The organism is Frankia sp. RB5 (assembly GCF_059816245.1).
Window position 1 is genome coordinate 1 of the sequence record NZ_JCBATA010000067.1, and the last position, 43,617, is coordinate 43,617.

The window sequence follows — 43,617 nt, forward strand, 5'->3', positions numbered from 1 at the left end:
TCGGAATGGCGCCGCCGGCACCAAGCACTCGGCCGCTACTACCACTACCAAACCCGAATCCGCGCCGCCCAGCGCCACGCCATAGCAGCAACAGCCACACGAGGATCACTGCAACTGTAGTACTAGACTAGGCCTAGTCTACTACCAGCCTCTCGCACGCTGACGCACATTCACGCAGCCCCGCCGGCACTACCTGGAAACTGGCGTGCCGTGGTCCCTCTGTATGGACGCCCGACCTGGAATCCACTCGATCGGGTCCGCGCACGATGGTGGTCAAGAAACGCGCGCCCGAATGCCCAGGCCTCGGTGTCGCCAGCCACGTGGATGGTTCAGGGGCGGGTCGGGGGACTCTGCAGCGCCCGCGTCAGGCTGGCTCGGTCGGCTCGGTGGCCCAGGCGGCGGGGGCCTTGGCGAGCAGCGCCCGCGTCGCCAGGCGATGGAGCTCGGCGCGCTCGGCCGGGCTCAGGATCGTGAGCACGCCGTGGCTGGACTCGTCGAGCTCTGTCTCGGCCTGGCGCATGACCTGTCGCCCGCTCTCGGTAATGGTCAGGACCTGCCGGCGGCGGTCTCGGGTGTCGCGCTCCCGGCCGATGAACCCCGCGTCCTGGAGGCCGTCGAGATGGGCGACCAGGTCGCCGCTGTCCAGGCCGAGCCGCTCGGCGACGTTTTTCTGGAAGCACGGTCCGAACTCGGCCAGGCAGCAAAGGATCCCATGCTGCGCCTGACTGATCGCCAGCGGGGCGAGTTGCTCGGCACAGTCCTGGCGCACCAGGGCTGCCAGCCGGATCAGCGCATAGCTACCCCGGTTACGTAGCGCTGCCGGCAACAGCGCGGCAGATTCAGCCACACCTCACCGTACCAGCCAAGGGTGGCCGTGCCATCGACTGGCATCACCATTGACTGGTGATGCCAATCATTGGCAGGATCGGACGCATGTCGGATGATCTGCTCCCCGGACGGTGGGCCATGCTGCCCGTGGTCCTTGCCGCGACCTTTCTGTACGGCTTCGACTTCAATGTGGTGAACGTGGCGCTGCCGTCGCTGCATACCGACCTGCGCGCCGGGCCGGTCGCGCTCGAGCTGGTGACGGGCGGCTACGCGTTCGCGTACGCCACGGGGCTGGTCATCGGTGGCCGGCTCGGGGACCTGGCCGGTCACCGACGGATGTTCCTGCTGGGGATGAGCGCCTTCACGTCCACATCGGTGCTGTGCGGGCTCGCGCAGAGTCCGGGCCAGCTTGTCGCCGCGCGGCTGCTGCAGGGGCTCGCGGCCGCGCTGATGGTGCCCCAGGTGCTCGCCCTGATCACCAGAGTGTTCCCGGCGGCCGAACGCGGGGGCGCGCTGGCCTGGTTCGGCGTCACCGGCGCGTTGAGCAGTGTGGCCGGTCAGGCGCTGGGTGGGCTGCTGCTCGACGCCGACGTGGCGGGGCTGCGCTGGCGCGCCATCTTCCTTGTGAACCTGCCGGTCGGACTGGCCATCCTGGCGTGCGCGTGGCGGATGCTGCCGGCGACCCGGTCGGCAAGCCGTCCCACGTTGGACATCCTAGGGGCCGTCGGCGTGTCGGGCGCGATCGCGCTCGCGTTGGTCCCCGCGGTGGTCGGCCGCGACGTCCAGGGGAAGCCCTGGGTCTGGGCGACGCTCGTCGCCTCGGCGCCGACGCTGCTACTCACGTTGCGTCACGAGACCCGACTCGCTCATCGGGGCGGTACGCCCTTGCTCGACCTGTCGCTCTTCGGGAGCCGCGCGTTCGTGGCGGGCCTTGCGATTGCCGTCGCGTTCATGGCCTTCTTTACCAGCAGCCTGTTCACGATCAGTCTGCTGCTACAAACAGGGCTTGGACTGAGCCCGCTTCGCGCGGGCCTGAGCCTCGGACCGTTCGCGCTGATGGCGATCACGACGGCGCTAGGCGGCCGTCGCCTCGTCATCCGTTACGGAGCGCCGACTGTGATTCGGGCCGGCTGCGTGCTGAGCGCTCTCGGTATCGTGCCGCTGGCCGCCACGCTGACGATCGCGGGCGCGCACACTGGCGTCGCCTGGCTCGTCCTGGAGCTCGCCCTCGTCGGCGCGGGAAACTCTGTGATCCTGACCGCCTACCTGGGCGCCGTACTCTCCGGCGTGCGTCCTGACCAGGCCGGCATCGCCTCCGGCACCCTCAACACGATCCAGCAGCTCGCCGGGACGGCGGGCCTCGCCATCATCGGCGATGTCTTCTTCGCCCTCCTCGGCGCGCACCCCGACCCGGCCCGCTATGCCCATGCCACCGCCGGCGCACTCTGGCTCGGCCTCGCCCTGGTCATCCTGATCGCGGTGCTCACCCGACTCCTCACTGCACCCGCAACGGTCCCCGCCAGCCCTGTCGCGGACGCACTGACCCCCGCGGCAGCGAGGCCAGCCGATCGCCGCATCCCCCGCGGCCTGCTCCGACGAGGCGCGTGAGCCGCTCGCCGTGACGGCTTCCTGCGCGGCTCATCAGCGCCCGCGCGGCCAGCATGTCGACAGCGACGTGGTGATCCGGATGTTCCCGTGCCCAGGCGATGACGGTGACCAGCCGTTGGTCCTCACTGTCCGAGGCGACGGGGCCACGGTGGCGGGCAGCCCGATGGTGGAGTGATCTGGGCAGGCCACCGCCTCCGAACCCACGTCCGTCAGCGGGGGAGGGCGGCGTGCCGTTCCAGAAAGTCGGCGACATCCCTCTCTGCCTCGATCGGTAGTGGATACACGAGGAGGCGGTCGACCCCGAGTTCCGCGTACCGGCGAGCCTCGTCGGCGGTGACCTCGACCGGGTTGAGCTGCATGTAGATGATTTCCAGGGGGCCGAGACGGGCCGGTCTCTCGATCGCGGCCGCCGCCGCCGCGAGGCCGGACAGGTGGGTGGGCAGGTCGGCGGCTGTGCCGTTACCGAACCATCCGTGTCCACGAGCGACCGCGCGCCGGTAGGCGGCCGGGCTGTGGCCGCCGATCACGACTCGCGGGCCGCCCGGACGCGCCGGCCGCGGGTGCGCGTCGACGTTCCCGAACGAGACGTACTGCCCGTCGTAGGAGGGCTTGGGATCGAGCCAGAGCGATGTCATCGCGTCCAGATACTCGTCCGTTCGACGGCCACGCCCCGCCATTGGCACCCCTACGGCGGTCATCTCCGGCTCCAGGTACCCGGCGCCGATGCCGAGCAGCACCCTTCCTCCGCTCAGCACGTCCAGGCTCGCCACCTGCTTGGCCAGGACCAACGGGTTGCGCTGGGGAAGGATGATGATCCCGGTGCCGAGCTCGAGCCGCCGGGCGGCGGCGGCCACAAATGTCAGATGTACCAATGGGTCAAGGACCGGGTCTGTCGCGTCCATCGGTGAGGGCGGCACCCTCGGGCTGGGCAGGACGACATGCTCGCCGGCCCACCAGGAGCGATATCCCAGCTCCTCGGCCAGGCGGGCCAGCCGCACGGTTGCCTCCGGGCCGACCGTCGCCTTGGCGTTCAGTCCACTGACACCCAGTTCCACGCCTGCGCTCCTTCGGAAGCTTCTATCGGGTCCTCGCCCGCCGGTCGTCGTGCCGACCGGAGGCCAGGGCCGGGCCGTCGGGTGGCGGCGCCGGTGCGGCGGTGATTCTCGAGACTGGCTCCTGGCGGTTGGAGGCCCGCGAGGCCAGCGTGCCCGCACTGCTCCGGGCTGGTCCAAGACCCGTTGTTATAACCAGTGGCTATGGATGTACATGTACGGGACCTCCGCTACTTCGTCGCGGTGGCTGAGGAACAGAGTTTCACCCGGGCGGCGAGCCATCGGCTGTTCATCTCGCAGCCCGCTGTGAGCAAGCAGATCCGTCAGCTGGAGCAGTCGCTGGGGGCCGCCCTGTTCGATCGGGACCGGCGGACGGTCCGGCTGACCCCGGCCGGCGAGGCCCTGCTGCCGCTGGCCAGGCGACTCACCGAGGACTGGGAGGCGGCGCTGCTCGCCGTGGCGGAGGCATCGGCCCAGGCCGGGGCGACGGTGCGGGTGGGATTTCAGACCCGGATCGGCCGCGGCCTCATCCCGGACGTCACCACGCGGATGCGCCAACGGCTTCCCGGCTGGAAGCTGGTCTTCCGCCAGGTCTCCTGGTCCGATCCCACGGTCGGCCTGGCGGGCGGCGAGGTGGACGTCGCGATCGCCTGGCTGCCGGTGCCTGACACAGGATCGCTCTCCTGGCGGGTCGTGGCACGCGAGGACGTCTGGGTCGCGCTTCAGCCCCGGCACCGCCTGGCTGGCCTGGCAACGGTGCCCTTCGTCGATCTGGTCGACGAGCCCTTCATCGCGCTGCCGCGGACTGCCGGCGCCCAACGGGACTTCTGGCTCGGAGCGGGCGCCCGGCAGTCCTCGGCCGTCATCGCGGGGGAGGCGGAGACCGCCGAGGAGGCGTTCGAAGCGGTCGCCTCCGGGTTGGGGATCACCTTGCTCGCGGCCGGTAACGCCGAGATCTACCACCGCGACGACGTCGTGTGCCGGCCCGTCAGTGGACTGCCGCCCAGCGAACTGGCCGTCGTCTGGCGCACGGTGGACAACCGGCCGTTCGTCGACGTCTTCGCCGACACCTGCCACGACTGCTCCCGCACGCCGTCGCGGGAGGCCACGCGGCCTGGGCCTGAGCCGGACCAGGGCGCCGGGAGCGAACGTCGGCTGATCGGGTCCTGAGACAGGGGGGCATGACCCGGCCCGAGGAGCGGCGGCCGGTGGGCTCTTGGTGCCTGCTGCCGCGGGACGAGGTGGCGCCACCGGCGTCGCACGGCGGGGAGAACTGTGCGGCATGGGCTCGGACATGCGCCATAGGCTCGGACACGGAAAGCCTCCTGGTGGGACGCGACCCGGTTGATCGATCCGGCGGCGGCCGAGGTGCTGTCACTACGCCCGGTCGGGACCGGCGTGATCTGGCAGGGCGCGGAGAAATCCGTCGATGAGGCTGCGCAGGCCGAGGGAGTAGGTGTCCCGGCTGGCAAGGCTGGCCCAGCGTCCCGCCAGGGCTGCGAGGTGCGGGAGTTCGGTGGGGTCGGCGGCGTGCAGGAGGGCGTCGCGCCGGGCCGGACGGTCGTTCTCGGCCCGCTGGAGCACACGGCCGGCCCGAATCAGGATCTCGCCAGCCGTGTAGTACCAGATGCTTCGGTACAGGTCCACGGCCTGCTCCGGAGTACATCCGCATTCGATGGCTCCGTCGAGCACCATCTCCACCATCCACAGCGCCGCCCGGCCCGTCTGGTTGTCCTGGATGAGCACCTCGACGATCCAGGGCCAGGCGGCGAGCGTCTCCCGGATGACCGTCGCGGCCGTGATGATGCGTTCGCGCGGAGGCCGTCTGTGTCCTGTCCGGGCAGGCCCGCCTCCACCTGCGACCCGACGAGGCGCATGAGGAGCCGGCCGTGGTCACCCTGGTCGCCGGGACCGGATTCGTCGTTCCGCGCGGTCGTTGGCACCGCTTCGAGCTGGACGCCCCGAGCGACCTTGTGAGCATCGCGCTGCGCTCCGGCTCCCGGCTGGAGAAGCGAGCATGACGAGCTCCGAGACGGCGGCCCCCACCGTGCCCGCGGACCTCGCCGGGGTGCTCGGTCTCGCCGCCGTCCTTGCGTTGGTCGCACTACCGGCAGCTCGGCCCTCCGGGCGCGCGATACCGGTGGCGAGCCGACGGTTGCCCATGGCCGGCGATTCGACTCGAGACGGCACGTTGCCAGTAGTGAGAACACCGTGATGTCGGTTGTCGGTGAGGCGGACGCCGCCGCCCGCGAGGCCTGCTGCGAGCTGGGCGCCACCGTCGCCGCGTCGCTCGCGCGCGGGTAGGACCCCGACTTCCCGGATTACTTTGATCATTGTTGCGTAAAGGTGTCGAGGTGGTCGAGTGCCCAGGCCTCAAAGCTGGTGGCGGGGCGTCCGAGGAGCTGGTGCACGTCCTCGGTGAGGACCGCGTTGCGTCCCGCCCGTGCCCACCCGGAACCGGTGACGATGACGTCGACGACGGAGCTGTCCAGTCCGGAGGCGACCATCTCGTTGCGTACCACGTCGAGCGGTACGTCGATAGTGGTGACCGGGCTGCCGAGCAGCCTTTCGAGCTGGGCGGCCTGGTCGGGCACGGCCAGCAGGTCCGGGCCTGTCAGGGTGTAGGTCTGACCCGCGTGCGCGCAGGAGACCAGGGCTTCGACGGCGACCGCGGCCACGTCGCGCGGGTCGACGACGCCCTGCCTGCCGTTCCCCGTCAGGTTGCGCACCGGGGTTCCCGATCTGATCGCTGGGGCCCAGTACAGGGTGTTCGACGCGAAAGCGGACGGCCGCAGCACCGTCCAGGCGATGCCACTGGTGCGCACAGCCCGCTCCGCCTGCTGGTGCCAGGCGCCTACTGTCCTGTTGTGGTCGTCGGTCTCGCCGGTCCCGATGGCTGAGAGTTTCACCACTCGGCGCACGCCGGCCGCGACGGCGGCTTCGAGCAGGGCCACGTCGTGGTGGGGCGAGGGTGATGCTGGCGCGGTCAGCAGGAACACGCTTTCGACGCCGGCGACCGCCGCGCGAAGCGACGCGGAGTCGTCGAAGTCGGCCCGCGCGATGTCCACACCGAGCGAGGCGGGAACGTTCGCGGGGTTGCGCGTCATCGCCCGGACCGCCGCGCCACGGGCGACCAGAAGTCGGACGACTTCGCGACCGACGGTGCCGGTGGCACCGGTGACAAGGATCATGTGGGCAACGGTGCCAGCGGGCATACCGCGGTGGATAGGAAATCTCGGCACGCCCTGTCGGCGCTGCCACCGCGGCCGCTTACCACGGACAGGCATCTATCGTGGGGCCGGTGGTGAATGACGACTGGGAACGCGTCACTCCGCTGCCTGTCGGGCTGCGGCCATGGATCTCGCAACTGAGCGCCGCCGCGTCCGGCGGCGCGCCGGCGCACCACGTCCGCGCCGAGGCTCCGGACGCCGCGACGGCGCTGGTCGTACGGACGACCGGCGATCGCACTGAACTCGTGGTCATGGGGCCTCGTACTCGCGCCGAATATTTCGAGGTGAGCCGGGTGCCGTTCTGCGTCAAGATGCGAATGCGGCCCGGCCGGGCTCAGTCGCTGCTGGGATTTCCCCTGCGCGGACTCGTCAACCGAGTCGTCCCGCTGAGGGACCTGTGGGGTGTGGCGGGTGATCGGCTCGCCGATGAGCTGTCCAAGCTCGGGCCAGATCTCACTGCGGTAGTCGGACTACTTGCGGCCACGCTGACGGACCAGGTGCGGACTCGGTCGCGTCACGACCTGGCTCGTGATGAACTCGTGCGCAGCGCGACCATCGCCCTGACCTCCCTGACCAGCTCTGGACCGCGGGTTCGGGTGACAGCCCGGCGCCTGAACGTCAGCGAGCGACACCTGCGCACTCTCGTCACCGACGCCGTCGGCATTCCGCCCAAACAGGTGGCCCGCATCGCGCGGACGCGACATGTGCTCGCGGGCGTCAGCCAGCAGTCCCTTATCCATCTCGCCGCCGAAGCAGGTTACTACGACCAGTCCCACATGACCGCCGAGTTCCGCCGCATGATGGGCGTCTCTCCCGGAGCTTTCGTCACCGGGCAGATGCCCGCCGCCATGCCCTGCCATTGAGCACCCTTGTTGATGTTAGTTTTGCGACCAGTTCTACTATCCCGTGCTTGAGGCCGCCGTCGGCCGCCCCTGTGCCTCTACGTCCACGGCGGCAGCGACACGACCGGCGCGATCCGCGGGGTCGAGGCCATCACGACCGCCCTGAAGTGGAAGCGCCTGCGTGAGCCACTGTCGATCGTCGGCGCGGTGGACGCCGAGGCATGCTGGGAGCTCGGGGCGACGGTCGCTGCCAGCCTGATGCCCGTGTGATCTGGACGGGCCAGGACTCAGGGCTCCGAGCCGCGGCGCCCAGGTCTACCGGCCAGCCACCCGGGCCCCGTCAGAGCACGGCGGATCTGGCGGACCGTCGGCCCGATCTTGTGGTCGTGCCTCCACGGGGCCGATAGATTGCGAGCATGGTCGGCGACCTGTTTACCGGAACCGCCGTGCACTACGCACGCCACCGACCCGGCTACCCGACGGCGTTCCTGACCGAAGTCGCGCGGCGGTTTTCCCTCCCGGGGACGGGTCGGCTTCTCGACCTCGGCTGCGGACCCGGAACTCTCACCATCGCGCTGGCCGGCCAGGTGCACGACGCCGTCGGTGTCGACCCCGAAGCCGACATGCTCGCGGAGGCGGCACGGCAGGCGCGCCTCGCGCGTATCCGCAACATCAGGTGGGTAGAGGCACGAGCGGAGAACCTCCCCCCAGACCTCGGCGGATTCCAGTTCGCGACCATGGGCCGCTCGTTCCACTGGATGGACCGAGACCGGGTGCTGACAATGCTTGCCGATATGATCACCCCGACCGGTGGCCTTGTGATCGTCAACGACAACTGCCTCGTCCGGCCAGCCACCGACTGGCAACGTGCCATCGAAGAAACACAGGCGAAGTTCCTCGGAACCGTCCGCCGCGCAGGCAGTGGCGTCTTCGCGCCGCCCACGGAGCCCCATGAGACTGTCCTGGCCCGATCTCGGTTCCGCCAGGCCGAACGTATCGTCTACGAGTTCGAACGGCAGTGGACGGTCGAACAGATCGTCGGCTACCTGTACTCGACCTCGTTCCCCATCAGGCGACTGCTGGGTGAGCGCCGAGCCTCCTTCGAGAAGGAGATCATCGAAGCGCTGCGTGCTTACTCGCCGGACGGCAGGTTCACCGAACCGGTGCACCTCGAAGCGATCTTTGCGTCCTTGAACATCTGATCGTGGGCGCCGCGTCTGGCTGGTCCCCGTCGACCTCCAAAGCAGGTTCTCGCCGATCTTTCTCTGTGCTCTGCGCGACAGCGCGACCTCGACGTGCGGCGGCCGCGACCAAACGGAACCGCTCCTGGATGAGGATGTTCCGGAAGGCGACTATTCGAGGGAGCCCGGGGATCGCGGCCGCGAGGCCCGGGGCGACCTTGGATAGTTGGTTGAGTGCCTCGCCGATGATTTCGAACTCGCGCTCGGCGGCGGCGCGGAGCATCGCGTTCGCCTGATAGCCGGCAAAGCGCTGTCCATGGGCGAAGCTTCTGGCGAGTCCAGCCGCGTTCGCGGCATCGCAGAGGTATTTTCGCGGGTCAGGCGGCATACGATCGGCGCGGTGCGGGCGGTGGGTGATCGGTACCCCGGACGCGAAGGACGGGGAGGCCTGCTGGGAGCTGGGCGCCAGCACGGTGGCGAGCCTGATGCCGTAGCACTCGGATCTGGTGGGGCATCGAGGAGGATTCATGCGCCATGCATGAATCCGTGGTAGCGTGGATCTTATGAGCGAGTCCGCCGACGGGAGCGGCATCGTCCAGGTGCGCGATGTCGATCCGACGACGCTCGCGGTCCTCCGCGAACGGGCCAGATCGCTCGGTCAGTCGCTGTCCGGGTACTTGCGGGACCTGATGGATGCCGATGCGGCCACGGAGACCAACGCCGAGGTCATCGCCCGTATGGCCCGCGACAGGGAACCGGTGGGGCTCACCATGGACGACATCCTCGCGGCGCGCGACGAGGGGCGGCGTTGACCCTCACGTACGTGGTCGACTGCTCGCTCGTCATTGACGTGCTGTCGGTCCGCGATGGCGACGAGGTGCTCCGGCAGCGCCTGTCCGCCCCGCGGACACTGCACGCCCCGCACCATCTCGACGTCGAGGTCGCGTCAACAGTCCGCGGGCTTGCCGCCGGAAAGAAGATCACTGCTCATCGTGGCGAGCAGATGTTGGCTGACTACGCGCGCCTGCGGATCACCCGTCATCCGGTCTGGCCCTACCACCCCCGGATGTGGCAGCTGCGGCACACCCTCGGTGCTTACGACGCCGCCTACATCGCACTCGCCGAAGCACTCGGCTGCAACCTGCTCACCGGCGACATCAAACTCAAGAACGCTGCCGGACACCGCGCGACGGTCATTGTCACCCGATAGCGGCCGCGGCTGCTACCACGTGCTCGGAGAATCCTGACCGCGCAGCCCGCCAGCAGAGGACGGCGGCGGTGGCAGGGACGGACGACCCCGTACGATGAGGCACCACCGGCGGACAGCGAAGATCAACCATCCGACGATGCGCGACGCGACACCCAGGCCAGGCCGAACCGGTAGGGGTGGTCAGGAACGTGCGGTGCGCGCTCCCGTGGCCTCTCTCGAAGGTGGGATATAGGCCCTGACATCGTCGAACGGATCCACAAGTCCTGAGTTTGCCCGTCAGTATGCAGAGAAGCATCTGGATCTCAGAGGTGGTAGACGTCTCGTCGGTGCCGGATGGAGTGGATTTCTACCAGATGCTTGGCGGCGTCGATGCGGTAGATGATGCGGTAGGTTCCGCGACGCGCCGAGTAGAAGCCGTCGAAGGGTTCGTCCAGCGGCTTGCCCACCCGGTGGGGGTTCGTGGCGATTGCTCGCTGAATCGTTTCCAGCGCGGCGGCCGCGACCTCCAAGGGCAGATCCTCGTGGAGGTTTCTCCGTGCCCTGCGCGACAGTGCGATTTCGTAGGGTGCGCTGTCGGCGGCTGTCACCCTCCGCCGGCCCGTCGTTGCTTCAGTTCGGCCGCGACGTCGCCCAGCGTGAAGGTGTCGCCCGCGGCGAAGTCGTCCCGGGACTGCCGCAGATCCGCGAGGGCCTCGTCGTCCGACAGGAGATCGAGGGTCTCGCGCATCGACTCGTACTCGGCGACGGAGATCAACATCACGTCCGCACGCCCGTTGCGCGTGATCGTGAAATGATCATGCTGGCTGGCCACCCGCTCGGCCAGCTCGGCGATGCGGGCCTTCGCCTCGGTGATAGGAATGGTCTCCACGGAGGTCATTATAGGGACCGGTCGCTTTTCGGGTCGTTCTGGAGGGTGTCTGGCCTCGAGCTGCTCGTCCGGCGGGGCTGTCGTTGACGGGGCAGGTGAGAAGGGCAGCCGCGCGGAGGATGGGCGAGGAGGCCAAGGGTTGGGAGGCGTGCTGGGAGCTGGGAGCCACCGTGGCCGCGAGCCTGATGCCCTAGTCCGGCCCGGCCGAGCCCCGCCGACCTCGCGATCCTCTGTGGCGCCGTCCTCGACACGCTCCGCGCCGCCGGCTACCGCTACATCCTCGAAGACCGCCGCGGCCACATCACCGCGACCGCGGCCCCCAACCTCCACGACTTTCCCTGACAAGACCGACACACCGGCCACGCGAGCGATGCCACGCCCTCCCGGTCGTGACGCGAGCATGCACGAGCCCTGATGCGACACCACCGACCGACCTGCGTCTTCTTCATCCTTTCTGCTATGGTCCGTACGCGCTGCGGGCGATACGTCATGTGCGAAATACGATCGCCGAGGAGGGCGGCAGTCGAGAGTTTCTCGATAAGCTACCCGCGACCTCGATCTGCGAACTTCGCAACGTTCATCAAAAACTAATACGCAAAGCCGACCTGTCGACGACTCGACGCCGCCGCTCGAGAGATCGACGAGGCCTGAGCCCGGAGACAGACATGATCGACGTGCCCGACCTCACGCGCCTGACGGAGATGCTGTCCAAAATCGACGTTCTGGACACCGGAGAAGCCCTCGAACTGCTACTCGGCGGGGACGCGGAGACAGCCGCCGACCTGGCCGGTTACTGCACGGTCAAGCACATCGCTCTGGCCGTCTTCCCGGACCGGGCGAGCGAGGTCGTCGACTTCCTCCGGCTGAGCGGCCTGGCGGTGGGCGAGCCGGTTCCGAGCACCCTCGTCCGGGCCCGGCTGGCCGACCGGTACGGCCGGGCCCCGGAGGCTCTTTCGGTGTCCATCGTGACCGGCATGCGACCGAGCCGCCCACACCACGCACTCGAGGTCTTCGTCGTTCCCGGGCTCGAGAACCGGGCGGACGAGAACGGCATCGCCGCCCGCGAACGGCTCGGTGCCTTCGAGACGCACATCGCCTTCGAAACGGCACCGGAATCCCTCGACATCACGCGGGAACTGATCTCGCACCGGACCAGCCTGCGGGCCGACGGCGGTGGTCACAACTCCTTCGAACAGGCCGGCCAGGGCGGCCGCTCGGTGTTCTACTTCGCCATGGCAGACGACGGCAGCACGGGTGGGTGCGGATTCCGCCGGCTCGAACTGTTCTGCGGAGGACATCGCCAGAGGGCGCTCGCCGAACATGCGGCCGAGTACACGGCCCAGCGCACCGCCGAGCATGTGACGGTCGCCGAGCATGTGACGGTCCCGGCATCGAGGATCCCGGGGGCGGAGCCGGAGATACGTCTGCTCGAGCTGGTGACCGGGCATATCACGACGAAGGCATTGTCCGTGACCGCGGAACTGGGTATCGCGGACGCTCTGGCCGCCCGTCCGTTGACCGGACCACAGGTTGCCTCGACAGTCGGCGCCGAGCCTTCCGCGGTGACGCGGCTGCTGCGCTACCTCGCCGGTCTCGGTGTCGTGGCCGTTGCGGGCGACCACTACGCGAGCACGCCGATCCTCGAACTGCTACGGCGGGACAGCGACTTCGCCGACCTGGCGCTTCTCTACGGCGGCGAGTTCTTCACCGCCTGGGGCGAGTTCGGACATGCGGTCCGGACCGGAGACAGCGCGTTCGGCCAGGTCTTCGGCCACGAGCACTTCGAGTACTTCAAGGACCATCCCGAACTGAGCGGACGGTTCAACCGGGCGATGGCGGCCTCCACGCAGGCGTTGATCGCCCGTCTGAGTGGCGCCTACGACTTCTCCGCGGCCCGTCGCGTCGTCGACATCGGCGGTGGTGACGGCACGTTGCTGCGCGCCATCCTGGACCGGGCTCCCCTGGCGACCGGCGTGCTGTTCGACCGGAGACACGTGATCACTGCCGGCTCGGTCACCGCGCGGTCGGTCATCACGGGTGCCGCCGCCGCGACCGACCGCGTCGAACTCGTCGAGGGAGACTTCTTCGACGAGGTGCCGGCACGGGGCGACCTCTATCTTCTGAGCCGGGTTCTGCACGACTGGAACGACGAGCGATGCGAGCGGCTGCTCGGCCGGTGCCGGGAGGCGATGCGGCCGGGGACCACCCTGCTCGCGATCGAGCGGGTGCTGTCCGACGAGTCCGTGTCCTCTCCCGCTCTCACCTGGGATCTGCAGATGCTCGCCATCACCGGTGGACGGGAACGGACTCGCCACGAGTACGCACGGATGATGGCGGACACCGGCTTCGTCCTCGAGACCGTCCTCCCCGTCTGGCACGGTCTCTCGTTGTTGGTGACGCGGGCGGCGTAGGGATTGGCCCGGCCTGGGAATCGCCCCTGGGATCTCTCACGGAGGTGCACGATGGCTCTGACCGTCGGCGACTACCACGCGAAGTCCGGCGTGGCCCTGCTCGGTCACACCCTCCCGAACCTGTTTCGCGCTGCGGTCGAATCTGGCCCGGATGGCGTGGCGTTCGCGGACGGGCATACATCGTGGTCCTGGCGGGAATGGTGGGAGGCCTCCGAAGCACTGGCCCGAGGCCTGCAGGAACACGGCGTGACCGCGGGCGAGGTAGTGGTCGCCCAGGTACCCAACAGTCACGATTTCCTGGTCCTGCACATCGCCGTGGCCGCTGTCGGCGCGGTGCTCCTGCCAGTCCATGGCAACAACGGCCCGCTCGACCTGGTGACGCTGGTGCGGCGGAGCGAAGCGCGGGTGGTGGTGGTGCCCGCCGAGCGGGTGACGCCGGAACTCGAGGAGTCGGCCGCCGTGGTTCTGGTGACGGGCTCGCGCCGGCGGGAACGGCACAGCACGGTACGCGACCTGATGGCAGAGTTCGCCGGCGTCCGGGCGAGGCCCGTCCAGGTGCGTCCGGACGATCCGTTCCTCCTGCTGCCGTCGTCGGCGACGACCTCGCTGCGGCCGAAGATCTCCATGCACAGCCACGACGGGTTGCTGTCGAACGCCGCCGCGGTCGTGGTCGCCGGGCCTCCGCGCCGGACGGACAGCATCATCAGCGCGAGCCCCTTCAGCCACCTGTTCGGGCTCCTGTCCGTCCACGTCAGCCTGTTCGCCAGGACCACCCAGCTCCTGCTGTCCGCCTGGGACAGCGAGCGGCTGATCAGCCTCACCCGAGCCGCGGTCGACTCCGTCGTGCTGTTCGCGGTGCCGACGCAACTGCGTGATCTGCTCACCCGGCTGGACGAGGTCAGCGCGGGCGATGGTGACGCGAGCGATGGCGGCCCACGGGAGTCCGTTCGCCTGCGCGAGGTGCGAACAGGCGGGTCGAAGGTGTCGTCCGCGCTGGTGGACGGCCTTCGCCGCCACTGTGCCGCGTCGGTCGTCGTGCAGTGGGGCATGTCCGAGCTGGGCGCCGGGTTGTTCACCAGCGCTCACGACCCGGACGAGGTTGCCACCCGCAGCATTGGCCGCCCGGTTCCCGGCGCCCGCGTGCGGGTGGTGCGCGAGGACGTCGACTGTGCGCCCGGCGACGTCGGCGAGCTGTGGGTGGCCAGTCCCTACGCGTTTCGGGGATATCTGGGCGACGCCGAGCTGTCGGCGCGGACGCTGCCGGCGGACGGCTGGCTGCGGACCGGCGACCTGGCCAGCGTGGACGCGGGCGGCCTCGTCGCGTTTCACGGCCGGATCGCCGAGCTGATCGACGTGGGTGGACAGAAGTTCAGCTCGATCGAGGTCGAGGAACTGCTCGCCGACCTGCCGGGCATCGGGCCCGCGGCGGTGGTGGGCCGACCGGATCCCCGCCTCGGTGAGTATCCGTGCGTCGTCGTCACGGAGGGGTCCACCGTGACCCTGCGCGACGTCACCGAGCACCTCGTCACCAAAGGCGTGGCACGCTACAAGATGCCGGTCGACATCGTCGTGCTGCCGGCGATACCGCGTACCGCGACCGGAAAGATCGCCCGACGCCGGCTGGCTGACCTGGTGGCCGAGTTCCCGGCCCAGCCGCCGGGACGAACGGTCGGACCGGCCGATTCCGCCTCGTTGCTGGATCTGGTCATGGCAAGGGCACGTGCTGTCATCGCGGAACTCTCGGGCGACGCCATCACCACGGAGCTGATGCGGCACACCCCTTTTCGTGACCAGGGCCTGACCTCGCTCGGCGCTGTACGGCTGGCCAACGAGCTTGGGGAGGCGACCGGGCTCGCGCTCGCCAGCACCGCGGTCTTCACCCATCCGACACCGGCCGCGCTCGCCGTCTACCTGGCCGGTGCCCATGACCTCGTCGATGCCGCAACCCTGAAGATCGACTTCGCGGCCGAGGGTCGGCTCGCGGACGACATCGTCCCCGCGGCCGAGGTGGTGGCCGCCGTGACCGAGCCGCGGCACCTGCTTCTGACCGGCGCCACCGGATTCGTCGGCGCCTTCCTGCTGCGAGACCTCGTGCGGGACACCGGTGCGGTCGTGCACTGCCTGGTCCGTGGCGCCACCGAACGGGACGCGCTGGCGCGGCTGCGCGCGAACCTGTCGTACTACCGGTTGGCGGTGGACCCGCCCCGGATCCAGATCGTGCTGGGCGACCTCGCCCAGCCGAGGCTCGGTCTGACCGAGGAACGCTTCGACGACCTCGCACGGCGTCTCGACGGCGTCTACCACGCCGGTGGCGAGGTGAACTGGTTGCTGCCGTACCAGGAGCTGAGGGCGGCGAACGTGTCGGGCACCGAGGAGATCCTCCGGCTGGCGGCCCGGCACCGTACGGTGCCGGTGCACCACATCTCGACCATCGGCGTGTTCGGGACGGCCGGTGCCGGAGAGGTTCCACTGCGTCCCGCCGATCCGACGGGGCCGCCGGAGGCCCTGGACAGCGGCTACCGCCAGAGCAAGTGGGTCGCCGAGGAAATGATCGATATCGCCCGGTCCCGCGGCCTGCCGGTCTCGATGTACCGGGTGGACGCCGTGTGTGGCGACCAGGTCAACGGCGCCTGCCAGACGCGGGACTTCGTCTGGCTCAGCGTCAAGGGGATGGTGCAGGCCCGGTCCGCGCCGTGTGATCTCGGCGGGGCGTTCCGCATGGTCCCGGCCGACTATGTGAGTGGTGTGGTCACGGTGCTGTCCCGGGGCATGGCCGGCGGCACGTTCCATGTGCAGAACGACACGGCGCTGTCCTTCGCCACCCTGGTGCGGCAGCTGCGATCGTGTGGTTACCAGATTGAGAACCTGGACGCCGTCGACTGGGCTGAGCGGGTACGGGCCGACCTCCACAACGTCCTCAACCCCCTGCTCGACACATTCCAGACGATCACGGCAACGGGCGCGGGCGACCTCCCGCCGCTGGATACCAGCGCCACGCTCGCGGCGGGCGGTATCGCCTGCCCGGCCATCACGCCGGAGCTGGTCGAGACCTATGTGACGTTCTTCGTGACGACGGGGTTCCTCCCCGCGCCGAACACGGCACCGGCGGCGGCAGCGGTGGCGTTGCGGCCAGCCTGATACCCGATCGACGCGGGCTAACCAGCTGGCCCGGGTCCGGTCCGCATCGTCCGGCCGGGAGGTCTGCGGCCAACCGCTCGTCATGGGCCAGCGATACTGGGGCTCGGGTGGGGCGGACTCGCCCTGGGAACGTGGAGGCGGCATTGACTGAGCAGGCGGTAGCCCGGAACGAGATCGGCAGCGCGAGCCGAGGAACCTCGACGAACGGCTTCGAACTGATCTGCGAGATCGAACCGCCGACTCGGCCCGATCTCACCCACGCCCGCCACCAGATCGGCGTTCTTGCCCCCGTCGCCGACGCCTTTCTGATTCCCGACAATCACCTGGGGCGCGCGACGGTGTCCAGCATTGCCGTCGCCCATGAGGTTCAAGCGATGGGCGGGCACAGTATCGCCTGTGTGAACTCCCGCGACCGCAACCTGCTCGGGTTCCGCCGCGACCTGCTCACCGCCGCTGCCTACGGCGTCGGGGAGTTCCTCTTCGTCCAGGGCGACAAACCCACCGCCGGGAACCGGACCGGCGACCTCACCGTACGCGCCATGATCGAGGAAGTTCGCGCGGTCGCCGACGACCCGGTCTACGCCGGCCGGCCCCCCTTCCGCGTCGGCACGGCGGCGGGCCTGCGAGCGCTGCCCGCCTGGAAGCACGCGGCCGACTTCGTCTTCGTCCAGGTCAGCTACTCGGTGGACGCCCTTCTGCGCTGGCGCGATACCCACCCGATCGATCGGCCTGTCTACGCGGGCGTGATGGTCCTTGCCAGCGCCGGGATGGCCCGGCGCCTCGCCACGACCATCCCCGACATCGACATCCCCACTGACCTCGTCGAACGGGTCGAGCGCGACCAGGCCGCAGGAGTCGACGCCGCCTGCGAACAAATCCTCCGCCTACGTGACAGCGCCGCGTTCACCGGTGTCCACCTGGTCCCCGTCAGCCGCTACCGCCAGGTCGCCGCCCACCTCGAAGGACTCCTCTGACCACGTTGGAAGCCCGGCCCCCCCTTCCCATGCCGTGGAGGTCGTCGCCGAAGACGACGGAGATCTGGGGCTGGCCGCCGAGCGCCTGGACGGAGCGGGCGATGACGTCGACGGTGGAGACTTCGCCGCGGTCGAACCGGGAGATCCAGCTCTTGCCGCGGGACCGTCGAGGAAGTCCAGCAACTCCGGCATGAGTGCGTCGGCCAGATCCTCTCCGGTCCGGACGGCCGGCCCGATCTCGCCCGCCGCCATCGTGGCCGCCGGCATTGCACGCGCGGCCGCCTCGGCGAGTGCGCGTGGGTGGCGCCAGTCGGTGCCGGCGAAGACCAGCGTCGGCACCCGGACCGCGGCCAGGTCGTCGACCTGGCGGAAGCTGCGGTCCCGCGCGATGGACGCGGCCGCGGCAATGCTGGCCGGATCGCTGCGTCGGATCGCGTCCGTGACCATCGCCTCGACGACCGGTGGCAGCCTGGCGACGATCGGCGCCCAGGCGGCCGCCAACCCCTCGTCGCGGACGCGGACGGCGAACGCGTCGAGGTACGCGATCTCGGCCCCCCTGGCCTCGTCGTCCTCGATGTCCTCGACGCCGAGGGCCACCACCGCCGTCACCCGGTCGGGCCGGGCGATGGCCAGACGAAGCGCAATCGTGGAGCCAAGCCCGACCCCGGCCACCACCACACCCACGTTCGCCGCCACCACGCCGGCCTCGGCGAGCCCGTCGAGCACCGTGAGGACGTCGACGGTGTACTGGTCCCAGGTGTGGCGGGCCGGGTCGCGGCAGACGGAGCCGCCGTAGCCCCGGATGTCGGGCTGCACGACCATGTGACGGCCGGCCAGCCGCCGGGCGAACGGATCGAGACTGCGCCGGTCGGGACCGCCCGCGTGCAGCAGCACCACGACCGGGCCATGCCCGCTCACCTCCGCGACGAGAACACAGCCGTCGGGGGCGGAAATCCGATGCGGCACGGTCATGGGGCGGTCTCCCTGGCATCGGTTCTTCGTATCCGGACCGCCAGCATGGGCGCCGAGCTGGGTGGCGGTCCACCCTCAGGCCGTAGAGTTCTGTCGATGAACCGCCATTTCCTCGCCGGGCCGGAACTGCGGCGGTTGACGGACCGGCAACGGATCGACTGGCACGACCACACCGAGCACCAGCTCGTCTATCCGGGCACCGGGGTCCTGCGAGTGGTGACCGAGGTCGGTTCGTGGGTGGTGCCACCGTTGCGGGCCGTGTGGCTGCCGGCCGGTGTGGGCCACGCGCACCAAGCACACGGCCCCACCCACATGCACTCCCTGGCCTTCCGGGACGCGGACGATCCGTTCGGGTCCCTCGACCCGACCGTGGTGGACGTGCCCGCCCTGCTGCGCGAGATCATCCTGGCGCTCACCGCGACGGACCTGGCCGCCGTCGACCGCCGCGACCTGACAGCCGTCCTGCTGCGCTCGCTGCGGCCGGTGACCGAGCCCAGGCTTTGTCTGCCCCAGCCGCACGACGACCGCCTCGCCGCTGTCACAGCGGCCCTGGCGGGTGACCCCGCCGATCCGCGGACGCTGGCGGAGTTCGGTGCCGCCGTCGGGGCGAGCGAACGTACCCTGAGTCGCCTGTTCCGCCGCCAGACCGGGATGACCTTCCCGCAGTGGCGGGCCCAGCTCCGACTGCACCATGGCCTCACGCTGCTCGCCAAGGGGGAGCCGGTCACCGCCGTCGCGTGTGCCTGCGGCTACAGCAACCCGAGCGCCTTCACCGCCGCGTTCCGGGACGCCTTCGGCGTCACGCCCGCCCACTACGCCCGCAAGACGCGGTTGTGAACCGTCCTGGCCCTGTCCTCCCCGGAGGTGGGAGCTGCGGCACAACCTCAGCGTCCACGACGCGGCCGAAGCGGGCATGGTGCCCGGAGGCCGCGACGTCGTCGGAGCGCCGCCGGTTCGAGGGTCAGGGGGTCGTCGCGACCCTGCACGACGCACCCGGCACCACGGTGATGGTCGACGGGGCGCAGGTGGCGGTGTCGTGGGGGACGACGGCGGCGATCACCGGCCTGCCGGTGACGGTGTCGACCAGGTGGACGGGCGGGCCGTCACCGTCGCCGAGGTACCGGTCTCCCCACTGCATGAGCCCGACGACGACCGGATAGAGATCCCAGGCCTTGGTGGTGGGGTGGTACTCGTGGCGCTCACGGGTGCCTTCCTCGCGGTATGGCTCGCGCCGGAGGAGCCCGTCATCGGTCATCTCCCTGAGGCGGTTGCTGAGCACCGACGGTGAGACGCCCAGATGCCGCTGGAAGTCCTCGAAGCGGCGCACGCCGTTGAACGCCTCCCGCAGGACGACGATCGTCCACCGGGAGCCCACGACCTCGAGCGCGCGCACGATGGGGCAGTTCCCAAGATCAACAGACGTCCACTCCACGCGGCTCAGGCTACCCCCTTGGCTTCTGATGGCGAAGTCAGCTAGGGTCTGGCTAGCGAAATCGAAGCCAGAGGAGTTGTGGATGGGGTACGAGGGGTACGCGTCGCTGGAGGTCAGGGTGACGGAGGGCGTCGCGTTCGTGGTCATCGACCATCCGCCCATCAACCTGCTCGACCTGGCCCTGGTCACCGAGCTTGACCGCTTCAACACCGAGGTGCGCGCCGACGACACGGTCCGGGTCATCGTCTTCGCGAGCGCCAACCCGGAGTTCTTCCTGGCGCACGGCGACATGCGACTGATCGTGGACGCGGGTGCGCTGCAGGAGTACATGGCCGGGCCGGGGATGAGCCTTCACCAGCGATACCGGAGCCTGCCGCAGGTCACCATCGCCGCCGTGTCCGGGCGCGTCCGCGGCGGGGGCAACGAGTTCCTGTCCAGCCTGGACATGCGGTTCGCCGCCAGCGAGCGGGCATGGTTCGGGCAGCCCGAGGTCAGCCTCGGGATCCTTCCCGGTGGTGGTGGTACGCAGTTTCTGCCGCGTCTGGCCGGTCGTGCCCGTGCCCTGGAACTCATCCTGGGTGCGGACGTCATCGACGCCGAGACCGCGCAACACTACGGGCTGGTCAACCGAGCCCTGCCCGCGCAGGAACTCGACGGTTTCGTCGCGCGGCTGGCCCTGCGTATCGCGTCGTATCCCCGGGCGGCCGTCACCGCGGCGACGAAGGCCGTGGACGCGGCGAGCCTACCGCTGGAGGAAGGGCTCGCGGTCGAAGGCGAGCTGCTCCTGTCGCTGTTCACCAGCCCGACGGCCGTCCAGCGCAGCACCGACCTGCTCGCCGCCGGCGCCCAGACTCGCGACGGCGAACTCGATCTCGAGAACCTGATCGAGCGACACCTGTAAGGCCGGTGCGCCGGCGGTTCCGGCCGCGTCCCGTCCATCACCCCGTCAACGACCGGGACGACGTTTGCCGGCACCACGTGGCAGCGCCTCATCGCCGCCGCGGCCACACCAGAGCGGTGAACTGGTCGTCCAGCGCAGGCGAACTACTTCCTGACCGGGGTGGTGCCGTTCAGGCCGAAGCGGGGTGAGCACACCTCGGTGGTGGACTGGCTGTTGGCGTTCCAGACGCAGATCCACATCGTGTATCCCGCTGCTGGCAGGAAGCTCGTCTTCTTGGCGCCCCAGGACGCGGAGAAGGTGTACGCCATCCCGTCGCTGCGGAAGAGTTCGGCGACGCAGGACTGGTATAGCGAGGTGTTGAGCACGCCGGCGAGGCCGCCGGAGCCGTTGCTGTCCAGCCAGGCTGAGCATGCCGCGTCGTTGGCCACCCAGGAGGTGTCCGCCTCGGAGCCCGGGACCTGTGCCGCGTCGTCGCCGCCGTTGATGCCCTTGATCGCATAGGCGGTCGGGCCCTGGGTGGCACGGGTGGCGGGGATCGTCGCCGCGGTACTGGGCACCGCGGGGGCGTTCGCCGGTCCGGCGCCGCCCGCGGCGGCCGTACCGACACCGCTGGGCGGGATCGTCGCCTCGGTGGCGGGTGGCGCGGCGTCAGCCGGCCTCGCCGACGGCGACCGCGTGGACCCGGCCACGGGCGCCGTGGTGGCCGACGCCGAGGCGGGCGCGGGCGCCGTGGGCTGTCGAGGTGCTGTCCGGTGATGCGGGGACAGCACGACCACTCCCACCGTCACCATCAGAGCGAGTACGACGACACCGACGATCCAGGGGCCGTGCCCCCGTCGCGGCCTGCTGACGACGTGTGAACCGGCGGGCGGATCCGCGGGGGGCTTCTGCGCGGGACCGTCCGCCGACGGCTGCGCGGCGCCCGGGCTGATGTCGAAGGACGGCCCCGACGCCTCGGACGCGCGCTCGTCCGACGCCGGCGGGCCGGACCCCCCGGTCGGTACGGGAGTTCCCTCGCCGGCATCACGCGATGGGAGGCCAGGGCCCGCGGGGGAGGGCTGCACGACGGGCGCGGCGGGCGCGCTGGGCGGTGCCAGGGTCGCCGACGCGGTCATCGCCGCGGCCGGCGAGGGAGACGCGAGCGCCGCCGTCGCCGCGGAGAGAGACGTGGGCGCGGCCGTGGCAGTGGCACCGGAGAGAGACCTGGGCGCCGCCGTGGCCGGGGAGAGGGACGCGGGCGGCGCGGGCGGGACCAGCGGCGGACGGTCGGCGGCGGACCGCACCGCGTCCCCGAGATGCAGGGGCGCCTGCCCGCGCGCGGTCCACCCGGCACCGAACACGGAGGCGGCCGCGGACGCGAGCTCGAGGGCGAGGGTGGCGGCGTCCGCGGGGCGGTCGGCGGGGGCCTTGGCCAGCATGTGCATCACCACGCCGGCGAGCGGAGCGGCCACTCCGTCCATCGGCGGCGGCTGCTCGGTCAACTGGTGGTTGAGCAACGTGAGCAGCGGCAGCCTCGGGTCGAACGGCAGCCGTCCGGTGAACAAGCTGTACAGGACGATCCCCAGGGCGTACAGATCGGTCCACGGGCCCAGCTGGCCACCCTCGACCTGCTCCGGGGCCATGTAGGCCGGCGTGCCGGCGATGCCGGTGGTGGTCGTTCCCGACCCCTCGAACAGCTTGGAGATGCCGAAATCGGTCACCTTGAGGGTGCCGTCACCCGCGAACAGGATGTTGTCGGCCTTGATGTCGCGGTGCAGCACCTTGTGGCCGTGCGCGTGCTCGAGCGCCGCGGCGACCGCCAGCGCCACCGCGCAGACTCGCTCGGGGCTCATCGACGTCCGTCGAACGGTGAGGGTGCCCCCGGACAGCAGCTCCATCACGACCAGGCAGAGGCCCATGTCCTCGACGTAGTCGTAGACCCGCACGATGTGCGGATGATCGAGCCTCGCCAGCACCTGCGCCTCGGCGCCAAAGTCCGCCGTCGCGGCCGCGGTGCCCGTGGCCTCCATCACCTTGATGGCCACCGGCCGGCCCATCTGACGGTGCGTGCCCGCCAACACCAGCCCGAACGCCCCTGACCCGAGCTGATCACCCAGGACATAACCAGGCAGGGCCTTCGCCACCCGTTCCCGGTCGACGATCACCGATCGATCCGCGAGGTCCGTCGTCCCACTTCGTCCCCATCAGGCGCCATTGGTCCTGAGCCTAGTAGGCCGCGACGAAGCCGCCACAAAGCGCTCTGCAGACGTGGCCGGGGTGCCCGCCAGGTCAGACCAGGCGGTCGAGGACGAAGGTCATCAGGCGACTCGGGGCGTGCGGGTCGTCCGGATCTTGATCACGTAGTGGATCTGCCGTCATGATCGTGACGTGTCTGCCGTCATGATCGTGAGGGATCTGTCGCAAGATCCTGAGGGGGACGCGGCCTGAACGGGACGGGCTGGGGTGCGGGCAGCTGTCCGCCCGCACCCCAGCCCTTACCTGCCCCGTCGCCCGGCGTGCGCCGAGGCTCGCCGGGTCGGCGGTGTCACCAGTTGCGGAACCGGCCCTGCATGCCGACCTGGCGGCGGCCGTTGCGCGGCGGGGCCGCCGTCGTCGCCGCCGTCTGCCCGCCCGCCTGCGCGGTGGTCTGCCCACCGGCGGCGGGCGCGGCCTGCCCACCAGCGGCCGGCGCGGCCTGTCCGCCCGCGGCTGGCATGCCCTGACCACCGGCGGCTGGCGCCGCCTGTCCGCCTGCCGCCTGTCCGCCTGCGGCCGGAGCGGGCTGGCCGGCGGGAGCGATGGCGGCGGCGGTGGCGACGCCGTTCCCGTCCAGGGTCAGCGTGATCGGGTTGGCGACGCCGAAGTTCGCGCAGTTGAGGTTCTCGAACGAGCCGTTGGCCCGGGCGGCGAGGAAGGTGAACAGGTTGGTGCCGGTCGCGGCGTCCGGAGTCTGGCCCGCGGCGAAGATCGCCTGGGCGTTGAAGACCCGGCGGATACCGGCCGGGTTGGTGAACAGGTTGTTGCAGTACGCGGCGCCGTCCCCGTTGTCACTGCCGGCGGCGCCGAGCGGGGGCTGATCGACCCCAAGCCGGAACAGGTTCGTCTTGTCCGCGCTCGGGTTGTTGTTGACGAGCGTCATCGGGTCGTTGAGCGGCAGCAGCGCGATCGGCGCCGCCTGGAACGCGGCGGCCTGCAGCTCGTTCAGCGGAAGCGACCCGGTGGCCTGGCCGTCCTGGGCGCCGTTGGGCCGGGTCGAGGGGGTGCAGCCCAGCGTCGGGAGGACGAACACGTCCAGCAGGACGTTGTCGCTCGCGTTCGCCAGGTTCACCGCGTTGTTGACGGCGTTCCCGATCGCGGCGGCCGCCGCGGCGTTCTTCTGCGCGGTCTGGCCGTTGGGGAGCGCCAGGTACTGCGCCGTCACGTTGTCGCTCTGGTCCTGGTCGATGAGCGAGAAGTCGCGCACGGTCGGGCAGGGCAGGCCGTCCTTCGCCATGCCGAGCGGCGGGACCTGCAGCTTGTTCGCGGCGATCTGCTGGTTCGCGGTCTGGAAGAACGCCGGGGCGTTGCAGTGCGCGAACTGACCGAAGATCGAGCCGTTCAGGCCGTTGACACAGTTGCCCTGAGCGAGGCTGTCCGTTCCGTTGGCCGCCTGCAGGGTGAGGTTGTCGCCGTTGAACCCGAACCAGAGACCGACCGTGGCGCCCGCCGGGACCTGCGCCATGGCGGGCGGCGCGGCGGGCTGGGTGCCCGCGTCGATCACCAGCGGGTCATACAGGGTGAGCTGGCCGTCCTGGGTGATGATGGCGCCCTGGACGAAGGCGGACTGGGCGATGTTCGCCTCGTTGCAGGGGCCGTCGGCCGGATTGGTGGCGGTCAGCTGGTACGGCGTCGCGAGGCCCGCCGGCGTCAGCGGATTCGCCGGCACGATGAGCGTGCAGTTCGCGTTCGGATCGGCGGTCGCCGCGGCGAGGTGAACCCTGGTCGGCCTGGTGGGGCCCCCGCTCGGACTGCTGGTACAGCCCGCCGCCAGCGCGCAGATCGCGAGCCCGGCGGCGGCGACGGCGGCGGGTCGCCGTCTGCCTCCGGACGATTCGCGTCCCACGCCGGATGGTCCGTGTGGGGATGAGGTTTCACTCGGGGACAGGGAGGCGGACCGCCTCCGGTGCAACCGTTCGGCCAGGGATGGCATGGCGCAGTCCTTTCTGGGAACGGAACGTCTTCACGGCCGTTCGCGCGCGGGCGTGGCCGCCGGTGAGCCGTCGAACGTGCTGCCGCAATGGCGGCACAGCCGCGACGGAGGCAGGTGACAGGCGCTGTGGGTTTCTGTGGGCAACGGCAATGCCACGGGCACGGCAATGCCATGCGTTGTGCGTGGGGCGGTCGCGACGCGGGGAGTGACCGCGAGAAGTGGAGCCGAGAACGGGGGCGACGCGGACCGGTGGCACGCGCCCGATCGCGTCGGTGCTGTCGCCGTGGCGCAGGGGTCGGTGGAAAGGCCGCGACCCGCGCTGACGGCTGGGCCGGCCCGAGAACCGGGCGGGCGGTGAGCGAGCAACGGATCAGGGGATCACCGGCACCTCCGTCCAGGCCCCCCTGGGATTCGCTGGTTACGAAGCCTCACACCCGGACGCACCCCTGTCTACGCACCCCGCGAAATCGGGACAAACGGGCATAGTCTGAACTTTTTGCTTCGCGTCGACGTGCTCAGGCCGGTTGTCAGGCGCGGCGGAACGTGCGGCGGTAGGCGCTGGGGGACACCCCGCGGCGGGCGGCGAACTGCTCGCGGAGGACGGCCGCGTGACGGTAGCCGACGCGTGTCGCGATCTGTTCGACGGACAGGCCGGTCGTTTCCAGCAGCTCCTCGGCCAGCGACAGGCGCTGGTCGCGCAGCCACGCGTGCGGGGAGGTCCCGGTGGCCGATCGGAAGTGCCGGGCGAACGAGCGGCGGCTCATCAGGGCCCGGGAGGCCAACGTGTCGACGGTGAGCGGGTGATCCAGATGCTCCCGGGCCCAGGCCAGGACGGCGGCCAGCCGCTGGTCCTCCCCCTGTCCGGCGACCGGGGCGGCGACGTACTGGGCCTGGCCGCCGTCGCGGTGCGGTGGGATCACCAGGCCGCGGGCGATCGCGTTCGCCCGCGCGGCCCCGTGCTCACGGCGAATGAGGTGCAGGCACATGTCCAGGCCCGCCGCCGCACCTGCTCCGGTGACGATCGACCCCTCGTCGACGTAGAGGGCGTCCGGTCGAACGGTGACCGCGGGATGCAGGGTGGCCAGTTCGTCGGCGAACCGCCAGTGGGTCGTGACCGTGAGGCCGTCCACCAGGCCGGCCGCGGCCAGAGATTTGCGTGGATACTCCGGCCTTCAGGCCGGGGAGGAGACGGCGCGCCACGCTGGAATGCATGGGGGATCCTTTCTGTAGAATGGGCGCGTGTCCCGCTACCGGCTCGATCCGACACCTGGCCAGGTCGCCGGGCTGGACGAGCACTGCGGGCATGCGCGATTCGTGTGGAACCTTGCGGTCGAACAGCAGTCGTGGTGGACGCCCTACCGGGGAAAATCCCCGAACCATCTGGAACGGTGTCGACAGTTGACCGCCGCACGCGCCGAGTTCGCTTGGCTGCGGGCCGGGTCGCAGACCGTGCAGCAGCAGGCGCTGCGGGACTTCGACCAGGCTCTGCGGAACTTCTTCGGCGGTTCGCACCGGCGTCCAACCTATCGGAAAAGAGGTCAATCCGAGGGCTTCCGGGTTGTGGGGAAGAACGCCCGGGTCGAAAAGCTGAACCGGCGATGGTCCCGCTGTTGGGTACCGAAAGTCGGCTGGGTGAGGTTCCGTGTCTCGCGCCGCGTCCCTGACTTCAGGTCCTACCGGGTGACCTGTGACCGTGCGGGCCGCTGGCATGTGGCATTCGCTGCCGTGCCCGCGCCGATCGACGCACCCGATACCGGTGAGATTGTCGGGGTGGATCGGGGTGTGGCGGTGTCCGCGGCCCTGTCGACGGGCGCGCTGCTGCGATGCCCCGGGTTGCGACCCGCCGAGGCCAGCCGTCTCCGCCGGCTGCAACGCCGGTTCGCGCGGGCCAGGCGGGGCAGTATCCGGCGCACCCGGCTGACAGGTCAGATCGCCCGGGTGAAAGCCCGGGAGGCCGACCGGCGTAAGGACTGGGTGGAGAAGACGTCCACCGATCTCGCCCGCCGGTACGAGCTGATCCGCGTCGAGGATGTGAACATTCGGGGCATGACCCGGTCGGCGCGTGGCACCGTCGAAGCGCCGGGCCGAAACGTGCGGCAGAAAGCCGGGTTGAACCGGGGCATCCTCGCCAATGGCTGGGGACAGCTCGTCCAACGCCTGGAACAGAAAGCCCCCGGCCGGGTCGAAAAGATCCCGGCCGCCTACACGTCTCAGCGTTGCTCGGCCTGCGGGCATACGGCGTCTGGGAACCGCGAGAGCCAAGCGGTGTTCCGGTGTGCGGTCTGCGGGCACACGGCCAACGCTGACGTGAACGCAGCAGTGAACATCGCCGCAGGACGTGCGGTGACCGCGCGGGGAGGCGCGGTGTTGACCGCGCCGATGAACCGCGAACCTCAACGTTACGCACCCCCTCTGGTGGGTGTGTAGGAGTTGGAATCCCCCGCCTTCACTTCAGGCGGGGGAGGACGTCAAGGAGAACTACGCGGACCCGCTTGATCAATCGTCAAGGGGACGCGTCGCGGACATCGGGGAACGGGTTCGATGGTGCTCGGCCGTCCGCCGGTGTTCCCGGGACCCGCAAGAAGGTGAACGTGACCTGGCGGCGCAGGCGGAAGCCGAGATGTTCGTAGAGCCGGATCGCGCCCGTGTTGTCCGCCGCGGTGTGCAGGAACGGGGTTTCGCCACGTTCGAGGATGCCCGCGGCGACGGCGCGTACGAGGCGGGTGGCCAGGCCCTGGCCGCGCACCGCCGGGTCGGTGCAGACGGCGCTGATCTCCGTCCAGCCGGGTGGGTGCAGCCGTTCCCCGGCCATCGCGACGAGCCGGCCGTCGCGGCGGATCCCCAGGTAGGTGCCGAGCTCGATGGTGCGGGCCTGGAACGGGCCGGGACGGGTGCGCTCGATCAGCGCCAGGATGTCCTCGACGTCGTCCGGGCCGAGCCGGATGGCCTCGCCGTCGGGTGCCGCGACGAGGCCGGCGTCGACGAGCTGCACGCCGCCGGCACTGCCGAGCACCTCCCACCCGGCCGGGCCGGCGTTCCCGACATCGACGAGCGGCAGGATCGCCCCCGGGCCGAGCAGGTCCGCCACGTCCCGCCAGGTGTCGGAGTCGGGATCGTCCGGCAGGGCGACGAACGGCGCGACGTCCGAGGGATACCGCAGCACCCGGCCGCGCCGGACGGCCAGATGCGCGTGCGCTCCCAGCAGCGAACCCAGCGCCGGGTTGTCGAGCGGGTGCGACGCCGCGGCGGGCGCCGTCTCGCCGAGCTCACGCGCGACCACACCGGTCATCGGGCGGGCTCGGCGGCGATCCCGTCGTGGGCGTGGCCGTCCTGGAGATCGGCGGGCAGTGGGATGCCGAGGTTGTCGCGCAGGGTCGTGCCGGTGTACTCGGCCCGCAGCGAGCCGCGTTCCTGCAGCAGGGGGACGACCTTGTCGACGAACTCGTCGATGCCCCCGGGGGTGAGGTGCGAGCCGAGGATGAAGCCGTCCGAGCCGTCGTTCTGGACGAAGTGGTCGAGCCGATCGGCGACCTGGGTCGGCGTGCCGACGAACTCGGTGTGGGCGAACACCCGGATCGCGAGCTCACGCAGCGAGTACCGGTGCTCCGCCGCCAGCGCCCGCCACTCGCGCACGGTCTCGAACGGGTCCTGGGGGTTACGGGCGCGGCCCTGGATCACCGGCGGCCCGGTGACGTCGGGGTCGACGTCGGGCAGCGGGCCGTCCGGGTCGTAGCCGGACAGGTCCCGGTTCCACACGGCCTCCAGCAGGATCTGCGCGGTCCGCCCGCTGACCTGAGTGCGGGCGACCTCACGGGCCCGCTCCTCGGCGTCGGCGGCGCTGTCGCCGAGGATGAACGCGCCGCCGGGCAGCAGCTTCACCGAGCCCGCCGGCCGCCCCGCGCGCACCACCCGGGCCTGGATGTCGCGGTAGTACTCCTGCGCCGGCCCGAGCTCGTGGAAGGGGGAGAAGATCGCGTCGGCGGTGGCGGCGGCGAAGTCCCGGCCCTGCGGGGAGACGCCGGCCTGCAGCACCACCGGACGGCCCTGCGGGCTGCGCGGGACGGTGAAGTGCCCGGCGACGTCGAACTGGCGGCCGAGGTGGCGGAACGCGCCGGCGCCGGCGTCGCGCAGGAAGCGGCCCTGTTCGGTGTCCACGGCAAGCGCGTCGGCGGGCCAGGAGTCCCAGAGCGCCCGGGCGAGCGCGACGAACTCCTCGGCCCGCACGTACCGGTCGTCGCGGTGCAGGAAGCCGCCGCGGCGGAAGTTCTGCCCGGTGAACGGGTCGAAGGAGGTCACCACGTTCCAGCCGGCCCGGCCGCCGGACAGATGGTCCAGGGACGCGAGCTGGCGGGCCAGCTCATACGGCTCGTTGAAGGTGGCGTTGAGGGTGCCGACGAGCCCGAGATGCTCGGTGACGGCGGCGATCGAGGCGAGGACGGGCAGCGTGTCCGGCCGCCCGACGACGTCCTGGTCGAAGATCTGCCCGAGGCGTTCGCGCAGGATCAGGCCCTCGGCGAGGAAGAAGAAGTCGAACTTTCCGCGCTCGGCGGCCTGCGCGGCGTGCCGGAACGACGCGAAGTCGATCTGGCTGCCGGCGTCCGGGTGCGACCAGACGGTGCTGTGGTTCACCCCGGCGACGTAGTGGCCGAGGATGATCCGCTTGCGGGGGCGGCTCATCGGGCTGCGGCCTCGATTCGGCTGGTGGTCGCGTCGCGGCGGGTGGCGTAGCGGCTGGCCGGCCGGGGCAGGCCGAGGTGGCCGCGCAGGGTGGTGGTGTCGTACGCCGCGCGGAACCGGCCGCGGCGGGTGAGTTCGGGGGCGAGCCCGCGGGTGATGGCCTCGAGGTCGTCCGGCAGGACGGCGGGCCGCAGCCGGTAGCCGGTGATGCCGGCGGCCTGCCAGTCGAGCAGCAGGTCGGCGAGCTCCGCGGGCGAGCCGGCGATGATCGCCGCGTCCGAGCGCAGTGGTGCGTCGAGAAGGTCGTCGAGGCGGCGCAGCCGCTGCCGGGCGGCGTTCGCGTCGTCGTCGAGGACGACGAGCAGGTCGGCGAAGACGTGCAGGGTCTCGCCGGCCCGCCCGGCGCGGTCCTGCTCGTCGCGGACCTCCGAGACGATCGCGCGGGCCTGGTCCGCGTCGTGGGGGGTCACGTAGACGATGTCGGCGGCGCGGGCCGCGAGGCGGTAGGGGATCGTGGCGTGGGCGAGCGCCGTGACCACCGGCTGGCCCTGCGGTGGGCGTGGCGTGATCGACGGTCCGCGGACGGAGAACCACCGGCCCTCGAAGTCGATGTAGTGCAGCCGGTCGCGGTCGACGAACCGGCCGGTGGCGACGTCGCGGATCTCCGCGTCGTCCTCCCAGCTGTCCCACAACCGGCGGACCACCTCGACGTGGTCGGCCGTCTCGTCGAACGACTCGGTGATGTACGCCTGGACCTCGGGGCTGGCGAGGTTGTCGGCGCGCAGCGGCGGGCCGGGCGGTCGGCGGCCGAGGTGCGTGGTCTCCCCGGCCCGGCCGACCTGCACCCGCCAGCCGGCCCGGCCGCCGCTGGTGAAGTCCAGGGTCGCGATGGCCTTGGAGACGTGGAACGGCTCCGTGGACAGCGCCGAGGTGGTCGGCACCAGGCCGACGCGGGAGGTCAGCGGGGCGACCCGGGCGGCGATGAGCACCGCGTCGAGCCGGCCGCGCACCTGGTCGACGCGGTCGTCGGGGGTGCCGTCGAGCCGGGAGGACTGCAGCGCCAGGGCGTCCTCGAAGGTCACGAAGTCCAGCAGGCCGCGCTCGGCCTCCGTCACCAGGTCCAGCCAGTAGCCGGGGGAGAACAGCTCCCGCGGGCGGGCGGACGGCTCGCGCCACGCGGCCGGATGCCACCCCGCGCCGTCCAGGGCGACGGCGAGGTGCAGCGGGTCGGTCTCGGACATCATGATCACCACTTTCTGATCGGACGCGCGGGGTGGGCTCGGGGCTGGCGGATCAGTGCTGGCGGATCAGTGCTGGCGGCGCCGCCACTCGGTGGCGAGCAGCTCGTAGGAGCGGACCCGGTCGGCGTGCTCGTGGGTGATCGTCGTGATGGCCAGCTCGTCGGCGCCGGTCGCCTGCTGGAGCTGCTCCAGCCGGTCCGCCACCGTCGCCGGGGAACCCACGAGCTGGGTCTGGGTGCGGTCGGTGACGAGCGCGCGCTCCTCGTCCGTCCACACGTGCGCGGCGGCCTGCTCGGGGGTCGGGAAGGGAATCGCGCCGGCGCCGGAGCGAATGCTGTGAACCCACAGGCCGTAGCCCGAGGCGAGCCGGGCCGCCCGCTGGTCGTCCTCGCCGACGACGACGTCGGCGGACACCGAGACGTACGGCTCGGCCAGGTCCGCGGACGGGCGGAACGCGTTCCGGTAAGCGGTCACCGCGTCGAGCACCGTGCTCGGGCTGTGGTGGTAGGAGGCCGCGAACCGCAGCCCGCGCGCGCCCGCGACCTCGGCGCTCGAGCCGCCGGAGGCGCCGAGGATCCAGACCTCCACCTCGGCGCCCTCGCCGGGGCTGGCGTGCGCCTCCACGCCGTCGGCGCTCCGGTACGTGCCGGCCAGCAGCGCGAGGATCTCGTCGATCTGCTCGCCGTACTGCGGAGTGTGGGCGCCGGGCTGCTGGAGCAGGTCGAGCAGCGTCCCGACCTTCGCCGTGTTGATCAGTTTGGTGACGTCGAAGCGCTGGGGCAGCAGCAGGCCGTTGGCGGTGTGCTCGTCGGCCGTGTGGGCGCCGCCCCCGATCGACGAGCGGTAGATGGCCGCGGCCGCCGCGGCGGTGCTCAACGCCGGCTCGGCCGGCACCGCCCGACCACCGCCGTCACCGCCCCCACCACTGTCGCCGCCACTGTCGCCGCCGCCGTCGCCCCCGCCGCCGTCGCCCCCGCCGCCGTCGCCCCGTCCGGCCTTCGCCGGGTCGGGGCGGCCGAGCGACCGGCCGATACCGAGGTCGAGCCGGCCGGGGTGCAGGGCCCCGATCAGCCCGAACTCCTCGACGACGGACAGCGGCGTGCGGTGCCCGCTCTGCACGCCGGCCGAGCCCAGCCGGATCGTCGAGGTGGCGCCCGCGACCAGAGCGATGGTCACGGTCGGCGAGGATCCGAGCACGCCCGGGTTCAGGTGGTGTTCGGCGAACCAGTACCGCCGGTACCCGAAGCCCTCCGCGCGGCGCGCCAGATCGACGGTGTTGCGCAGCGCCGCCTCGGGCGTCGAGCCGTCGCTGACGGGAACGAGGTCGAGGACGGCCAGCGGGATCTCGGGCATGGTACGACCTTTCTGCGCCGCGGATCAGCGGGTGGAGGCGAATCGGGGATCAGGGCGGGTGCCCTCGATGGCCAGGTCGGCGAGGATGGCGCCGATGGCCGGCACGAACTTGAAACCGTGGCCGGAGAATCCCGCTGCCACGACCACCGGGCCATGCCGGTCCAGAACGAAGTGGGAGTCCGGAGTCGTCGTGTAGGTGCAGCTGATCGGGTGGTAGCTGTCTGGGTCCGCTCCGGGCAGCCACCGCCGAACGTACTCCCGCAACGCGGCGAGCTGGGTCGGTTCCGCGGTGAAGTCCCGGCGGTCCGGGTCGACCACCGGGCCGACCCCGTGGAACCCGACCTTGATCCCCCCGCCGGGCGTGTACAGCCCGTAGACCCCGCCGTGGAAGGAGACGGCCTCCCGCGTCCCGGCGGCGAGCAGGTGCACGAAGCTCGGCCAGCCGGCGCCGGCGTCCGCCGCACCCCCGCCGTCCGCACCGGCCGCACCGGCCGGGGCGAGCGGCGCGAAGTGCGCGGGCTGCTCCTGGGTGACGCGCAGCGCGGGCAGCGGCACGACGCCGCCGAGCAGCTTCGCCGTCCAGGCGCCGGCGGCGACGATGACGCGTCGGGCCAGGTACACGTCGTCGTCGGTGCGGACCTCGACGGCATCCTCGTCACGGATCGTGACCGTGTTGACCGGCGTCTCGTGTCGCACCTCGGCGCCGTGCTTGGCCGCGTTCTCCTGCAACGCGGTCACGCTGCGGTCGGCGTGCAGCCGGCCGGAGTCGGGATGGAACAGCACCCGGGTGTCGAAGCGCAGCCCGGGCCAGCGCGCCGCGGCGTCCCGCGGCGCCAGCCATCGCGCGCCCACTCCCGCGCTGGCGGCGGCCTCGGCGACCTGGTCGAGGACGGGGTCGGCGCCGTGCTCCAGACCACCGGTGACGGTGAGCAGGGGGACGCCGGCGAGGTCCTCGAGCTCCCGCCAGCCGACGAGGGCCCGCTGCGCGAGCCGGATGTAGCCGACGTCGGGGTAGACGAGGCGGAAGATCCGGGACGCGCCGTGCGAGGCGCCCCGGGTATGCCCGGCGGCGAACCGCTCGAGCAGCACCGTGTCGACGCCTCGCCGCGCGAGCTGCCAGGCCGCGGCCGACCCCATCGCCCCGCCGCCGAGTACCACGACGTCGACCCGCTGAGCGCTCACGCCGACACCTGCGCCGTGGCCGGGCGATCGAGGGTCGGCACGGCGGCGAGCAGGCTGCGCGTGTACTCGTGCGCGGGGTTGCGGAAGATCTGCTCGACGTCGCCGGACTCGACGATCCGACCGTCCTTCATCACCAGTACCCGGTCGCTGACGTGGTAGATCACGCCGAGGTGGTGGGAGATGAACACGTAGGCGATGCCGAGCTCGGCCTGCAGGTCCGCGAGCAGGTCGAGAATCTGTGCCTGAATGGAGACGTCGAGGGCGGAGACCGGCTCGTCGCAGACGATGACCCTGGGCCGTGGCGCGAGCGCGCGGGCGATCGCCACCCGCTGGCGCTGCCCGCCGGAGAGCTGGCGCGGCCGGCGGTCGAGCACCTCCCGGGCCAGACCCACCTGGTCGAGCAGCTCCAGCACCCGCTCCCGTCGCCGCGCGCGGGGCACTCGGGCGACGGCGAGCGGCTCGGCGATGATCCGCCCGACCGGGTAGCGCGGGTCGAACGAACTGAGCGGATCCTGGTAGATCACCTGGATGTGCCGGCGCAGCCGGGCGCGGGCACGGGCGTCGAGATCGCCCCAGGCGGTGCCGTCCACCTCGACCGTGCCGGCGTCGGCCCGCTCCAGGTCGAGCAGCAGCCGCGCGGTGGTCGTCTTGCCCGAACCGGACTCACCGACGATGCCGAGCGTCTCCCCGGCCCGCAGCGTCAGGGACACGTCGTCGACGGCGGTCAGGACGCGGCGGGAATCCAGGGCGAATCGACGCACCAGATGGTGCGCGGCCAGCACGACCTCGTCACCGACCACCGCCCGCGGCTGTGCCACCGCCCGCGGCTGTGCCACCGGGCCGGACGGCCCCGCGCCCGTGCCGACCGACGTGACCCGCGCGCTCGACGGCCGTCCGTCAGGGCTGGCGGGCGGGGGGGACAGCCGAGTACCGCGCGCGTGCGCGACCGGTGCCGCGGCGAGCAGCTGGCGGGTGTAGGGGTGGCGCGGATCGTCGAGCACCTGGCGGGTCGGGCCGTGCTCGACGAACACGCCGTCCTTCATCACGTAGACGTGGTCGGCCACCTGGGACACCACGGCCAGGTCATGGCTGATGAGCAGCAGCGCCGTCCCGGCCCGGCGGCGCCGCGCGAGCATGTCGAGGATCTGCGCCTGCACGGTGACGTCCAGCGCGGTCGTCGGCTCGTCGGCGACGAGCAGCGCGGGGTCGGCGGCGATCGCCGACGCGATCAGGGCCCGCTGCCGCAGACCGCCGGAGAGCTGGTGCGGATACTGGCCGGCGCGGGCCTCGGGCTCGGGCACGCCGACCTCGCGCAGCAGCTCGACCACCCGTGCGTCGACCTCCCGCGGCGGTACCACCCGGTGAGCCCGCAGCGTCTCGCCGATCTCGGCGCCGATCCGGCGGGCCGGGTCCAGGGAGACCAGCGCGTCCTGCAGGACGAATCCGACCCGCCGCCCGCGCAGCGTCCGCCAGTGGCGCTGTGGGACGTCCCGGACGTCCCCGCCGTCAACGACCAGGCGTGCGGCACGCACCTGCGAGCCGCTGCCCACCAGGCCGACGAGGCTGCGGGCGGTGACGCTCTTGCCGGAGCCGGACTCCCCGACGATCGCGACGGACGCGCCGGGGTCGATCCGGAACGACACGCCGCGCACGGCGTCCACCGTGCGCCGGCCCAGCCGAAACCGCACGTGCAGGTCCGCGACGTCGACCAGGGCCCCGCCGCGAGCGCCCGATATCGCGGTGTCACCCGGCTTCGCGGTGCGCACCGGGGCGGTGCCGTTGTTCGTCGTCATCGGGCGCCGCGACCTTCGAGTCGAGCCTGCAGGAACTGACCGGCGACCGTGATGGTCAGCACGGTGAGAGTGATCACGATGCCGGGGAAGATCGCCGGCCACCAGGCGACGGAGAAGTAGGTGCGGCTGCTGGCCAGCATCGCGCCCCACTCGGCGGTCGGCGGCTGCGGGCCGAGACCGAGGAAGCTCAACGTCGATCCCAGTCCGATCGCCGAGCCCACCCCGATCGTCGCCAGGATCAGGACCGGCGCCAGCGCGTTGGGCACCAGATGGCGCAGGATCACCTGGCGCTGGGGCCAGCCGAGGGCCCGCGCGGCCTCCAGGTGGACCGACGCGCGGATGCGCAGCACCTCGCCGCGGACCACCCGGGCGAAGCCGGGGAGCAGTATCAGGCTCAGACCGATGATCGAGTTGCGAGTGCCGGGGCCGAGGACCGCGATGACCAGCAGCGCGAGCAGCAGGCCCGGGATGCTCAGGATGACGTTCAGCAGCCAGTCGAAGAAGGCCGAGACCAGCCGGCCGCCCTGCGCCGCCGCGACGCCGATCGCCGCGCCCACCACAAGTGCCAGCGCCGACGCGGTCAGCCCGATCAGCAACGACGGCCGGGTGCCGTGGACGATCCTGGCGAGGATGTCCCGGCCGTTCTGGTCGGTGCCCAGCAGGTGACCCGCGCCCGGTCCGCGCAGGGTCTGCGCGATGTCGGCGGCGTTCGGGTCGGTGCCGGTGAACAGCCCCGGCCAGATCGCCGCGACCACCAGCAGCGCCAGGAAGGCGAAGCTCAGCACCACCCCGGGCCGCGTCGGGCGTGCGCGCGACCAGCGCCCGCGCGCACCGGCCGCGGGCACGCTCGTGGTGCCGTCGACGGGCTGCGCGCCGCCGGCCACGGAGGCGGCCAGGTCAGGGGGTGCGGTGGTCATCCTCGACCCTCCTGGTTCGGGTCGGTCGTCGATGGTGACCGCGGCGGCGTCGGGTCGCCGCCACCTGCCGGGGCGGAGACGGCCGGCGCGGCGGTGGCGGCCGTGGCGGTGGCCGTGGCGGTCGGGGCGGTCGGGGCGGCCGTGGTGGCCGTGGTGGTGACGTCCGTGGCGCCGGCGACCGGCGTGGGGCTGATCGTCGCGTCGGGGCGCAGCCGTGGGTCGAGCAGCGGGTAGGCGGCGTCGATGAGCAGGTTGACGACGACATAGAACGACGCCGCGACGAGCACGACGCCGGAGATCAGGGGGAAGTCCCGCCGGCCGAGCGCGCCGACCGTCAGCGACCCGAGCCCCTGGCGGGAGAAGACGTTCTCGATGACGACCGCGCCGCCGAGCAGCGCGCCCGCGATCCAGCCGGCGATGGTGATCGCCGGCATCAGGGCGTGCCGCAGGGCGTGGCGGACCAGCACCGCCGCCTCCCCGATGCCGCGGCTGCGGGCCGTCGTCACGAACGGTTCGTCGAGTGTGCGCTCCAGGCCGTTGCGCAGGATCTGCGCGAGCGTCGCGCCCGGGGCGGCGGCGAGGGCGACGGCGGGCAGCACCAGGCCGCGGGCGGTGTTCGCGCCGATCGCCGGGAACCAGTGCAGTTGGAAGGAGAACACGGTGAGCAGCAGGATCGCCAGCCAGAACGCCGGCACGGCGACGCCGACGATCTCCAGCAGGGAGAACGGGCTTCGGATCCAGCGCGGCCGGCCCGCGGTCAGCACCGCCACCGTCACCGACCCGATCAGGGCGAGCCCGATGGCGGCGGCCATCAGCTCGAACGACGGCAGGATCTGCTCGCCGATCGCGGACGTGACGTCCATTCCCTGGTTGTAGGAATGGCCGAGGTCGCCGCGCAGCAGGTGCCCGAGGTAGTCGAAGTACTGGACCAGCCAGGGCTTGTCCAGCGCGTAGTCGCTGATGATCTGCGCCCTGACCTCGGGGCTGACCGGCGACTGCCCGATGATCACGTCGACGGTGCTGCCGGACTTCAGGTGCAGCGCGGTGAAGGTGACGGTGACCGCGCCCCAGAGCACGAGCACCGCGTAGCCGACCCGCCGGGCGACGGCGAGCCCGACCGCGCCGGCGGAGGAGACCGCGAGGCCTCCTGCGCGCCGCCCGTCCGCCACGAGGGCGATGCTCACCTGGTCGTCCAGGCGTCGTAGAACAGCGGGAACGCCTGCGGCTCGAAGCGCAGCCCCTGCACCTTCGTGCTCGACCCGAGGACGTAGTGGAACACGTAGACCGGGAAGACGGCGGCGGCGGCGGTGATGCGCTGCTGCGCGTCGCCGTAGAGCTGCGCCTGGCGGGTCAGGTCGGTGGTGTTCAGGGCGTCGGCGAAGATCTTGTCGAGGGCCGGGTCGGTGAACCGCGACAGGTTCGTGGCGAAGCCGGTCTTCGGCACGGCGGCGCTGCCGAACAGAGTGCGCAGCGCGTCCGGCGAGGCCCGCTGCCAGCTCATGTCGAGCAGGTCGTAGTCACCGGCGATGACGTTCTTGAGGAAGCCGGCGTAGTCGGGGTTCTCCGTCTTCACCTCGATGCCGATGTCCTTCGCGGCGGCCTGGACCTGGTCGGCGACGACGTCGCGCTGCTCGCGGGTGTACTCCTTGAGGAACGGGTGGACGAGGGTGAGCCGCTCGCCGTCCTTCGTCCGGTAGCCCTGGCCGTCGCGGCCGGTCCAGCCCGCCTGGTCGAGGAGCTGGTTCGCCTTGGCCCTGTCGTAGGCGTAGGACGACTCGATCGTCTTGTCATAGCCGACCGTCGACGGGGACAGCGGCCCCCGGGCCGGCGGGAACACGCCGAAGTACAGCTTCTGGACGATCGTCGACCAGTCGATGCCGACCCGGAACGCCTCCCGGACCTTGACGTCGGTGAAGGGCCCGCGGGTGGTGTTCGGGTAGTAGTTGTAGTTGCCGCCCGGGGCGGCCGCCGTCTGGATCGTGAATCCCGGCGTGCGCTTGAGCGCCGCGACGTTCACCGGCGGCACGCTCGCGATCGCGTCGACCTGGCCGCTGGTCAGCGCCCCGTAGCGGGAGGAGTCCTCCGGGATGGAGCGGATCGACAGCGCGTTCAGGTGTGCCGGGCCGGTGTGCTTCGCGTTCCCCGGCGCCCAGTTGTACCTGTCGTTGCGGACGTAGTCGATGCCCTTGCCCTTGACATAGCCGCCGGTGCTGATGAAGGGCCCGCTGCCGACGATCTTCGTGCAGAGGTCCGCCGGCGGCTTCTTCAGCGTGCTCGGCGCCTCGATCCCGAGGTACGCGGTGGCAAGCGATGGCAGGAACGCCGAGTTCGGGGCGCTGAAGCGGACCTCGGCGTGGGTCGCGTCGATCACCGTCGTGCCGGTGTAGGTCGCGATGGTGCCGGCCGCCAGCTGTGACTTCGTCGTCGGGGCGACGATGTGGTCAAGGTTCGCCTTCACCGCGGCGGCGTCGAACTTCTCGCCGTTGCTGAAGGTGACGTCGTCGCGCAGGACGAACGAGTACGTCTTCTGGTCCGCCGAGACGGTCCAGCTCTTCGCCAGCCAGGGGGAGAGCGTGCCGTCGTCGCTCAGCGCGACCAGCGAGTCGACGATCGACCGGGCGAAGAAGCCGTCGACGTCCGCCGGGCTCTGGTGCGGGTCGAGGCAGTTGCCGTCGGAGTTGATCGCGAACGTCAACGTCCCGCCGCGCACCGGGGAACCGGCCGCGCCGGCCGCGCCGCCCGTGGAACCGCCGCCCGAACCGCAGGCCGCCAGCACGAGCGCCGCGGACAGGGTGGCGGCGAGCATCAGGGGGCGTCTTTTTCCGCCCTTCCTGAGGCCGAAGACGGTGCTGGCCATCGTGTACTCGTTCTCCTTGGGACGTGCGAAAGGACGGGGACGGTTCCAGGGGCCGCCGACGTATGAGGCGGCGACGATGCCGCCCGCGGGGTGAAAACGGACAGCCGGAAGGTCGGTTCGGGAAGGCGAGGGCCGCGTGCCGGGCTGACGGGTGCGTGGGCATCCGCCATGGCGTGCCGCAGGGCGCAGGGGAGGACCGGGCGGGCGGGCCCGCGTCTCACCGGTCGGCCACGGCGCGGCTCCGGCCAGGCCGGCGGGTGCTGACCGTGCCGGTCGCGGCGGACGTCAGCCCGGGAAGCTGACGCCGACCCGCGCGGCGCGAGGAGTACTCGAACAGAGGCAGCTGGAGGAACGGTGAAGGTCGATCGGCAGTCGCCGGGTCAGTACCTGCGCCACCCGCGCGGGACGCAGGCCTGGCACGGCGCCGGCGACCGAGACGGGACGCATGGTGGTGGAGCGGCCACAGGCGTGACGCCTCGCTCCGGCCATGCCCTCGTCTCCTTCGTCGGGCTCGGGGCGAGCCGCGCCTACCATCCGTCCGCCGCGATCACAACCACAGCGGTGCGGCGGGCGCGGGCTTGTCCTCGATCATCAGCCGGCCGGCCGACCTGCACGAACGTAGCGGCCACTGTGCACATTGTCCACCGGTTTGGTAAAGATTTCGCTTGTGTTGCAGCGGAGGGTCTGTGGCGGGCTGGCGTGGGGTCCGAGGCCCTCGCGGCACCTGGCCGGCGGTCGATCGCGCGGGATCCCTCTCCGGCGCCGGGGCTCCCCGCCGGTGCCCTCGTCACCTCCGGCCGCGGCCACCTCTCGCCCCCGACCGCCTGCCGGCGGTTCAGGAGGGTGGAAGCGAGCCGCCGGGTGTCTGCGGATTGCGCGGGTCGCCCAGGGACGGATCCGGCCCCCCCTGCCAGTACTGCTGAGGAGCCGTCGGGTTCTGGTCCCAGGGCGAGCCGTTCGGCTGGTAGGACGTCTGCGGGTACCACGGCTGGGGTGTGGTGGACCCCGGCGGCAGGGGAGGCACGGGGGGATAGCCCGGGGGATAGCCGGCGGCTCCCGGTGCGGCTTTGGCGTTGTTGGAGCTCACCGCGAGCGCGAGGGCGACGACCCAGCCGATGAGCGTCCATCCGAGGAAAACGTTGATCACGATGACCGACGCCGACTGCCGCTGCCGCACCATCGCGATGACGCTCGGGACGAAGTAGAGCGCTACCAGAACAACGAGAAAAAGCAGTCCGGCAGCCTTCATGGGATCCCCCGATCCTCTCGCGTGTGCGGCCGCGCTCGTCGCGGGCAGGGTGACTGCACGCCCCTGAAGAGTAACACGATGAATGCGTCGGGCATTCGGTGAAGGTCGCTGCGTAGACACACAGTTACCGGTTCTGGGCTTTCTCTGGGTGGTCGGCGGGGAAGTCGCTGGTGAGCGGGGTCCGCGCGGAGGGGCCTGCACGCTGCGTGCTCGGAGGCCGGGTCCGGGCGCCAGATGTTGCCCGCTCATGACAGCGGTGTTGCGGAGTGTTGCGCTCATCCGGCGGTCTGGTGTGGCATGAGGGCGACGATCCCGCGACGGCCCGCGTGCCCGGCCTCGGCGGTCAGGTCGTCGCGGCGAACCGCGGTGAACGGCGCCGGAGCGGCGCCGGGTCGCGGGGGAGGAGCGAGGCGTGAAGTTCCTGGCCATCACCCTGATCGTGCACGCGCCCGACCCGTCCACCGGGCGGCTCCCGTCGACCACGGCCCGGTTCCGCGAGGTGGTCGACAACGCGGTGCTGGCCGAGGAGCTGGGATTCGACGGGTTCGGGGTCGGCGAGCGGCACGAGCGGCCGTTCATCTCCTCATCACCACCGGTGGTGCTCAGCCACATCGCGGCGCGGACGTCGAGGATCCGGCTGTTCACGGCGGTCACGACCCTCAGCCTGCTCGACCCGGTGCGGGCCTACGAGGACTACGCGACCCTGGACCAGCTCTCCGGCGGCCGACTGGAGCTGATGGTCGGCAAGGGCAACGGCGCGGCGCAGGCGGAGCTGTTCCACGTCACCACGGATGACCAGTGGGACCGCAACCGCGAGTCGTACGAGCTGTTCCGCCGGCTGTGGCGGGAGGAGAAGGTCACCTGGTCGGGCCGGTTCCGCCCGTCGCTGCACGAGGCCGAGGTGTGGCCGCGGCCGCTGCAGCCGGAGATCCGGATCTGGCACGGCAGCGCGACCAGCGAGGCGTCGGTGGACCTCGCCGCCCGCTACGGCGACCCGCTGTTCTCCGCCAACGTGACCAACCCCGTCGAGCCGTACGCCGAGCTGGTGCGCCACTACCGGGAGCGTTGGGTGGCCTACGGGCACGACCCCGCGGACATCCTCGTCGGCGCGGGCACCGCCGGGTACTACGGCGCGCGCCGCTCGCAGGACGCGATCGCCCGCTACCGGCCGATCTTCGAGGCCCGCCTCGCCATGTTCCGCAGGATGGGGCAGGAGCCGGTCTTCCCGACGCTGGAGGACGCCCTCGAGCGCAGTTCGATCCTCGTCGGCAGCCCCCAGCAGATCATCGAGAAGGTCCACCGGTACCACGAGCGGCTCGGCCACGAGGTGATGCACCTTCCCGTCGACGCCGACGGCCTCACCCCGGCCGAGCATCGCGCGACGCTCGAGCTCTTCCAGAGCGACATCGCCCCCGTGCTGCGCCGTGAGATCCCCAGCCGCCCCTTCCCGGCCCCTCCGTGGCCCGCCGACCCCGCCCCAGCCGCAGCCCTCGCTCCGGCCGCGGTCCTGGGCTCGGCTGCGGTCCTGGGCTCGGCCGCCGCTCCCGCCGCCGGCGGCGACGGCATGTCATGACCGCGGCGGACTTCTTCTGGTACATCCCCAACGAGGCCCGGCCCGGCCACCGCGGCGATGACGCGGTCAGCGGCCACAACAGCCTGGAGACGCTCACCCGCCAGGCCCTCGCGGTCGAGGCGCACGGCTGGCGGGGGGCGCTGCTCGGCGCCGGGTGGAGCCGGCCGGACACCTTCACCGTGGCGACAGCGCTGGCGGCGAGGACGTCGCGCTTCGAGCCGCTCATCGCCGTCCGCCCCGGCTACTGGCGGCCGGCGCAGTTCGCCGCCGCGGCGGCGACGCTCGACCATCTGTCGGGGGGTCGGGTGCGGGTGAACGTCGTCACGGGCGCGGACGAGCTCGCGGCCTACGGCGACGATGAGGCCGACCAGGCGCGGCGCTATGCCCGCACCGGCGCGTTCATGCGGCTGGTCCGCCGGCTGTGGACCGAACGAGACGTCACCCACCGCGACGACGACTGGCACGTGACCGGGTCGACCGTCGCCGCCCGGGTGCAGGCCCGCCCGGGGCGGCCCCATCCGACGCTCTACTTCGGCGGCGCCTCGGCGGCGGCCGAGCGGGTCTCAGCCACCGAGGCGGACGTCCAGCTGTTCTGGGGCGAGCCGCTCGACGACCTCCGGGACCGCATCGCGCGCCTGCGGGAGCTCAGCGAGCGGCTGGGCCGCGAGCACCCGCCGCTGGCGTTCGGGCTGCGCGTCACCACCGTCGTCCGGGACACCACCGAACAGGCCTGGGCCGACGCCGAGGCCAAGGTCGCCGCGCTGGCCGCCCGCCAGTCCGACCTCCCCGACCGCCGCCGCCACGAGACCGCCACCGGCCAGCGCCGGCTGCTCGACCTGCAGGCCCGCGGCGAGGTCCTCGACGACAACCTCTACACCGCCCCGGGTCGCATCGGTGGCGAGGGCGCCGGGACCACCTGGCTGGTCGGCTCCGCCGCCGACGTCGCCCGCTCCCTGCGCCGCTACGCCGAGCTGGGCATCACCCACTTCGTCCTGTCCGACACGCCCTACCTCCAGGAGATCGAGCGCCAGGGCACCCAGCTCCTGCCCCTCCTGCGACTACCCGGCTGACCGGCTCGCGGGGCGGTGGCCCCGAGGCCGAGCATCCGTCCGCTGGAGAGGGGCCGGGGCCTATGGGGCCGGGGCCTATGCGTCGGGGTCGCGCAGGCCGACGGCGTCGTACCGCCAGAAGGCGTCTGCGTAGACGAGGGTCCCGGTCATCCACAGCTGATAGGCGGGGAGGAGGAAGACCTGGAAAGCCGCGTCGGGGACGCGCAGCGATGGTTTGCGGAAGTCGTGGTCGGCACCGGGAGTGAACCCGAAGCGGGCGTAGTAGGCGGGGTCGCCTTGCAGGAAGACAAGGGGCGCCGGCGACTGCGCGAGGAGGGCGAGCCCGCGCCGCACGAGGGCCGAGCCGATGCCGTTCCTCTGCTGTTCCGGGACGACGGACAGTGGGCTGAGCACCTGGACGTCGACCAGGCGGCGGGGCGCGTCGAGCAGGCTTCTCGTGGTCATGGCGTGCCCGACGACCTGGCCGTCCCGCTCGGCGACGAGAGACAGCCCGCCGTGCGCGGTGAGGGTCTCCCGCAGGCTGTCGACCAGATCGGCGACGGTCGCCCCCTTGTCACCGAATGCTCGCTGGATGACGTCGCGCACCGCCTCCCGGTCACCAGGTTGCTCGTGACGGATCTGCACGACAGGAAGAGTAGACAGCGCACTCCGCCGCCTCCAAGCGGTTTTCGCGCGGCACGGCTGAGCATCACGGCCGTTGTGGTCGGGCGTAACCGCCGAGTCCGAGGCGGGGTGATGCCTGGCCGGTGGCTCGAAGAGCAGGGGTTCGCACTCGACCCGAACGACGCCCGGGCCGCGAACCTGCGTCGCCACGCGGGGGCGGCCCGGTTCGCCTACAACTGGGCCTGGCCCGGGTGAAGGCCGCGTTCGCGCAGCGCGACGCGGAGAAG

Annotated in this window: 38 protein-coding genes and 2 pseudogenes; 17 read left to right on the forward strand and 23 right to left on the reverse strand. The window is 71.4% G+C overall.

All coding sequences use genetic code 11. The features are described 5' to 3' along the window. Positions 1–364: 364 nt before the first annotated feature. A complete protein-coding gene (locus AC6EXY_RS26950) occupies positions 365–847 on the reverse strand; it encodes a MarR family winged helix-turn-helix transcriptional regulator (RefSeq protein ID WP_499818435.1) in 483 nt (160 codons plus the stop codon). Positions 848–933: 86 nt separating this feature from the next. Between AC6EXY_RS26950 and AC6EXY_RS26955 the strand changes: the two genes are divergently transcribed. Then, positions 934–2,436: an MFS transporter gene (locus AC6EXY_RS26955; RefSeq protein ID WP_499818434.1), complete on the forward strand. Its 1,503-nt coding sequence runs from the start codon at positions 934–936 to the stop codon at positions 2,434–2,436. Between the two features lie 209 nt (positions 2,437–2,645). Here AC6EXY_RS26955 and AC6EXY_RS26960 read toward each other — a convergent pair whose 3' ends face one another. After that, entirely contained in the window at positions 2,646–3,491 is an 846-nt protein-coding gene (locus AC6EXY_RS26960) for a TIGR03619 family F420-dependent LLM class oxidoreductase (RefSeq protein WP_499818433.1), read from the reverse strand. A 201-nt stretch (positions 3,492–3,692) separates the two neighbouring features. Between AC6EXY_RS26960 and AC6EXY_RS26965 the strand changes: the two genes are divergently transcribed. Next, positions 3,693–4,658, forward strand: a complete 966-nt coding sequence (locus tag AC6EXY_RS26965) for a LysR family transcriptional regulator (RefSeq protein ID WP_499818432.1) — start codon at positions 3,693–3,695, stop codon at positions 4,656–4,658. 207 nt (positions 4,659–4,865) lie between these two features. On the opposite strand, the gene AC6EXY_RS26970 is transcribed toward AC6EXY_RS26965, so the two are convergent. Beyond that, entirely contained in the window at positions 4,866–5,294 is a 429-nt protein-coding gene (locus AC6EXY_RS26970) for a TetR/AcrR family transcriptional regulator C-terminal domain-containing protein (RefSeq protein WP_499842428.1), read from the reverse strand. A gap of 83 nt (positions 5,295–5,377) precedes the next feature. Here AC6EXY_RS26970 and AC6EXY_RS26975 point away from each other — a divergent pair, with 83 nt between their 5' ends. Further along, a complete protein-coding gene (locus AC6EXY_RS26975; protein WP_499818431.1) occupies positions 5,378–5,509 on the forward strand; it encodes a hypothetical protein in 132 nt (43 codons plus the stop codon). 309 nt (positions 5,510–5,818) lie between these two features. Here AC6EXY_RS26975 and AC6EXY_RS26980 read toward each other — a convergent pair whose 3' ends face one another. Next, on the reverse strand, positions 5,819–6,679 hold the full coding sequence (locus AC6EXY_RS26980; RefSeq protein ID WP_499818430.1) for an NAD(P)H-binding protein: 861 nt from the start codon (positions 6,677–6,679) through the stop codon (positions 5,819–5,821). Positions 6,680–6,789: 110 nt separating this feature from the next. Here AC6EXY_RS26980 and AC6EXY_RS26985 point away from each other — a divergent pair, with 110 nt between their 5' ends. The 3 genes and pseudogenes from AC6EXY_RS26985 to AC6EXY_RS26995 all read left to right on the forward strand — a co-directional run bounded on the left by AC6EXY_RS26985 (position 6,790) and on the right by AC6EXY_RS26995 (position 8,762). Continuing rightward, positions 6,790–7,581 (forward strand): AraC family transcriptional regulator, encoded by a 792-nt coding sequence (locus AC6EXY_RS26985; protein WP_499818429.1) that lies wholly within the window; start codon positions 6,790–6,792, stop codon positions 7,579–7,581. A gap of 43 nt (positions 7,582–7,624) precedes the next feature. Then, a pseudogene (locus tag AC6EXY_RS26990) lies at positions 7,625–7,830 on the forward strand (flavodoxin). Positions 7,831–7,976: 146 nt separating this feature from the next. Further along, a complete protein-coding gene (locus AC6EXY_RS26995; RefSeq protein ID WP_499818427.1) occupies positions 7,977–8,762 on the forward strand; it encodes a class I SAM-dependent methyltransferase in 786 nt (261 codons plus the stop codon). On the opposite strand, the gene AC6EXY_RS27000 is transcribed toward AC6EXY_RS26995, so the two are convergent. Continuing rightward, complete coding sequence (locus tag AC6EXY_RS27000; protein ID WP_341477271.1) at positions 8,713–9,333, reverse strand: HepT-like ribonuclease domain-containing protein; 621 nt, start codon at positions 9,331–9,333, stop codon at positions 8,713–8,715. The two genes, AC6EXY_RS26995 and AC6EXY_RS27000, sit on opposite strands and share 50 nt — an antisense overlap. Between AC6EXY_RS27000 and AC6EXY_RS27005 the strand changes: the two genes are divergently transcribed. Both AC6EXY_RS27005 and AC6EXY_RS27010 read left to right on the forward strand, forming a co-directional pair. Beyond that, positions 9,305–9,553, forward strand: coding sequence for a hypothetical protein (locus AC6EXY_RS27005; RefSeq protein WP_101834775.1), 249 nt, complete (start codon positions 9,305–9,307; stop codon positions 9,551–9,553). The genes AC6EXY_RS27000 and AC6EXY_RS27005 overlap by 29 nt on opposite strands. Then, positions 9,550–9,951 (forward strand): type II toxin-antitoxin system VapC family toxin, encoded by a 402-nt coding sequence (locus AC6EXY_RS27010; protein WP_101834725.1) that lies wholly within the window; start codon positions 9,550–9,552, stop codon positions 9,949–9,951. The genes AC6EXY_RS27005 and AC6EXY_RS27010 overlap by 4 nt, the downstream gene beginning before the upstream one ends. 302 nt (positions 9,952–10,253) lie before the next feature. Here AC6EXY_RS27010 and AC6EXY_RS27015 read toward each other — a convergent pair whose 3' ends face one another. Both AC6EXY_RS27015 and AC6EXY_RS27020 read right to left on the reverse strand, forming a co-directional pair. Beyond that, positions 10,254–10,460 carry a type II toxin-antitoxin system RelE family toxin gene (locus AC6EXY_RS27015; protein ID WP_243408011.1) on the reverse strand — a complete coding sequence of 69 codons (207 nt, stop codon included), beginning with the start codon at positions 10,458–10,460 and terminating at the stop codon, positions 10,254–10,256. A 74-nt stretch (positions 10,461–10,534) separates the two neighbouring features. After that, the gene (locus tag AC6EXY_RS27020) at positions 10,535–10,819 is read right to left on the reverse strand and encodes a type II toxin-antitoxin system Phd/YefM family antitoxin (RefSeq protein WP_101834777.1); all 285 of its coding nucleotides are present in this window, start codon (positions 10,817–10,819) and stop codon (positions 10,535–10,537) included. 665 nt (positions 10,820–11,484) lie between these two features. Here AC6EXY_RS27020 and AC6EXY_RS27025 point away from each other — a divergent pair. The 3 genes from AC6EXY_RS27025 to AC6EXY_RS27035 all read left to right on the forward strand — a co-directional run bounded on the left by AC6EXY_RS27025 (position 11,485) and on the right by AC6EXY_RS27035 (position 17,342). Further along, entirely contained in the window at positions 11,485–13,230 is a 1,746-nt protein-coding gene (locus AC6EXY_RS27025) for a methyltransferase (RefSeq protein WP_499818426.1), read from the forward strand. Positions 13,231–13,281: 51 nt separating this feature from the next. Continuing rightward, on the forward strand, positions 13,282–16,368 hold the full coding sequence (locus AC6EXY_RS27030) for a thioester reductase domain-containing protein (protein ID WP_499818425.1): 3,087 nt from the start codon (positions 13,282–13,284) through the stop codon (positions 16,366–16,368). 173 nt (positions 16,369–16,541) lie between these two features. Next, positions 16,542–17,342 (forward strand): methylenetetrahydrofolate reductase, encoded by an 801-nt coding sequence (locus AC6EXY_RS27035; RefSeq protein ID WP_499818436.1) that lies wholly within the window; start codon positions 16,542–16,544, stop codon positions 17,340–17,342. Here AC6EXY_RS27035 and AC6EXY_RS27040 read toward each other — a convergent pair. Beyond that, the gene (locus AC6EXY_RS27040; protein WP_499818424.1) at positions 17,253–18,314 is read right to left on the reverse strand and encodes an alpha/beta fold hydrolase; all 1,062 of its coding nucleotides are present in this window, start codon (positions 18,312–18,314) and stop codon (positions 17,253–17,255) included. The two genes, AC6EXY_RS27035 and AC6EXY_RS27040, sit on opposite strands and share 90 nt — an antisense overlap. Positions 18,315–18,410: 96 nt before the next feature. Here AC6EXY_RS27040 and AC6EXY_RS27045 point away from each other — a divergent pair, with 96 nt between their 5' ends. Beyond that, positions 18,411–19,151: a helix-turn-helix transcriptional regulator gene (locus tag AC6EXY_RS27045; protein WP_101834732.1), complete on the forward strand. Its 741-nt coding sequence runs from the start codon at positions 18,411–18,413 to the stop codon at positions 19,149–19,151. 124 nt (positions 19,152–19,275) lie between these two features. Here the strand turns inward: AC6EXY_RS27045 and AC6EXY_RS27050 are convergent, their stop codons facing one another. Further along, entirely contained in the window at positions 19,276–19,707 is a 432-nt protein-coding gene (locus AC6EXY_RS27050) for a winged helix-turn-helix transcriptional regulator (protein WP_207770543.1), read from the reverse strand. Between the two features lie 121 nt (positions 19,708–19,828). Between AC6EXY_RS27050 and AC6EXY_RS27055 the strand changes: the two genes are divergently transcribed. Then, positions 19,829–20,647 carry an enoyl-CoA hydratase/isomerase family protein gene (locus tag AC6EXY_RS27055; RefSeq protein WP_101834736.1) on the forward strand — a complete coding sequence of 273 codons (819 nt, stop codon included), beginning with the start codon at positions 19,829–19,831 and terminating at the stop codon, positions 20,645–20,647. A 143-nt stretch (positions 20,648–20,790) separates the two neighbouring features. Here AC6EXY_RS27055 and AC6EXY_RS27060 read toward each other — a convergent pair whose 3' ends face one another. The 3 genes from AC6EXY_RS27060 to AC6EXY_RS27070 all read right to left on the reverse strand — a co-directional run bounded on the left by AC6EXY_RS27060 (position 20,791) and on the right by AC6EXY_RS27070 (position 25,945). Further along, positions 20,791–22,791 (reverse strand): serine/threonine-protein kinase, encoded by a 2,001-nt coding sequence (locus AC6EXY_RS27060; protein WP_499818423.1) that lies wholly within the window; start codon positions 22,789–22,791, stop codon positions 20,791–20,793. A gap of 380 nt (positions 22,792–23,171) precedes the next feature. After that, positions 23,172–24,728, reverse strand: a complete 1,557-nt coding sequence (locus tag AC6EXY_RS27065; RefSeq protein ID WP_499818422.1) for a hypothetical protein — start codon at positions 24,726–24,728, stop codon at positions 23,172–23,174. 614 nt (positions 24,729–25,342) lie between these two features. Continuing rightward, complete coding sequence (locus AC6EXY_RS27070) at positions 25,343–25,945, reverse strand: helix-turn-helix domain-containing protein (RefSeq protein WP_499818421.1); 603 nt, start codon at positions 25,943–25,945, stop codon at positions 25,343–25,345. Positions 25,946–26,054: 109 nt separating this feature from the next. Here AC6EXY_RS27070 and AC6EXY_RS27075 point away from each other — a divergent pair, with 109 nt between their 5' ends. Beyond that, positions 26,055–27,242 (forward strand): RNA-guided endonuclease InsQ/TnpB family protein, encoded by a 1,188-nt coding sequence (locus AC6EXY_RS27075; RefSeq protein WP_499818420.1) that lies wholly within the window; start codon positions 26,055–26,057, stop codon positions 27,240–27,242. Positions 27,243–27,318: 76 nt separating this feature from the next. On the opposite strand, the gene AC6EXY_RS27080 is transcribed toward AC6EXY_RS27075, so the two are convergent. From AC6EXY_RS27080 to AC6EXY_RS27125, 10 genes are all read right to left on the reverse strand, one after another. After that, on the reverse strand, positions 27,319–28,104 hold the full coding sequence (locus tag AC6EXY_RS27080) for a GNAT family N-acetyltransferase (protein WP_499818419.1): 786 nt from the start codon (positions 28,102–28,104) through the stop codon (positions 27,319–27,321). Then, the gene (locus AC6EXY_RS27085; protein WP_499818418.1) at positions 28,101–29,492 is read right to left on the reverse strand and encodes an NtaA/DmoA family FMN-dependent monooxygenase; all 1,392 of its coding nucleotides are present in this window, start codon (positions 29,490–29,492) and stop codon (positions 28,101–28,103) included. The genes AC6EXY_RS27080 and AC6EXY_RS27085 overlap by 4 nt, the downstream gene beginning before the upstream one ends. After that, a complete protein-coding gene (locus AC6EXY_RS27090; RefSeq protein ID WP_101834783.1) occupies positions 29,489–30,733 on the reverse strand; it encodes an LLM class flavin-dependent oxidoreductase in 1,245 nt (414 codons plus the stop codon). Before AC6EXY_RS27090 ends, AC6EXY_RS27085 begins: the two co-directional genes overlap by 4 nt. 66 nt (positions 30,734–30,799) lie before the next feature. Next, entirely contained in the window at positions 30,800–32,086 is a 1,287-nt protein-coding gene (locus AC6EXY_RS27095) for an LLM class flavin-dependent oxidoreductase (RefSeq protein ID WP_499818417.1), read from the reverse strand. 24 nt (positions 32,087–32,110) lie between these two features. After that, positions 32,111–33,268, reverse strand: a complete 1,158-nt coding sequence (locus AC6EXY_RS27100) for an FAD-dependent oxidoreductase (protein ID WP_101834751.1) — start codon at positions 33,266–33,268, stop codon at positions 32,111–32,113. After that, positions 33,265–35,061, reverse strand: a complete 1,797-nt coding sequence (locus tag AC6EXY_RS27105; RefSeq protein ID WP_499818416.1) for a dipeptide ABC transporter ATP-binding protein — start codon at positions 35,059–35,061, stop codon at positions 33,265–33,267. Before AC6EXY_RS27105 ends, AC6EXY_RS27100 begins: the two co-directional genes overlap by 4 nt. Beyond that, on the reverse strand, positions 35,058–35,978 hold the full coding sequence (locus tag AC6EXY_RS27110) for an ABC transporter permease (RefSeq protein WP_101834755.1): 921 nt from the start codon (positions 35,976–35,978) through the stop codon (positions 35,058–35,060). Before AC6EXY_RS27110 ends, AC6EXY_RS27105 begins: the two co-directional genes overlap by 4 nt. Beyond that, positions 35,975–37,162 (reverse strand): ABC transporter permease, encoded by a 1,188-nt coding sequence (locus AC6EXY_RS27115; RefSeq protein WP_101834757.1) that lies wholly within the window; start codon positions 37,160–37,162, stop codon positions 35,975–35,977. The genes AC6EXY_RS27110 and AC6EXY_RS27115 overlap by 4 nt, the downstream gene beginning before the upstream one ends. Further along, entirely contained in the window at positions 37,159–38,835 is a 1,677-nt protein-coding gene (locus tag AC6EXY_RS27120) for an ABC transporter substrate-binding protein (protein ID WP_499818415.1), read from the reverse strand. Before AC6EXY_RS27120 ends, AC6EXY_RS27115 begins: the two co-directional genes overlap by 4 nt. A gap of 835 nt (positions 38,836–39,670) precedes the next feature. Next, on the reverse strand, positions 39,671–40,084 hold the full coding sequence (locus AC6EXY_RS27125) for a superinfection immunity protein (RefSeq protein ID WP_101834761.1): 414 nt from the start codon (positions 40,082–40,084) through the stop codon (positions 39,671–39,673). 412 nt (positions 40,085–40,496) lie between these two features. Between AC6EXY_RS27125 and AC6EXY_RS27130 the strand changes: the two genes are divergently transcribed. Both AC6EXY_RS27130 and AC6EXY_RS27135 read left to right on the forward strand, forming a co-directional pair. Then, complete coding sequence (locus AC6EXY_RS27130; protein ID WP_499818414.1) at positions 40,497–41,657, forward strand: LLM class flavin-dependent oxidoreductase; 1,161 nt, start codon at positions 40,497–40,499, stop codon at positions 41,655–41,657. Further along, positions 41,654–42,727, forward strand: a complete 1,074-nt coding sequence (locus tag AC6EXY_RS27135) for an LLM class flavin-dependent oxidoreductase (RefSeq protein ID WP_499818413.1) — start codon at positions 41,654–41,656, stop codon at positions 42,725–42,727. Before AC6EXY_RS27130 ends, AC6EXY_RS27135 begins: the two co-directional genes overlap by 4 nt. 75 nt (positions 42,728–42,802) lie before the next feature. Here AC6EXY_RS27135 and AC6EXY_RS27140 read toward each other — a convergent pair whose 3' ends face one another. Next, positions 42,803–43,351: a GNAT family N-acetyltransferase gene (locus AC6EXY_RS27140; protein ID WP_101833651.1), complete on the reverse strand. Its 549-nt coding sequence runs from the start codon at positions 43,349–43,351 to the stop codon at positions 42,803–42,805. Positions 43,352–43,462: 111 nt separating this feature from the next. On the opposite strand from AC6EXY_RS27140, the pseudogene AC6EXY_RS27145 reads away from it, so the two are divergent. After that, a pseudogene (locus AC6EXY_RS27145) lies at positions 43,463–43,617 on the forward strand (helix-turn-helix domain-containing protein); the annotation flags it as partial.

Excerpts from the sequence above, each read along its gene's own strand:
- AC6EXY_RS27125 (WP_101834761.1), bottom strand. The coding sequence starts at position 40,084 with ATGAAGGCTGCCGGACTGCTTTTTCTCGTTGTTCTGGTAGCGCTCTAC.
- AC6EXY_RS27120 (WP_499818415.1), bottom strand. The coding sequence starts at position 38,835 with ATGGCCAGCACCGTCTTCGGCCTCAGGAAGGGCGGAAAAAGACGCCCC.
- AC6EXY_RS27105 (WP_499818416.1), bottom strand. The coding sequence starts at position 35,061 with ATGACGACGAACAACGGCACCGCCCCGGTGCGCACCGCGAAGCCGGGT.
- AC6EXY_RS27085 (WP_499818418.1), bottom strand. The coding sequence starts at position 29,492 with ATGAGCCGCCCCCGCAAGCGGATCATCCTCGGCCACTACGTCGCCGGG.
- AC6EXY_RS26980 (WP_499818430.1), bottom strand. The coding sequence starts at position 6,679 with ATGATCCTTGTCACCGGTGCCACCGGCACCGTCGGTCGCGAAGTCGTC.
- AC6EXY_RS27005 (WP_101834775.1), top strand. The coding sequence starts at position 9,305 with ATGAGCGAGTCCGCCGACGGGAGCGGCATCGTCCAGGTGCGCGATGTC.
- AC6EXY_RS27045 (WP_101834732.1), top strand. The coding sequence starts at position 18,411 with ATGAACCGCCATTTCCTCGCCGGGCCGGAACTGCGGCGGTTGACGGAC.
- AC6EXY_RS27000 (WP_341477271.1), bottom strand. The coding sequence starts at position 9,333 with ATGCCGCTCCCGTCGGCGGACTCGCTCATAAGATCCACGCTACCACGG.
- AC6EXY_RS27080 (WP_499818419.1), bottom strand. The coding sequence starts at position 28,104 with ATGACCGGTGTGGTCGCGCGTGAGCTCGGCGAGACGGCGCCCGCCGCG.
- AC6EXY_RS27030 (WP_499818425.1), top strand. The coding sequence starts at position 13,282 with ATGGCTCTGACCGTCGGCGACTACCACGCGAAGTCCGGCGTGGCCCTG.
- AC6EXY_RS27055 (WP_101834736.1), top strand. The coding sequence starts at position 19,829 with ATGGGGTACGAGGGGTACGCGTCGCTGGAGGTCAGGGTGACGGAGGGC.
- AC6EXY_RS26965 (WP_499818432.1), top strand. The coding sequence starts at position 3,693 with ATGGATGTACATGTACGGGACCTCCGCTACTTCGTCGCGGTGGCTGAG.
- AC6EXY_RS27095 (WP_499818417.1), bottom strand. The coding sequence starts at position 32,086 with ATGCCCGAGATCCCGCTGGCCGTCCTCGACCTCGTTCCCGTCAGCGAC.
- AC6EXY_RS27135 (WP_499818413.1), top strand. The coding sequence starts at position 41,654 with ATGACCGCGGCGGACTTCTTCTGGTACATCCCCAACGAGGCCCGGCCC.
- AC6EXY_RS27090 (WP_101834783.1), bottom strand. The coding sequence starts at position 30,733 with ATGTCCGAGACCGACCCGCTGCACCTCGCCGTCGCCCTGGACGGCGCG.
- AC6EXY_RS27025 (WP_499818426.1), top strand. The coding sequence starts at position 11,485 with ATGATCGACGTGCCCGACCTCACGCGCCTGACGGAGATGCTGTCCAAA.
- AC6EXY_RS26995 (WP_499818427.1), top strand. The coding sequence starts at position 7,977 with ATGGTCGGCGACCTGTTTACCGGAACCGCCGTGCACTACGCACGCCAC.
- AC6EXY_RS26955 (WP_499818434.1), top strand. The coding sequence starts at position 934 with ATGTCGGATGATCTGCTCCCCGGACGGTGGGCCATGCTGCCCGTGGTC.
- AC6EXY_RS27040 (WP_499818424.1), bottom strand. The coding sequence starts at position 18,314 with ATGACCGTGCCGCATCGGATTTCCGCCCCCGACGGCTGTGTTCTCGTC.
- AC6EXY_RS27110 (WP_101834755.1), bottom strand. The coding sequence starts at position 35,978 with ATGACCACCGCACCCCCTGACCTGGCCGCCTCCGTGGCCGGCGGCGCG.